At 73.1% G+C, this 47,849-nt stretch carries 50 protein-coding genes and 1 pseudogene; 23 read left to right on the top strand and 28 right to left on the bottom strand.

Annotation, left to right across the window (positions count from 1 at the left end):
• Positions 1–2: 2 nt before the first annotated feature.
• Positions 3–95: pseudogene (locus tag AB0A94_RS34720) on the top strand (winged helix-turn-helix transcriptional regulator); the annotation flags it as partial.
• A 254-nt stretch (positions 96–349) separates the two neighbouring features.
• On the opposite strand, the gene AB0A94_RS34715 reads toward AB0A94_RS34720, so the two are convergent.
• A complete protein-coding gene (locus AB0A94_RS34715; RefSeq protein ID WP_361750454.1) occupies positions 350–2,191 on the bottom strand; it encodes a peroxidase family protein in 1,842 nt (613 codons plus the stop codon).
• A gap of 312 nt (positions 2,192–2,503) precedes the next feature.
• Between AB0A94_RS34715 and AB0A94_RS34710 the strand changes: the two genes are divergently transcribed.
• The 3 genes from AB0A94_RS34710 to AB0A94_RS34700 all read left to right on the top strand — a co-directional run bounded on the left by AB0A94_RS34710 (position 2,504) and on the right by AB0A94_RS34700 (position 6,556).
• On the top strand, positions 2,504–3,367 hold the full coding sequence (locus tag AB0A94_RS34710; protein ID WP_361750452.1) for a leishmanolysin-related zinc metalloendopeptidase: 864 nt from the start codon (positions 2,504–2,506) through the stop codon (positions 3,365–3,367).
• 272 nt (positions 3,368–3,639) lie between these two features.
• A complete protein-coding gene (locus AB0A94_RS34705; RefSeq protein WP_361750450.1) occupies positions 3,640–4,719 on the top strand; it encodes a GDSL-type esterase/lipase family protein in 1,080 nt (359 codons plus the stop codon).
• 199 nt (positions 4,720–4,918) lie between these two features.
• Positions 4,919–6,556 (top strand): cellulase family glycosylhydrolase, encoded by a 1,638-nt coding sequence (locus tag AB0A94_RS34700; RefSeq protein ID WP_361750448.1) that lies wholly within the window; start codon positions 4,919–4,921, stop codon positions 6,554–6,556.
• Between the two features lie 57 nt (positions 6,557–6,613).
• Here AB0A94_RS34700 and AB0A94_RS34695 read toward each other — a convergent pair whose 3' ends face one another.
• Both AB0A94_RS34695 and AB0A94_RS34690 read right to left on the bottom strand, forming a co-directional pair.
• The gene (locus AB0A94_RS34695) at positions 6,614–7,240 is read right to left on the bottom strand and encodes a class F sortase (protein WP_361750446.1); all 627 of its coding nucleotides are present in this window, start codon (positions 7,238–7,240) and stop codon (positions 6,614–6,616) included.
• A 174-nt stretch (positions 7,241–7,414) separates the two neighbouring features.
• Positions 7,415–7,969, bottom strand: a complete 555-nt coding sequence (locus AB0A94_RS34690; protein ID WP_361750444.1) for a hypothetical protein — start codon at positions 7,967–7,969, stop codon at positions 7,415–7,417.
• Positions 7,970–8,220: 251 nt separating this feature from the next.
• Between AB0A94_RS34690 and AB0A94_RS34685 the strand changes: the two genes are divergently transcribed.
• The 3 genes from AB0A94_RS34685 (at position 8,221) to AB0A94_RS34675 (ending at position 11,180) form a co-directional block, all read left to right on the top strand.
• Positions 8,221–9,384 carry an MFS transporter gene (locus AB0A94_RS34685; protein ID WP_361750442.1) on the top strand — a complete coding sequence of 388 codons (1,164 nt, stop codon included), beginning with the start codon at positions 8,221–8,223 and terminating at the stop codon, positions 9,382–9,384.
• 147 nt (positions 9,385–9,531) lie between these two features.
• On the top strand, positions 9,532–10,410 hold the full coding sequence (locus AB0A94_RS34680) for an SDR family oxidoreductase (RefSeq protein ID WP_361750440.1): 879 nt from the start codon (positions 9,532–9,534) through the stop codon (positions 10,408–10,410).
• 35 nt (positions 10,411–10,445) lie between these two features.
• Positions 10,446–11,180, top strand: coding sequence for a maleylpyruvate isomerase family mycothiol-dependent enzyme (locus AB0A94_RS34675; protein WP_361750438.1), 735 nt, complete (start codon positions 10,446–10,448; stop codon positions 11,178–11,180).
• Between the two features lie 12 nt (positions 11,181–11,192).
• Here AB0A94_RS34675 and AB0A94_RS34670 read toward each other — a convergent pair whose 3' ends face one another.
• Entirely contained in the window at positions 11,193–11,585 is a 393-nt protein-coding gene (locus AB0A94_RS34670; RefSeq protein ID WP_361750436.1) for a MarR family transcriptional regulator, read from the bottom strand.
• Positions 11,586–11,810: 225 nt separating this feature from the next.
• Between AB0A94_RS34670 and AB0A94_RS34665 the strand changes: the two genes are divergently transcribed.
• Positions 11,811–12,095 (top strand): DUF6332 family protein, encoded by a 285-nt coding sequence (locus AB0A94_RS34665; RefSeq protein ID WP_361750434.1) that lies wholly within the window; start codon positions 11,811–11,813, stop codon positions 12,093–12,095.
• Here AB0A94_RS34665 and AB0A94_RS34660 read toward each other — a convergent pair.
• The 4 genes from AB0A94_RS34660 to AB0A94_RS34645 are packed head-to-tail and all read right to left on the bottom strand — an operon-like array spanning position 12,056 to position 15,556.
• On the bottom strand, positions 12,056–12,721 hold the full coding sequence (locus AB0A94_RS34660) for a response regulator transcription factor (protein ID WP_361750432.1): 666 nt from the start codon (positions 12,719–12,721) through the stop codon (positions 12,056–12,058). The genes AB0A94_RS34665 and AB0A94_RS34660 overlap by 40 nt on opposite strands.
• A complete protein-coding gene (locus tag AB0A94_RS34655) occupies positions 12,718–13,998 on the bottom strand; it encodes a sensor histidine kinase (protein WP_361750430.1) in 1,281 nt (426 codons plus the stop codon). Before AB0A94_RS34655 ends, AB0A94_RS34660 begins: the two co-directional genes overlap by 4 nt.
• 44 nt (positions 13,999–14,042) lie before the next feature.
• Complete coding sequence (locus AB0A94_RS34650) at positions 14,043–14,321, bottom strand: hypothetical protein (protein ID WP_361750428.1); 279 nt, start codon at positions 14,319–14,321, stop codon at positions 14,043–14,045.
• On the bottom strand, positions 14,318–15,556 hold the full coding sequence (locus AB0A94_RS34645) for a geranylgeranyl reductase family protein (RefSeq protein ID WP_361750426.1): 1,239 nt from the start codon (positions 15,554–15,556) through the stop codon (positions 14,318–14,320). Before AB0A94_RS34645 ends, AB0A94_RS34650 begins: the two co-directional genes overlap by 4 nt.
• A gap of 195 nt (positions 15,557–15,751) precedes the next feature.
• On the opposite strand from AB0A94_RS34645, the gene AB0A94_RS34640 reads away from it, so the two are divergent.
• Positions 15,752–17,113 (top strand): dipeptidase, encoded by a 1,362-nt coding sequence (locus AB0A94_RS34640; RefSeq protein WP_361750424.1) that lies wholly within the window; start codon positions 15,752–15,754, stop codon positions 17,111–17,113.
• A 177-nt stretch (positions 17,114–17,290) separates the two neighbouring features.
• On the opposite strand, the gene AB0A94_RS34635 is transcribed toward AB0A94_RS34640, so the two are convergent.
• From AB0A94_RS34635 to AB0A94_RS34625, 3 genes are all read right to left on the bottom strand, one after another.
• Positions 17,291–18,331 carry an NUDIX domain-containing protein gene (locus AB0A94_RS34635; RefSeq protein WP_361750422.1) on the bottom strand — a complete coding sequence of 347 codons (1,041 nt, stop codon included), beginning with the start codon at positions 18,329–18,331 and terminating at the stop codon, positions 17,291–17,293.
• 145 nt (positions 18,332–18,476) lie between these two features.
• Positions 18,477–18,668 carry a hypothetical protein gene (locus AB0A94_RS34630; RefSeq protein WP_361750420.1) on the bottom strand — a complete coding sequence of 64 codons (192 nt, stop codon included), beginning with the start codon at positions 18,666–18,668 and terminating at the stop codon, positions 18,477–18,479.
• Positions 18,669–18,838: 170 nt separating this feature from the next.
• Positions 18,839–19,792 (bottom strand): ROK family protein, encoded by a 954-nt coding sequence (locus tag AB0A94_RS34625; RefSeq protein ID WP_361750419.1) that lies wholly within the window; start codon positions 19,790–19,792, stop codon positions 18,839–18,841.
• 196 nt (positions 19,793–19,988) lie between these two features.
• On the opposite strand from AB0A94_RS34625, the gene AB0A94_RS34620 reads away from it, so the two are divergent.
• Together AB0A94_RS34620 and AB0A94_RS34615 are read left to right on the top strand one after the other, a co-directional pair.
• Positions 19,989–21,083 (top strand): LacI family DNA-binding transcriptional regulator, encoded by a 1,095-nt coding sequence (locus AB0A94_RS34620; RefSeq protein WP_361750417.1) that lies wholly within the window; start codon positions 19,989–19,991, stop codon positions 21,081–21,083.
• Positions 21,084–21,092: 9 nt separating this feature from the next.
• Positions 21,093–21,908 (top strand): hypothetical protein, encoded by an 816-nt coding sequence (locus AB0A94_RS34615; protein WP_361750415.1) that lies wholly within the window; start codon positions 21,093–21,095, stop codon positions 21,906–21,908.
• Between the two features lie 4 nt (positions 21,909–21,912).
• On the opposite strand, the gene AB0A94_RS34610 is transcribed toward AB0A94_RS34615, so the two are convergent.
• From AB0A94_RS34610 to AB0A94_RS34600, 3 genes are all read right to left on the bottom strand, one after another.
• On the bottom strand, positions 21,913–22,131 hold the full coding sequence (locus AB0A94_RS34610) for a helix-turn-helix transcriptional regulator (RefSeq protein ID WP_361750413.1): 219 nt from the start codon (positions 22,129–22,131) through the stop codon (positions 21,913–21,915).
• Positions 22,131–22,628: a DUF2975 domain-containing protein gene (locus AB0A94_RS34605; RefSeq protein ID WP_361750411.1), complete on the bottom strand. Its 498-nt coding sequence runs from the start codon at positions 22,626–22,628 to the stop codon at positions 22,131–22,133. Before AB0A94_RS34605 ends, AB0A94_RS34610 begins: the two co-directional genes overlap by 1 nt.
• 71 nt (positions 22,629–22,699) lie before the next feature.
• A complete protein-coding gene (locus AB0A94_RS34600; RefSeq protein WP_361750409.1) occupies positions 22,700–24,004 on the bottom strand; it encodes an aldolase/citrate lyase family protein in 1,305 nt (434 codons plus the stop codon).
• 147 nt (positions 24,005–24,151) lie between these two features.
• Between AB0A94_RS34600 and AB0A94_RS34595 the strand changes: the two genes are divergently transcribed.
• A complete protein-coding gene (locus AB0A94_RS34595) occupies positions 24,152–25,054 on the top strand; it encodes an endonuclease/exonuclease/phosphatase family protein (protein ID WP_361750408.1) in 903 nt (300 codons plus the stop codon).
• A gap of 57 nt (positions 25,055–25,111) precedes the next feature.
• On the opposite strand, the gene AB0A94_RS34590 is transcribed toward AB0A94_RS34595, so the two are convergent.
• The 4 genes from AB0A94_RS34590 to AB0A94_RS34575 form a co-directional block, all read right to left on the bottom strand.
• A complete protein-coding gene (locus tag AB0A94_RS34590; protein WP_361750406.1) occupies positions 25,112–26,074 on the bottom strand; it encodes an electron transfer flavoprotein subunit alpha/FixB family protein in 963 nt (320 codons plus the stop codon).
• 61 nt (positions 26,075–26,135) lie between these two features.
• Entirely contained in the window at positions 26,136–26,924 is a 789-nt protein-coding gene (locus AB0A94_RS34585; protein WP_361750404.1) for an electron transfer flavoprotein subunit beta/FixA family protein, read from the bottom strand.
• Between the two features lie 218 nt (positions 26,925–27,142).
• Positions 27,143–27,652 (bottom strand): flavin reductase family protein, encoded by a 510-nt coding sequence (locus tag AB0A94_RS34580; RefSeq protein WP_361750402.1) that lies wholly within the window; start codon positions 27,650–27,652, stop codon positions 27,143–27,145.
• A gap of 213 nt (positions 27,653–27,865) precedes the next feature.
• Positions 27,866–28,192, bottom strand: a complete 327-nt coding sequence (locus AB0A94_RS34575) for a thioredoxin family protein (protein ID WP_361750458.1) — start codon at positions 28,190–28,192, stop codon at positions 27,866–27,868.
• Positions 28,193–28,482: 290 nt separating this feature from the next.
• Between AB0A94_RS34575 and AB0A94_RS34570 the strand changes: the two genes are divergently transcribed.
• Positions 28,483–29,211 carry a lysophospholipid acyltransferase family protein gene (locus AB0A94_RS34570; RefSeq protein ID WP_361750400.1) on the top strand — a complete coding sequence of 243 codons (729 nt, stop codon included), beginning with the start codon at positions 28,483–28,485 and terminating at the stop codon, positions 29,209–29,211.
• A gap of 25 nt (positions 29,212–29,236) precedes the next feature.
• On the opposite strand, the gene AB0A94_RS34565 is transcribed toward AB0A94_RS34570, so the two are convergent.
• The 4 genes from AB0A94_RS34565 to AB0A94_RS34550 form a co-directional block, all read right to left on the bottom strand.
• On the bottom strand, positions 29,237–29,809 hold the full coding sequence (locus tag AB0A94_RS34565; protein WP_361750398.1) for a transglutaminase family protein: 573 nt from the start codon (positions 29,807–29,809) through the stop codon (positions 29,237–29,239).
• 75 nt (positions 29,810–29,884) lie between these two features.
• Complete coding sequence (locus AB0A94_RS34560; RefSeq protein ID WP_361750396.1) at positions 29,885–30,955, bottom strand: low specificity L-threonine aldolase; 1,071 nt, start codon at positions 30,953–30,955, stop codon at positions 29,885–29,887.
• Positions 30,952–31,698: an SDR family NAD(P)-dependent oxidoreductase gene (locus tag AB0A94_RS34555; protein ID WP_361750456.1), complete on the bottom strand. Its 747-nt coding sequence runs from the start codon at positions 31,696–31,698 to the stop codon at positions 30,952–30,954. Before AB0A94_RS34555 ends, AB0A94_RS34560 begins: the two co-directional genes overlap by 4 nt.
• Before the next feature lie 44 nt (positions 31,699–31,742).
• Positions 31,743–33,140, bottom strand: a complete 1,398-nt coding sequence (locus AB0A94_RS34550; protein ID WP_361750394.1) for a DUF6421 family protein — start codon at positions 33,138–33,140, stop codon at positions 31,743–31,745.
• A 252-nt stretch (positions 33,141–33,392) separates the two neighbouring features.
• Between AB0A94_RS34550 and AB0A94_RS34545 the strand changes: the two genes are divergently transcribed.
• A complete protein-coding gene (locus AB0A94_RS34545) occupies positions 33,393–34,076 on the top strand; it encodes a glycerophosphodiester phosphodiesterase family protein (protein WP_361750392.1) in 684 nt (227 codons plus the stop codon).
• A 4-nt stretch (positions 34,077–34,080) separates the two neighbouring features.
• Here AB0A94_RS34545 and AB0A94_RS34540 read toward each other — a convergent pair whose 3' ends face one another.
• Positions 34,081–34,623 (bottom strand): N-acetyltransferase, encoded by a 543-nt coding sequence (locus AB0A94_RS34540; RefSeq protein ID WP_361750390.1) that lies wholly within the window; start codon positions 34,621–34,623, stop codon positions 34,081–34,083.
• Between the two features lie 82 nt (positions 34,624–34,705).
• Here AB0A94_RS34540 and AB0A94_RS34535 point away from each other — a divergent pair, with 82 nt between their 5' ends.
• Both AB0A94_RS34535 and AB0A94_RS34530 read left to right on the top strand, forming a co-directional pair.
• Entirely contained in the window at positions 34,706–35,104 is a 399-nt protein-coding gene (locus tag AB0A94_RS34535) for a VOC family protein (protein WP_361750388.1), read from the top strand.
• 76 nt (positions 35,105–35,180) lie between these two features.
• A complete protein-coding gene (locus AB0A94_RS34530) occupies positions 35,181–35,945 on the top strand; it encodes a VOC family protein (RefSeq protein WP_361750386.1) in 765 nt (254 codons plus the stop codon).
• Between the two features lie 22 nt (positions 35,946–35,967).
• Here AB0A94_RS34530 and AB0A94_RS34525 read toward each other — a convergent pair whose 3' ends face one another.
• Both AB0A94_RS34525 and AB0A94_RS34520 read right to left on the bottom strand, forming a co-directional pair.
• Positions 35,968–36,549, bottom strand: coding sequence for a MarR family transcriptional regulator (locus tag AB0A94_RS34525; protein ID WP_361750384.1), 582 nt, complete (start codon positions 36,547–36,549; stop codon positions 35,968–35,970).
• Positions 36,546–38,231: an FUSC family protein gene (locus AB0A94_RS34520; protein WP_361750382.1), complete on the bottom strand. Its 1,686-nt coding sequence runs from the start codon at positions 38,229–38,231 to the stop codon at positions 36,546–36,548. Before AB0A94_RS34520 ends, AB0A94_RS34525 begins: the two co-directional genes overlap by 4 nt.
• Positions 38,232–38,388: 157 nt before the next feature.
• Between AB0A94_RS34520 and AB0A94_RS34515 the strand changes: the two genes are divergently transcribed.
• From AB0A94_RS34515 to AB0A94_RS34500, 4 genes are all read left to right on the top strand, one after another.
• Positions 38,389–38,937 (top strand): DUF5134 domain-containing protein, encoded by a 549-nt coding sequence (locus AB0A94_RS34515; RefSeq protein WP_361750380.1) that lies wholly within the window; start codon positions 38,389–38,391, stop codon positions 38,935–38,937.
• 104 nt (positions 38,938–39,041) lie between these two features.
• Positions 39,042–39,980, top strand: a complete 939-nt coding sequence (locus AB0A94_RS34510; protein ID WP_361750378.1) for a M56 family metallopeptidase — start codon at positions 39,042–39,044, stop codon at positions 39,978–39,980.
• 274 nt (positions 39,981–40,254) lie between these two features.
• A complete protein-coding gene (locus tag AB0A94_RS34505; protein ID WP_361750376.1) occupies positions 40,255–40,935 on the top strand; it encodes a phosphatase PAP2 family protein in 681 nt (226 codons plus the stop codon).
• A gap of 166 nt (positions 40,936–41,101) precedes the next feature.
• The gene (locus AB0A94_RS34500) at positions 41,102–41,779 is read left to right on the top strand and encodes a helix-turn-helix domain-containing protein (RefSeq protein WP_361750375.1); all 678 of its coding nucleotides are present in this window, start codon (positions 41,102–41,104) and stop codon (positions 41,777–41,779) included.
• On the opposite strand, the gene AB0A94_RS34495 is transcribed toward AB0A94_RS34500, so the two are convergent.
• Positions 41,767–43,269 (bottom strand): hypothetical protein, encoded by a 1,503-nt coding sequence (locus AB0A94_RS34495; protein WP_361750373.1) that lies wholly within the window; start codon positions 43,267–43,269, stop codon positions 41,767–41,769. The genes AB0A94_RS34500 and AB0A94_RS34495 overlap by 13 nt on opposite strands.
• 191 nt (positions 43,270–43,460) lie before the next feature.
• On the opposite strand from AB0A94_RS34495, the gene AB0A94_RS34490 reads away from it, so the two are divergent.
• A complete protein-coding gene (locus AB0A94_RS34490) occupies positions 43,461–44,123 on the top strand; it encodes a DUF305 domain-containing protein (protein WP_361750371.1) in 663 nt (220 codons plus the stop codon).
• A 34-nt stretch (positions 44,124–44,157) separates the two neighbouring features.
• Here AB0A94_RS34490 and AB0A94_RS34485 read toward each other — a convergent pair whose 3' ends face one another.
• Entirely contained in the window at positions 44,158–44,625 is a 468-nt protein-coding gene (locus AB0A94_RS34485; protein WP_361750369.1) for a DUF6214 family protein, read from the bottom strand.
• A gap of 200 nt (positions 44,626–44,825) precedes the next feature.
• Between AB0A94_RS34485 and AB0A94_RS34480 the strand changes: the two genes are divergently transcribed.
• Complete coding sequence (locus AB0A94_RS34480) at positions 44,826–46,169, top strand: FAD-dependent oxidoreductase (protein WP_361750367.1); 1,344 nt, start codon at positions 44,826–44,828, stop codon at positions 46,167–46,169.
• A gap of 9 nt (positions 46,170–46,178) precedes the next feature.
• Here AB0A94_RS34480 and AB0A94_RS34475 read toward each other — a convergent pair whose 3' ends face one another.
• Positions 46,179–46,538 carry a helix-turn-helix transcriptional regulator gene (locus tag AB0A94_RS34475; RefSeq protein ID WP_361750365.1) on the bottom strand — a complete coding sequence of 120 codons (360 nt, stop codon included), beginning with the start codon at positions 46,536–46,538 and terminating at the stop codon, positions 46,179–46,181.
• 124 nt (positions 46,539–46,662) lie between these two features.
• Here AB0A94_RS34475 and AB0A94_RS34470 point away from each other — a divergent pair, with 124 nt between their 5' ends.
• Positions 46,663–47,742 (top strand): NADH:flavin oxidoreductase/NADH oxidase, encoded by a 1,080-nt coding sequence (locus AB0A94_RS34470; protein ID WP_361750363.1) that lies wholly within the window; start codon positions 46,663–46,665, stop codon positions 47,740–47,742.
• The last annotated feature ends 107 nt before the right edge of the window (positions 47,743–47,849 follow it).

Below are 47,849 nucleotides of genomic sequence, written 5' to 3'. Positions count from 1 at the left end.
ACGTGATCGGCGGCAAGTGGAAGGTGCTCATCCTCTGGGAGCTGGGCGAACGGCCGCACCGCTTCGGCGAGTTGCGCCGGAAGCTGTCCGGGGTCGCAGGCGGCGTCGCCGCCCTGCGGGCTCGGGTACCGGGACGCTCGGCGCGCCGCCGGTCACGCGCCGCCGGTCACGCAAGGTGGTGGCTCGTCCGCGCCGTTGCCGCGCCCGCTCCGGGCGGCGACGGCGCCTCGGCCGCGGTGGGCATCGGGCACACCGCGGGCCGGCCGTCCCGGCCACGCAGCCCGCCGCCCGCCGCCCGCCGCGGCGGGCCGGGGTTCCCCTCCTCGCGGGAACCCGTCCGTCCGCCGTGTCAGGCACCCGCCCCCGTGGGGGTGTGCCACGGCACGAAGGCGTTCGTCAGACCCGCGAGTGCCGGGCGCAGCTCCGGGTGGTGGCGCAGCAGCACCGTGATCATGCTGTTGCCGTCGATCCAGGCCAGGCCGGCCCTGGAATACACCTCGGGGGTGTAGTAGTCGGTGAAGAAGCGGTCGCTGTTCAGCCGACGCGAGGCCATCAGGACGAAGACGCGGAACGCCGTGTCGCTGAACGCGAACCCGGTCGGCAGCCTCTCCGCGTACAGCCCGACCACGAGGTCGACCTTCTCGATGTCACCGTCGTAGAGCCGCTCGATCTGCTCCGCCCACACCGGGTCGTCCGTCAGCTCGGCGAAGCCCGCCGCGGGCCGCAGCCGCAGCAGCCGCCGGAACTCGTTGTACCGGGGGACGCCCAGCTCGCGGGAGCGCAGGATGTCCGTGGCGGCGAGATCCTGCAGATGCCCGTCCGGGCGCTCGAACTCCTGCAGGAACCTGGGGAAGTTGTGCAGGGTGACCAGTCCCGGGTGGAGCGTGCCGAAGCTGTAGAGCAGGTCGGCCGTCCCGGTGGCCCGCAGCACCTCCAGCGCGCCGGGCCCCGAGATGTCGCGGAGGCTGCAGTGCCGCAGGGTCCGGTCGTCGGTCACGGAACGCAGATGCCACGCGTCACGGATGAGCGGGTGCATCCGGTAGACGGCGACGAACTCCTCGGTGAGGGAGTACGGGACGCCGTAGTGGTCGCGGGCGCCACCGGGGATGCCGCTGACGACCTCGCTGCGGCTGATCCGGCCGAACAGGTCGTGCACGCGTTCACCCGCGAGGCCCCACCAGTTGGCCCGCAGCGCCTTGACGGTCGTGGGGTGGCTGATCACCGCCGGCGTCCACTCCACGGTGTGGATCTTGGCGAGGAGCGCCGCGTTGACCAGCCGGGCACGCTGGAACAGCTCCTCGTCGGCCCACGACGGGTACGCGTCGTGCAGGTGGTCGCAGATCGCGTTGTGCTCCCGGGCGAACAGGTCCTGCATCATCGCGAGTCCCAGCCAGAACCCGGGCACACGGGAGGAGTCCGTGGGCGACGGCGACCGCTCGTCGTCCCACAGGCGGATCCTGCCCCTCTCACCGGTGCGCGTCAGCCGCTGTGCGGTCTCGTCCGTCCCGTAGATCTGTGAGGCGTCCCACCAGTGGGAGGAGACGTTGACGCGGGTGTCGGGCATCCCGGCGGGTGCCCGCGGGTCCCGGGTCGGGTCGTCCGGCGTCCGCATGATCCGCATGGGCCGTTCCGGCCAGGGATCGTCGTCCGTGAGCGGCACTTCCCAGGGCCGTTCCGTGGGACTCGTCCCGTGGCTGAACCAGTCACGGACCATGAACTGGAGCCAGGCGGCGACCAGCGAGTTGACCGACTCGGCCGGGATCAACGCGTCGCGGGTGAGCAGGGCGCGGCTGACCTCGCGGGGGGTCGGCCGGGACAGCACGTCCTCGGGGGTGGCCGGGCCGATCCTGTCCAGGGGGATGTTCCGGCCGAAACGGGTGCCCGCCATGCCCATGCGCGGCTCGTCGAGGTCGTTGTAACTGCCGTCGGCGGTCCGGTCGACCCGGTGGCTCCCGGACGGCGGCCCGGCGTCGGGCGGGTTCACCGAGGGCAGGGAGCCGGTGTCGTGGAGGTTCTCCTGCCGGAGCCTGACACGCAGTCCCAGGAGAGTCAGCAGACCCGGCAGGACGGGCAGCCGGTCCCAGCCGACGCGCCGGTCGACGTACTCGGCACCGCCGGTGACGATCCGCCAGAAGAGGGACGTACGGTATCCGGCCGTGGAAGGCCGTCCGGCGCGTCGCTGCTCGGTCATCGCGGTACTCCTTGCTCCGCCGCCGCTTCCGTCACCGCCCAGGGGGCAGTGGGCGCGGGAGGTCCCGGCGGCGGACACCGTGCCGGCGGCCGGGGCGGCGATGGTCGGCTCACGGCCGGGACCGGGGTGCCGGGTGAGCGGGACCGGGAAAGGGGAGTCTCCGACATGCCCCGCGATCCATGCTAGGAGGGGCCTCGTTCACCTGCACGTCGAGGACGGCGGCGTGACCGGCCGGCGCGCGCCGCCCACCCGATCGGCCTAGTGTGGACGGAGGGGGGTGACTCGCCGTGGGACCGACACGAGGAGAGCGCGATGGGCAGCGTCGCCACGAACACCTTCCCTGCGTACCGAGCGGTCGCCAGTTTCGAGCGGGCCAGGGAAGTCGCCCGCACGACCTCGCCGTTCACCATCGAGGTCCGCTTCCTCGGCGGACTGACGCGCACTCAGCAGGACGCCTTCGCCGCGGCGGCCGACCGCTGGGCCAGGGTCGTCGTCGGGGACCTGGACACCGCGCTCGTCGGCGGTGACGTCATCGACGACCTGCTGATCGAAGCCGAAGGCGTGGACATCGACGGTCCCGGGAAGATCCTGGGGATGGCCGGGCCCACCGACTTCCGCGACGAGTCCGCCCAGTTCGGCCGGCTTCTGCCGGCGAAGGGCGTGATGAGGTTCGACTCCGCCGACCTCGCCGTGATGGAAGCGGACGGCACGCTGGTCGACGTCATCACGCACGAGATGGGACACGTCCTGTGCGTCGGCACCCTGTGGAGCGACTTCGGCCTCCTCAAGGGCGCCGGCAGCCGGAATCCCACCTTCGTGGGTGCGGGCGCGATGGCGGAGTTCGCCGCGCTCCTCGGCGAGGAGGACCCGGTCCCGGTGCCGGTCGCCAACTTCGGCGGCCCCGGAACCCAGGACAGCCATTGGCGCGAGGCCGTCTTCGTCACCGAACTGATGTCGCCGTTCATCTCCGGCGCGAGCAACCCGCTGAGCCGGATGACCGCGGCGAGCCTCGGCGACATGGGCTACCAGGTCGACCTCGAGGGCGCCGAGCCCTACGAGCTCCCGGACCTGCTCCAGATCGCCCGGGAAGGCGCCCTCGTCCCGCACACGGCGCCCCTGGGCGACGGCATGATGCTGCCGGCGGTACCCACCCGGCTCCCCGCCGGGACACCGTAGCCCTCGGGCCGCGACGGTCGCCGTGGAGCCACCCGGGCCACGACAGTCACCGTCGTACGGCTGTCGCGGCCGCCCCGCCCCGTCCCGGTCCTCACCGCGTCCGGTGACGGAGAAAGTCCCCTTGCGGTGTCCGGTGACGGAGAAAGCCGTGACGCGGAGTTCGGCCCCTCGTGCCACCCGCCTCGGCCCGACCTCTTGACGCGTGAATGACAACAGTGGCTTGATGTTCCGCATGGGAGCGCTCCCACATCCTTCAGGGAAGGGGAACAACCATGCGCGACATCCGCCTCCTGCATTTACGCACGCTTCCGCTCCTCGGCCTGCTGGCCGCCCTGCTCCTCCCCGTGGGCGTGACCGCCACCCCGGCCGCGGCAGCCGCGCCGGCGGCCGACCCGGTGCGCGTCATGCCGCTGGGCGACTCCATCACCGGATCGCCCGGCTGCTGGCGGGCCCTGCTGTGGAACCGGCTGCTGGACGCCGGGCACACGGACGTCGACTTCGTCGGCACCCTGCCCGCGCAGGGCTGCGGCGTGGCGCACGACGGGGACAACGAAGGGCACGGCGGCGAACTGGTCACCAACGTGGCGGACCAGAACCTGCTTCCCGCACGGCTGGCGGCGACGCTGCCGGACATCGTTGTCATGCACTTCGGCACGAACGACGTCTGGAGCAGCGTCTCCCCCGACCGCATCCTCGCCGCCTATACCAAGCTCGTGGGACAGATGCGGGAGTCCAACCCGGACATGCGGGTCCTCGTCGCCCAGATCATCCCCATGAACCCCGGTACCTGCGCCGCCTGCGCCCAGCGCGTGGCCGACCTCAACGCCCGGATCCCCGCGTGGGCCGCGGCGACGAGCACCGACCGCTCCCCGGTGACCGTGGTCGACCAGTGGACGGGGTTCGACACGGCCACCGACACCTACGACGGCGTCCATCCGAACGACGCCGGCAACGGGAAGATCGCCGCGCGCTGGTTCCCGGCCCTGGCCGCGCTGCTGGAGGCGGGCGTCCCCGGTGGTCCGGGCGGGCCCGGCGGCGCCACCTGCACCGCGTCCTTCCGCGCGGTCTCCGCCTGGCAGGGCGGCTACCAGGCCGAGGTGACGGTACGCAACACCTCCGCCGCCCCGGTCACGGGCTGGACGGTGACGGTCGCACCGGCCGACGGCGCCCGTGTCGGCCAGGTCTGGAACGGCACCCTCGGCACGGCCGCCGACGGCACGGCCACCGTCACCAACGCGAGCTGGAACGGGGCCCTCGCCCCCGGTGCGAGCGCCGCCTTCGGCCTCATCGCCATCACCCCGGCGACCTCCTCCGCCCCGGCGGCGACCGTCGGCTGCACGGCCACCTCCTGACGCACGGACGATCCGGCGCGGACCGCCTCGTCACGCACGGGCGCGACCCGACGCACGGTCACCCGCCACGCACGGCACACGCACCCCGACGTGCCGCCCTCCTCACACACGGCACACACCGACACACCGACACACAGCACGGACAGTACGGACAGTACGGACAGCAAGGACACAGCCGACCGCACCCACTGGAGCCGCCATGAGACCCCGTACGCCCGCCTCCCCACGAGCCGTCGGCCTGCTCGCCGCCCTCCTGGGACTCCTCCTCCCGCTCCTCGCCTCCACCACTCCGGCACACGCGGCGCCCACCGGCTTCCGCGTCGAGAACGGCCGGCTCCTCGAGGCGTCCGGGAACGACTTCGTGATGCGCGGCGTCAACCACGCGCACACCTGGTACGCCGACCGGATCGGCTCACTGGCGCACATCAAGGCCAAGGGCGCCAACACCGTGCGCGTCGTCCTCTCCAGCGGCGACCGCTGGACCCGCAACGACGCCTCCGACGTGGCGAACGTCGTCGCGCAGTGCAAGCAGAACCGGCTGATCTGCGTCCTGGAGGTGCACGACACCACCGGTTACGGCGAGCAGAGCGGAGCGGCCACCCTCTCCCGGGCCGCCGACTACTGGATCAGCGTCCAGAGCGCCCTGGCCGGCCAGGAGGACTACGTCATCGTCAACATCGGCAACGAGCCCTACGGCAACACCAACTACACCGCCTGGACGGCCGACACCAAGGCGGCCGTCCAGAAGCTGCGCTCCGCCGGCTTCGACCACACCCTGATGGTCGACGCCCCCAACTGGGGCCAGGACTGGGCCTTCACCATGCGCGACAACGCCGCCTCGGTCTTCGCCGCCGACCCGGACGCCAACACCGTGTTCTCCATCCACATGTACGGCGTCTTCGACACCGCCGCCGAGATCAGCGACTATCTGGGCCGCTTCGTCTCGGCGAGACTCCCCATCGTGGTGGGCGAGTTCGGCCACAACCACTCCGACGGCAACCCCGACGAGGACACCATCCTGGCCGTCACCCGGCAGCTCGGGCTCGGCTACCTCGGCTGGTCCTGGAGCGGCAACGGCGGCGGCGTCGAGTACCTCGACATGGTCACGAACTTCGACCCGGACCAGCTGACCAGCTGGGGTGAGCGGCTCTTCGACGGTGCCGACGGCATCGCGGCCACCTCCGAGGAGGCCGCGGTCTACGGTTCCGGCCCGGGCGACGACACCACGGCCCCGACCGCTCCCGGCACCCCGGCCGCCTCGGCGGTGACGGCCTCGTCCGCGACCCTCACCTGGGGCGCCGCCACCGACGCGAACGGGGTCACGGGCTACGACGTCGTGCGGATCAGCGGCGGCGCGGAGAGCGTCGTCACCACGACGGCCGGCACCTCCGCCACCGTCACCGGGCTCACCCCGGCCACGGCCTACACCTTCGCCGTCTACGCCCGGGACGCCGCCGGCAACCGCTCGCAGCGCTCCGCCACGGTGACCGTCACCACGTCCTCCGGCGGCACGGCGGGGGCCTGCGAGATCGGCTACCGGGTGACGGGCGAGTGGCCCGGCGGGTTCCAGGGCGAGGTCACCGTCCGCAACACGGGCGGCTCGGCGGTGAACGGCTGGACGCTGCGCTGGACCTTCCCCGCCGACCAGCGCATCACCCACATGTGGGGCGGTACGCCGACGCAGAGCGGTTCCGAGGTCAGCGTCACCTCCGCCTCGTACACCGCGTCGATCCCCGCCTCGGGCTCGGTCAGCCTCGGCTTCACGGCCTCGCGGAGCGGCGCGAACCCCGGCCCCACGGCGTTCAGCCTCAACGGCGCGGACTGCTCCGTGGCCTGACGGACCGCTGCCCGGAAGGCACCCTCCCCCTTCCGGGCGGCCTGCCGTCCCGGCTGCTCAGACGAGGTGGGCGAAGACCACCAGGTTCTCGGTGTAGTCCTTGGCGGCATGGTCGTAGGGCCCGGCGCAGGTGATGAGCCGCACCTGGGCGTCGGGGGTGTCGGCGTACACGCGCTCGTCGGGGAAGTCGTCCTTCTCGAAGGACTCCGTCTCGTCCACCACGAACGTCGCCTTGCTGCCGTCGGCGCGCAGCACCCGGAAGCGGTCGCCCTTCTCGAGTTCGCTGAGCCGTGCGAACACGGCCGGGGACGTCGCCGTGTCCACGTGTCCGGCGATGATCGCCGTACCGCGTTCGCCCGGGGAGACCCCCTCGGCGTACCAGCCGACCAGGTTGGTGTGGTGGGGCGGCGGCGGATCGAGCCGGCCCTTGCTGCCGATGGCGAGGTCGGTGAAGGGGGCGTCGACGTCGATGGCGGGGATGAGCAGCCGGGTCGGCTCGGACCGCGGCAGCTGCCTGGCCGCCGGTTCACGGGGGGCGGGCTCGCCGACGGCGGGAGCGGACGGCGCGGCGGAGACCGCGGCTGCCGCGCGCGGCCCGTGGGCGTCGTCGGGAGGGTCCTCCCCGCCGCCCATCAGCGTCATGGCCAGCACCAGGCCGGCTCCGCTCCAGAAGACCGCCGTCATGACGGCGCGCAGCCTCCGCCGCGCCGGCGGCGTCTGATCGGTTTCGAGGGGGGAAAGGGGACTGGCCGGCATCGGGGGGACCACCTCATTCGGACACGGCACACGGACGAGCGAGTGGGGCCGTCATGACGCGCGAGGCACGCACGACGGCCCCGTTATGGCGCCGGGCACGGCTCAGGCCACGCTCCCGGCGGCCTTCTTGCGGCGCAGCGCGTAGGTTCCGGTGCCGAGGACCGCCAGTGCGGCCAGACCACCCGCGGTGACACCGGGCTCGGCGAGCCCGCCGCCACCGGTGTGCATCCCGCCGCGCGGCTTCTCCTTGTTCCACTCCTTGTCCTGCTTGCCGCCGTAGGACTCCTCGCTGTGCGAGTCGTCCTTCTCCTTGTACGTCTCGGGGTCGTACTTCGGGTCCTTGGCGGTGCCCCAGTCCTCCTCGTTCACGGCGGTCAGGGCCCCGCCGCCCGTGTGCACGCCGCCGTGCGGCTTGTCGTGCTCGTCGTACTTACCGCCCTTGTCGTACTCCTTGCTCTCCTTCTCGTACTCCTTGCTCTCCTTCTCGTGCTCCTTGCCGCCCTTGTCGTACTCCTTGCTCTCCTTCTCGTACTCCTTGCTGGAGGAAGACTTGTCGTGCCCCCCGTCGCCCGACTGGTCGGCGTAGGCTGCGGGCGCGGCGATGGCGAGGGCCGCCGTGGCCGTCGCGGTGGCGAACAGCATGCGGGCAGAGCGCATCTGAGAGTCCTTCCACAGGAGGCCGGGCAGCTGACTCCTCGTCAGCACGGATGTCCCGGGCTCCGGCATGATCCACACTCGGCCATGGCGCCCGACCCCACCATCCGGGACGTTCACACGGGTTAACACCCCCACCCTTCCGGCGGCACGCCGTCCGCGTCCGCCCCTGTCCGGCCTCTCTTGCCCCGGACCGCGCCGCCGCCTAGCCTGATTTTGTGCCGCCAATAAACAAAACCCGTTCGCACAGTGTGGTGCCGGGTACCGACCTCGTCCGACTCCGTCTCGCCCTGACCGCCTTCTTCGCCCTCGACGGCTTCGTCTTCGCCGGCTGGGTGGTGCGCATCCCCGCCATCAAGGAACAGACCGGCGCCTCCGCGAGCGCCCTCGGCCTCGCCCTGCTCGGCGTCTCCGCCGGGGCCGTGATCACCATGACGCTCACCGGCCGCCTGTGCCGCCGGTACGGCAGCCATCTCGTCACCGTCGTCTGCGCGGTCCTGCTCTGCCTGAGCGTCGGGCTGCCCCCGCTGACCCGTTCCGCCCTCGCGCTCGGCGCCGTACTGCTGCTGTTCGGCGCGGCGTACGGCGGGATCAACGTCGCCTTCAACAGCGCCGCCGTCGATCTGGTGGCCGTGCTGGGGCGGCCCCTCATGCCCGGCTTCCACGCGGCGTTCAGCCTGGGCGGCATGATCGGCGCGGGGCTGGGCGCGCTGGTCGCCGGTTCGCTGTCGCCGGCCCGGCACCTGTGGGGGCTCGCCGTCGTCGGACTGCTCGTGACGGCCGTCGCGGGACGGGCCCTGATGCGGTGCGAGCCACTGACCCCGGCCGGCGCGGGACGGACCGAGCAGGGCACCCCGCGCCGGCCGGACCGGCGTACCCGCGCGCTGGTGATCGTCTTCGGGCTCGTCGCGCTGTGCACCGCGTACGGCGAAGGGGCGCTGGCCGACTGGGGCGCGCTCCATCTGGAGGAGGACCTCGGCGCCTCGCCGGGTACCGCGGCCGTCGGGTACTCCTGTTTCGCGCTCGCCATGACGGTCGGGCGGCTCTCCGGAACGACGCTGCTGGAGCGGCTGGGCCGGACCCGTACCGTCCTCGCGGGCGGCTCCACCGCGGCGGCCGGCATGCTGCTCGGCGCGCTCGCGCCGTCCCTGTGGGCGGCTCTGCTCGGTTACGCGGTCACCGGCCTCGGGCTCGCGAACCTGTTCCCCGTGGCCGTCGAGCGGGCGGGCGCGCTCGCGGGCCCCGGCGGAGTCGCCACCGCCTCCACCCTGGGCTACGGCGGCATGCTCCTCGGCCCGCCCGCGATCGGCTTCATGGCGGACTGGTTCAGTCTGCCGGCCGCGCTGACCAGCGTGGCCGTACTGGCGGCGGTGGCCACCGTCATCGGCTTCGCAACCCGGCACGTGGACGCGGGCTGATTCCGCGCGGCCCCGGCCGTCCGGGTGGCGGCGGGCCGAGCCTGATCAGGCGCGCGGTGTCGGGGTACTCGGAGGATCGGCGTCCACCGGTTCTCCACCGGCGGACGCCGATCATCCGAACACCCTTCCACGGACCCGGGAGAGACCGTGACCGAGCAGCAGAATCCCGTCGAGCAGCACCCGACCCCCGACTTCCCGTCCCAGGACCAGCCGCACCCCGGCTGGACCGGTCCCATGGATCCGCCGCCGGACCACGGGGAGGACTCCTACCGGGGCAGCGGCCGGCTGACGGACCGCACGGCCGTGATCACGGGCGGGGACTCGGGGATCGGCCGGGCGGTCGCCCTGGCGTTCGCCCGCGAGGGTGCCGACGTGGTCTTCACGTACCTGGACAGCGAGAAGGACGACGCCGCCGAGACCGCGCGGTGGGTGGAGGAAGCCGGCCGGCGGGCCGTGCCCGTCACGTGCGACGTGCGGGAGGAGGAGAACTGCCGGGCGCTGATCGACCGCGCGGTGGCGGAGTTCGGCCGGATCGACATCCTGGTGAACAACGCGGCGTACCAGATGTCGCAGCCTGACGGCATCGAGGCGATCTCCACCGAGCAGTTCGACCGCGTGCTGCGGACCAACCTGTACGGCATGTTCTGGCTGTGCAAGCTGGCCGTGCCGCACATGCGGGAAGGCGGCAGCATCATCAACTCGGCTTCCGTGCAGGCCTACAAGCCGAGCCCGCACCTGCTGGACTACGCGACCACGAAGGGCGCCATCGTCACGTTCACCCAGGGGCTGGCGCAGATGCTGATCGAGCGGGGCATCCGGGTCAACGCCGTGGCGCCGGGACCGGTGTGGACACCGCTGATCCCGGCGACCCTGCCGGACACCGCGGAGTTCGGCAAGCAGGCGCCCATCGGGCGTCCGGCCCAGCCGGCCGAGATGGCCCCGGCGTACGTCTTCCTCGCCTCGCAGGAGGCGTCGTACATCACCGCGGAGATCGTCAACGCGACGGGCGGGACCCCGCTTCCGTAGGGCCGGGCGGGCGTCCGTACGGCAGACTCCTGCCCATGGGTACTGCCTGGTTCTTGGAAGTGCTGGAGAAAGAGGGCCAGTTGCTGGCCGACGCCGCGGAGCGGGCGGGCACGGACGCCGCCGTCCCGACCTGCCCGGGGTGGCTCACCCGGGACCTGGTCGGGCACACCGGCGTGGTGCACCGGTGGGCCGCGGCCTTCGTCGCGGACGGGCACACCGCGCCGCGCCCGATGGACGAGCATCCCGGACTGGACGGCGCCGAGCTGGTGGCCTGGTACCGCGACGGTCACCGCCGCCTGGTGGACACCCTGGCCGGCGCGGCGCCCGACGTGGAGTGCTTCACCTTCCTGCCCGGACCGCCCTCCGCGCTCGCGTTCTGGGCCCGCCGGCAGGCGCACGAGACGACCGTCCACCGGTTCGACGCCGAGTCGGCCCGCGGCGGCACGCCGTCGCCGATCGCCACGGATTTCGCCGTGGACGGCGTCGACGAGCTGCTGCGCGGGTTCCACGCCCGGCCCAAGAGCCGGGTGCGCACCCCGGCGCCGCGGGTCCTGCGGGTGCGCGCGACCGACGCGGACGCGGTGTGGACCGTACGGCTGTCCCAGGAGCCGCCGGTGACCAGCCGGGGGGCGGACGGGGACGCGGAGTGCGAACTGGCCGGGCCCGCCGAGCAGTTGTATCTCGCACTGTGGAACCGGGTGCCGGTACCGGCGGTGTCGGGTGATCCGGAGCTGGCCGCGCTCTGGCGGGAGACGTCCGCCGTGGGCTGAGGGCCCCGCCGCTCAGCCGTCGGAGAGCATCCGGGCCAGCACCGCGCGCTGCACGGGCAGTACCTCGCCGTGCAGCGCGCGCCCCTTCGCCGTGAGCGAGACCCGCACTCCCCGCCGGTCCTCCGGGCACGTTCCGCGCTCGGCGAGGCCCTCCTTCTCCAGCCGGGCCACCAGCCGGGAGAGCGCGCTCTGGCTCAGGTGGACGTGCTCGGAGATCTCCTGGACGCGGTAGGAGCAGCCGCCCGGTCCGGAACCCTGCGCGAGGATGTCGAGGACCTCGAAGTCGCTGGCGCACAGCCCGTGTCCGTGCAGGGCGCGGTCGATCTCGCACTGGGTGCGCGCATGCAGCGCGAGCACGTCCCGCCACCGTTCCACGAGCGCCTGTTCGGCCTGCTTCGCCGCCATGGGCGCACCGTAGCAGGCATGCGCACGCAAGTCTCCCGGGCGTGACCTCTCCGCTCACCGCCTCGGTTCCCGACGGACGCCGGACCGGCTGCGGGCACCTTGCCGGGGCTCCGTGCCGCGAGGGCGGCCGGTCCGTGACCTTGGGCGAGTCCCCCGGCCGGGTTCCTTGCCCGCCGGGGCGCACGCCTGTTTCACACCTCGGGTGACCGGATTCAGGGGGCGGGCGTGACGGGGTACGGGGGGCGGCGCGGTCAGGCCGAGCGGGACGCGATCACGGTCGAGACCGGATACGCCCTGTGCAGCGCGGCGTTCGCGGCAGCGGTCGTCCTCGGGGCCGTGGCGGGGCCGGCGCTGCTCTTCGAGCTGCCGGGCACCTTCGAGACGGTGCTGCGCCACACCGGATCGCTGCTCGCGGCGGTGCTGTTCGCCGTCCGCACGGTGTCCGTGCTGGTCCGCTTCCGGCGAACGGCTCAGCCCAGCCAGCCGGGCCGCACCAACCCCGACTCGTAGGCCAGCACGACCAGTTGGGCCCGGTCACGGGCGCCCAGTTTCACCATGGTGCGGCTGACGTGGGTCTTCGCGGTGAGCGGACTGACGACCAGACGGCGGGCGATCTCCTCGTTGGACAGGCCGATGCCGACCAGCGCCATGACCTCCCGCTCCCGCTCGGTGAGCCCGGACAGGGCGCCGACGGCGGCCGGTTCCTTGGAACGGGCCGCGAACTCCGCGATCAGCCGGCGCGTCACCCCGGGCGACAGCAGCGCGTCACCGCCGACCACCGCCCGCACCGCGCGCAGCAGTTCCTCCGGCTCGGTGTCCTTGACCAGGAAGCCCGAGGCTCCCGAGCGGATCGCCTCGAAGACGTACTCGTCCAGCTCGAAGGTGGTGAGCATGACCACCTTCACGTCCCCCAGCTCCGCGTCCCCGGTCACCCGGCGGGTCGCGGCGAGGCCGTCGAGCGCGGGCATGCGGATGTCCATGAGCACGACGTCGGGCCGCAGCTCGCGGATCAGCCGCACCGCCTCCTCGCCGTCGGACGCCTCCCCGGCCACCTCGATGTCCGGCTGCGCGTCCAGCAGCGCGCGGAATCCCGCCCGGACCAGCGACTGGTCGTCGGCGAGCAGTACACGGATCACCGGTCCTCCTCGGCCTCGGTCGGCAGTACGGCGAGCACCCGGAACCCGCCGTCGGGGCGCGGGCCCGCCTCGATGGTGCCACCCAGCGCGGCGGCCCGCTCCCGCATCCCGGCGAGCCCGCTCCCGCTGCCGCCCGCGTCGGCGCCGGTGGCGGGACCGTCGTCGTCGACGCGCAGCCGCAGCCGCCCCTCCCCCCGTTCGATCCGCACCCGCGCCTCGCGCGAGCCCGAGTGCCGTACGACGTTGGTGAGGGCCTCCTGGAGGATGCGGAAGGCGGCCAGGTCCGCGCCGGGCGGCAGGCGCGGCGGCTCCCCCTCGACCGTCACGGCGAGGCCCGCGCTCGCGGCCTGTTCCACCAGCTCGGGCAGCCGGTCCAGGCCGGGCGCCGGGGTACGCGGCGCGGCGCCCGGCGCGCGCAGCGTGTCGAGCACCTGACGCACCTCGCCGAGCGCCTCCTTGCTCTGGGCCTTGATGGTGGTGAGCGCGCTGCGCGCCTGCTCCGGGTCGCTGTCCAGCAGGGCGAGACCGACGCCCGCCTGCACATTGATGACGGAGATGCTGTGCGCGAGGACGTCGTGCAGTTCGCGGGCGATCCGCAGCCGCTCCTCGTCCGCGCGCCGCCGCGCCGCCCGGGCCCGCTCGGCCCGCTCCCGCGCCCACTGCTCACGGCGGGTCCGGGCCAGTTCCGACACCGCCACGAGCGCCACCACCCAGGTGGCGATCACGATCTCCCGGTTCCAGGAGGCGGCCGCGTCACCGGACGGCGGCAGCCACCGGTACAGCAGCTGCGCGATCAGCACGTGCCCCGCCCAGAACGTCCCCATCGCCGCCCAGGAGGCGTGCCGGTGCCCGGAGACGACGGCGCTGAAGCAGGCCACGGCGACGGTGAGGAACACCGGCCCGTGCGGGTATCCGGCGCCGGTGTAGAGCAGGACGGCGGCGACCGCCCCGAACACCACGGGCACGGGGTGCCGCCGTCGCCACAGCAGCAGCACCCCGGACGCCAGCAGCAGCACCCGTGCGACGGGGTCGAGGGCGACCCGCTCGCCCTCCTGGGCGCGGTCGGCGAAGCCGGAGCCGACCAGCACGAACGCGGTGAGCAGCACGGTGGAGCGCCAGGGCCACCGGGGGCGCCCGTGCTCGCCGTCCTCGTCGGCGCCGCCGGTCCTGCGGCCCCGTCCGGGCGGGCCGTACCGCCACGGCCGGGGCGGCCGCACGGGGCGCCGCCGCCCCGGCGGCCCGCCGCCGGGGCCACGCTGCTCGTCCATGTCCGCCACGCTAGACGCCCGGCGCCCCGGCCCGCGTCAGCCCGGCGTGGTGATCACACGTACTCCCGGTGAAGTACCTCCGCCGGCGCGTCGGCCTCCCGGATCCGCAGCCGGCGCAGTGGCCGCGGCGCCCACCGGTTCGCGCGCCCCGCGAGCCGCATCGTCACCGGCGGCAGCACGACCCGGACGAGGGTGGCGTCCACGAGGGTCGTCAGGGCGGTGCCGACCCCGCCGGTGGCGTAGGACGGGAAGGACACGGGCCGCCGCCCGGTGGGCGTCGCGGAGGACGCGAGGCGGACGCGGGAGGCGGACGGGAGCGTGCCCCGGATCACGGCCGGGAGCCGGCCTCCTCGCCCGCGGGACGCCGGTCCAGTGCCATCAGCGCGCGGTGGGCCAGCGGGTGGGTGCGGACCAGCTCGCCGAGCGTCGTCGAGCCCTGGGTGATGTCCTTGAACGCCTTCCAGGCCGGGCGGAAGCCGGTGAGGACCGCGTGGAACACCCCCGGACGCCGTTCGAACGCGGCCAGCATCCGCTTGCCGACGCTCATCTCCACGCCGAGTCCCGCCTTCACGGCGAAGGCGTAGTTCAGCGCCTGCCGGCGCGTGTCCACGGCGTCGTGCGCCTCGGCGATCCGCACCGCCCACTCCCCCGCCAGCCGGCCCGAGCGCAGCGCGAAGGAGATGCCCTCGCGGGTCCACGGCTCCAGCAGCCCCGCCGCGTCCCCGCACACCAGCACCCGCCCGCGCGACAGCGGCGAGTCGTCGGCGCGGCAGCGCGTCAAGTGGCCGGAGGAGATGCTCGGTTCGAAGCCGGCGAGGCCGAGCCGCCCGATGAAGTCCTCCAAGTAGCGCTTGGTCGCGGCGCCTTCACCGCGCCGCGAGATCACGCCGACGGTGAGCGTGTCGCCCTTGGGGAAGACCCAGCCGTAACTGCCGGGCATCGGGCCCCAGTCGATGAGCACCCGGCCCTTCCAGTCCTCGGCGACCGTCTCCGGCACCGGGATCTCCGCCTCCAGGCCGAGGTCGACCTGGTCCAGCTTGACGCCGACGTGGGCCCCTATGCGGCCGGCGCTGCCGTCCGCGCCGACCACGGCCCGCGCGAGCACGGTCTCGCCGCCCTGCAGGACGACGGCGACCGTGCGCCGGTCCGGTACGGCCGAGCCGTGCTGCTCCACCCGCTGCACGGCGACGCCGGTGCGCAGCTCGGCGCCCGCCTTCTGCGCGTGCTCCACGAGCTGCTGGTCGAACTCGGGCCGGTTGATCAGCCCGAACAGCATCTGCCGGGAGCGGCGGGTGCGGCTGAAGCGGCCGTTGTTCGAGAACGTCACCGCGTGCACCCGGTCCTTGAACGGGAGCTCGAAGCCGGGCGGGAGCGAGTCGCGGGAGGGGCCGATGATGCCGCCGCCGCACGTTTTGTAGCGCGGCAGTTCCGCCTTCTCCAGCAACAGCACGCGCCGTCCCGCGACCGCCGCCGCGTAGGCGGCCGAGGCCCCCGCGGGCCCCGCGCCCACCACGACGACGTCCCACACCTGCTGTACGTCGTCCGCCGAAGAGTTCTCGCTGCTCACGATGGTCTACTGCTCCCGATCCAGCCGCCTGCCGCTGATGTCCCCCCGCATCCTACGGCGGCGGTCACCGAGGCTCGCTGTGGGAGGATCGGCGGCGTGAGTGCCCCGTACACGGGTCCTCACGCACACCGCACGATCATCTCGTACGAAGAAGTTCGCAGAAGTTCCAACGTCGCACCCACAAGGAGCGTGCCCATGTCGTCGAATCCGGTCGCCGCGACCGTCGCCTCGCTGATGCCCAGGGCGAAGGAGGAGCTCACCGAACTGGTGGCCTTCAAGTCGGTGGCGGACTTCGACCAGTTCCCGCGGGTCGAGAGCGAGGGCGCCGCCCGCTGGATCGCCGACGCGCTCACCGCCGAGGGCTTCCAGGACGTGGCGCTGCTCGACACCCCGGACGGCACGCAGTCGGTGTACGGCTTCCTGCCGGGCCCCGAGGGCGCCAGGACCGTGCTGCTGTACGCGCACTACGACGTGCAGCCGCCGCTGGACGAGGCCGGCTGGGCCACCCCGCCCTTCGAGCTGACCGAGCGCGACGGCCGCTGGTACGGGCGCGGGGCCGCCGACTGCAAGGGCGGCGTGATCATGCACCTGCTGGCGCTGCGGGCGCTGAAGGCGAACGGCGGCGTCCCCGTGCACGTCAAGGTGATCGTCGAGGGTTCGGAGGAGCAGGGCACCGGCGGCCTGGAGCGGTACGCCGAGGACCACCCCGACCTGCTGACGGCCGACACCATCGTGATCGGCGACGCCGGCAACTTCCGCGCCGGTCTGCCGACGGTCACCTCCACCCTGCGCGGCATGACGCTCGTCCGGGTGCGGATCGACACCCTGGAGGGCAACCTGCACTCCGGCCAGTTCGGCGGGGCCGCGCCCGACGCGCTGGCCGCGCTCGTGCGCGTGCTGGACTCGCTGCGTGCCGAGGACGGCGGCACCACCGTCGACGGGCTGGCCGGCGACGAGACGTGGGACGGACTGCGGTACGACGACGAGCAGTTCCGCAAGGACGCCAAGGTGCTCGACGGTGTGGAGCTGATCGGTTCCGGCACGGTCGCCGACCGCATCTGGGCGCGCCCGGCGGTGACCGTGCTCGGCATCGACTGCCCGCCGGTGGTCGGCGCCACGCCCTCGGTGCAGGCGAGCGCCCGCGCGCTGATCAGCCTGCGGGTGCCGCCGGGCGTCGACGCGGTCGAGGCGACCGGGCTGCTCCGCGCGCACCTGGAGTCGCACACGCCGTGGGGCGCGCGGGTGAGCACCGAGCAGATCGGTCAGGGGCAGGCGTTCCGCGCGGACACCGCCAGCCCGGCCTACCAGGCCATGGCCGACGCGATGGCGGTGGCGTACCCGGGCCAGGAGATGCAGTACGCGGGCCAGGGCGGCTCGATCCCCCTGTGCAACACCCTCGCCGCCCTCTACCCGAAGGCGGAGATCCTGCTCATCGGCCTGAGCGAGCCGGAGGCGCAGATCCACGCGGTGAACGAGAGCGTGTCCCCCGACGAACTCGAGCGGCTGTCGGTCGCGGAAGCGCTGTTCCTGCGCAACTACGCGTCCGGCGCGAACTGACCGCCGCAGTCCGGCCGTACTCGAGGACGTCACGGGCGGGACGGCTTCCCTGACCCGGCGGGGCGTTCGGGCTCTCCCGGAAAAGGAGGCCGCCCCACCCGTCCACGGCACCGTGCCGCCGGGCGGGTCCGCCCCCGCCCGGCAGCGGGCCGCCGGCCGGCGTCCGCCGGTCCGGGCTCATCCGACCGGCACTCCGGCCTCCAGGTACATCGCCTTCCCGCGTTCCCTCGCCCGCAGTGCCCGCCGCAGCCGTTCGTAGCGGACCGGGGGCAGCAGATCGGCGGCCTCGGCCTCGGAGGCGAAGCGCCAGCCGCGCAGTTCCGGTCCGGGCAGCAGGAGGCGTCCGGCGGCCGCGGAGTCGAGACGGCCGCCGTCGAAGAGCAGCCGCAGGCCGCCGAATCCGGGCGGCGCGGGCGGCTCCCAGTCGACGACGAGGAGCGCCGGTACGTCGTCGAGGCGGATCCCGGTCTCCTCGGCGACCTCGCGCATGCCCGCACGCGCGGGGGCCTCACCGCGTTCCACGACCCCGCCCGGGAACTCCCAGCCCGGCTTGTAGGTCGGATCGACGAGCAGGACCCGGTCCTGCTCGTCGAAGAGCAGCACACCGGCGGCGACCGTCTCGGCGGTGGGTTCGGGCGTCTGCACGATGTCGCAGGCCGGCACCTCCCCGCTGCCGACCGCCTCCGCTATCCGCAGGGCGGTCTCGTAGGGGCTGAGGGTCCCGCTGTCGACCGGGTAGGCGTCGGCGGTGAGCCAGGCGGCGAGGGCCGCCTTGTACGGTTCGATGTGGTCGTACGACCATTGCCGGACGCGCATGTCGCCGTCGGGGAGGTCCGCCGGGACCTCGCGGCCGGCTATGCGCTCACGCAGGATCGTTTCCGCCGGGGCGAGGAGGACGTGCCGGACCGGTATCCGGCGGGCGGCGAGCCCGCCGAAGATCTCGTCGCGGTGCTCCTGGCGCAGCAGGGTCATGGGGACCACGAGGGTCCCGCCGAGCTCGGCGAGCATCGCGGCCGCCGTGTCGATCACGAGTCGTCGCCAGATCGGGAGGTCCTGGAAGTCGCCGACCTCGGCGAGGCGTTTGGGCGGAAGCAGCCGGTCCAGTGCTCCGCCGATGACCTCGGGGTCGAAGAGCGTGCTGTTCGGGATCAGCTCGATCAGTTCGCGCGCGGTGGTGGTCTTTCCCGCACCGAACGCCCCGTTGACCCAGACGATCACGTTTCCCCCTCTTCTGTTGGCCCCCTGTGGCTTGCCCGCTCCACCCTGCCACGGAAACCAGATCCGGTTGAGAACGCGCGAGAACGGCGCCGGCGCCCCTGTCGTCCAGGGGCGCCGGCGCCGTACGGCCGTGCCGTGGGGCTCGTCAGTCCTTCTCACCCCGGTCGATGTCCAGCTCCACGGTGTTGTCCTCGGCGACGGTCCGGTCGAGGGTGCCGAGGGTGTCGTCGACGCCGAGCGGGGCGCCCCCGTCGGCGGCCGCGTGCGACGGGGTGACGGCCGCGACGACGAAGCCGGTGGCGAGGGAGGCGATGGCCAGCATGCTGCGCTTCTTCATGCCCGGCACAACTGCCGGAACGGCCCCGGGGTCACGCACGTGTTCCCGGGTCCACCCCGGTGGCCGTCACGGCGCCGCGCACGACAGGCCGCACCGCGAAACCCCGGGCACCGGCGGCCGGTGGCAGGGACCCGCGACCGGTGGCCGGCGGCGGGGACCGGACCCGGCCCTCAGACTCCCGCCACCGCCGTGTCCGTCCTGCCCGCCAGCGCCGCCGCCGCCGCGCCCACCAGGCCCGCGTCCGTCCCCATCCGGGCCGGGGTCACGGCGAGGCGCTGGACGAAGGACAGGGTGGCGTACTCGGTGAGTGCCTTGCGGAGGGGGGTGAAGAGGACCTCGCCCGCCTTGCCCACGCCCCCGCCGATCACGGCGATGTCGATCTCGACGAGTGTCGCGGTGGCCGCGATGCCGGCGGCCAGCGCCCTGGCCGCCCGCTCGAACGACGCCGCGGCCACCGGATCGCCGGCCCGGGCGGCGGCGGCCACCGCGGCGGCGGAGGTGTCGCCGTCCGGGCCGGGACGCCAGCCGTCGTCCAGGGCGCGGCGGGCGATGTTGGGGCCGCTCGCGATGCGCTCCACGCAGCCGCGCGAACCGCACGGGCACGGGTCGCCGTCGAGGTCCACACTGATGTGGCCGATGTGGCCCGCGTTGCCGGTGGGCCCGGGGTGCAGCCGGCCGCCGAGCACCAGGCCGCCGCCGACCCCGGTCGAGACGACCATGCACAGCGCGTTGTCGTGGCCGCGGGCGGCACCCTGCCAGTGTTCGGCGGCCGTGATCGCCACCCCGTCGCCGATCAGCTCCACGGGCAGGCCTCCGGCCGCGTCCCGGACCCGGGCGACGAGCGGGTAGTCGCGCCAGCCGGGCACGTTGACCGGGCTCACCGTGCCCGCGGAGGCGTCCACCGGGCCGGCGCTGCCGATGCCCACCGCGCCGGCGCGGTGCCACAGCGGGGACGCGGTGAGCTCACCGAGCACCGCCTCGACCGCCCGCATCACGGTCTCACCGTTCTCCTGCGCGGGCGTCGGCCGCTGGGCGCGGACCAGGATCCGGCCCTGGCCGTCCACCAGCGCGCCGGCGATCTTGGTGCCGCCGATGTCGAGCGCGGCCACGAGGTCGGTGTGCATCAGTGTCGGATCTCCCCGTTGAAACATCAGAAAACCGCCGAGAACGACCATGCGCGCCCAGGAGGCAACACATGGAGCACGGACAACGGCCGATCGTGCGGCGAGGTGCGGGCCGGAGTGTGCACGGGACAGTGTCCCCCGAGCCTGACAACGTTGTCCAGGCTCTATGCTCGACGCCACATCCTCATACAAGCCCATGGGCCTACGCATCCCCGTGGCCGACAGGACAGGACACCGCACCGTGCCGGAGACGACCCGCCGCACCGACCGCATCCCAGGGACCCGTTACGGCAACCGTCCGACGATGAAGGACGTGGCCGCGCGCGCCGGGGTCGGGCTCAAGACGGTCTCCCGCGTGGTCAACGGCGAGCCCGGCGTCACGCCGGAGACGGAGCGCCGCGTCCAGGAGGCGATCGAGGCGCTCGGCTTCCGCCGCAACGACAGCGCCCGCGTGCTGCGCAAGGGCCGCACCGCCAGCATCGGCCTGGTCCTGGAGGACCTCGCGGACCCGTTCTACGGACCGCTGAGCCGGGCGGTCGAGGAGGTGGCCCGCGCGCACGGCGCCCTGCTGATCAACGGCTCCAGCGCGGAGGACGCCGACCGCGAGCAGGAGCTGGTGCTGGCGCTGTGCGCACGGCGGGTGGACGGTCTCGTGGTGATCCCGGCCGGGGACGACCACCGCTATCTGGCGCCGGAGATCAAGGCGGGCGTCGCCACCGTCTTCGTGGACCGTCCGGCCGGGCACATCGACGTGGACGTCGTCGTGTCGGACAACTTCGGCGGCGCCCACGACGGCGTGAGCCACCTGATCGCGCACGGGCACCGCCGGATCGGCTTCATCGGCGACATGCCCCGCATCCACACCGCGGCCGAGCGGCTGCGCGGCTACCGAACCGCCATGGAGGACGCGGGGATAACGGTGGCGGACCCCTGGATGTCGCTGGGCGTCACCGACCCGGAGCGGGTGCGCCGGGCGGCCGAGGAGATGCTCTCAGGACCGGATCCGGTCACCGCGATCTTCACGGGCAACAACCGGGTGACGGTCACCGTGATCCGGGTGCTGGCCGGACACTCCCGCCGGGTCGCCCTGGTCGGCTTCGACGACATCGAGCTCGCCGATCTGCTCCAGCCCGGCGTCACGGTCGTCGCCCAGGACGCGGCGGCCCTCGGCCGGACCGCGGCCGAGCGGCTCTTCCGCCAGCTGGACGGCACCCTGCTCGCTCCGGAGCGGATCGAGCTCCCCACCCGGCTGATCACCCGCGGCTCCGGCGAGCTGCCCCCGGCTGACTAGCGGCGGGCGGTGCCGGTGGAGGAGGACCGCACCCTGCGGGCGCTGGGTCTCGAGAAGGCGCCGCGCGAGCACCCGCTGCTGTATCCGGGCGCGTGGCCGCGGGACTCGGGGCTGCTGAACGGGGACCGGCTGCTGCCGCTGGACCGCCTGGTGTACGAGGACCGCGTACCCGTGCTCGCGGTCGGCTCCAACGCCTGTCCCGGCCAGCTGCGGCACAAGATGGCCGAGTCCGGGGTCATCACACCGGTGCCGATGGTGCGGACGCGGGTGACCGGCGTCGGCATCGGCGTCTCGGCGCACGTCAGCCGCATGGGCTACGTGTCCCACTCGCCGGTCCGCGCCCCGGGGACGGTACGGGAGCTGTTCGTCCTCTGGCTCGACGCCCCGCAGCTCGCGGTGATCGACGCGAGCGAGGGCGTACCGCGGCCGGACGGCAACTTCCACCGCGTCTGGCTGCCCGCGCCCGATGTGCGCGTGGAACTCGCCGACGGTTCCGCGCTCCCCGGCGCGTACGCGTACGTGAACCGCCACGGCGTGCTGCACGACGGCACCGGCGCCCCGCGCGCCCACCCGGGCCAGCGGGCGCTGCTCACCGAGCTGCTCGTGAACGTGCCCGGATTACGGGAGCTGTTCGGCGTCTCCCCCGAGGAGTTCTGCGCGCGGGCCCGCGCCGACCTCCGGCGGTGCGCGCGGGGCACCCGGCTGTTCGCGGAGGAGAAACTGGTGACGGTCTGCGGCCTGGAGCGGTACGCGGGGTCCCACCGGTACGGAGGTCCGGGTACCGGCGCGTCACCGGCGCCGCCCGTGTGGCGGGGGCACGGGTGACGGGTCAGGGCGGGGTGTCCCCGGGCTCCCAGCGCAGCAGGTCGCCCGGCTGGCACTCGAGCACTTCGCAGAGCGCGGCGAGGGTCGTGAAGCGCACCGCCTTGGCGCGGCCGTTCTTGAGCACCGCCAGATTGGCCGGCGTGATCCCGACGCGTTCGGCGAGTTCGCCCACGGACATCTTCCGTCTGGCCAGCATCACGTCGATGTCGACGGCGATCGGCATCAGATGACCCCGGCCAGCTCGGCCCGCATCCGCGACGCCTCGACGTCGCGCGCGACGGCCTGCGCCAGCAGCATCCGCAGGACGAGCACGACCAGGGCGATGCCCAGGATCGCCAGACCGGCCCCGCCCAGCAGCACCACGACGCCCGGGGCCACGGCCTCGCCGGGCGCGAGGAGCGCTCCGAGCGCGAACACCAGCAGCGCCGCGGCGACGAACGCGCCGATGACGATGTGCACGTAGCGGAAGGAGGCAGGGGAGAAGACGGTCCCGCGCCGCACCATCGTCACCAGCCGCCAGACACAGACCAGGACGATCTGGGCCGCCACCACGCCGAGGACCACGACGAGGAGGAACGGGACCCGCAGGGACGCGTACTCCGCGTCCAGCCCTTCGAGGTCGCTCGCCATCAGCGGCACCAGCACCGTCTGGACCCCCAGGGATCCCGCCAGCAGCGCTGCCATCACGGCGCGCAGCGCGAGCACGGTCAGCCGTCCCATCGCCCCTCCTTGAACCGAACCACGATGAAAATCTATCGAGATTCGATAGGTGGGGCAAGCGGGCGGCCGGGCTACCGCACGGAGGCCGTGCGGCCTCCCCGCCGGGGCGACGTGAAGCCCTCGAGACCGGAGCGGGACAGTCCGGACAGGCGTGCCACCTCGGCGTCGTCCAGGGCGCCGCAGTCCAGGCCGCGCAGCAGGTGCCCGGCGAGGGCCTTGGCGGTGGCGGGCTCGTCCATGACGTCGCCGCCGGCCCGGTCGACGTACCGGGCGAGACGGGCGGCGGCCTGCGCGAAGCCCTCGCGGTAGAAGGCGAAGACGGCCGCGTAGCGGGTGGGGAGGTGGCCGGGGTGCATGTCCCAGCCCTGGTAGTAGGCGCGGGCGAGGGCACGGCGGGTGAGGCCGTAGTGCAGCCGCCAGGCGTCGTGGACCTGCGCCGTGGGCCCGACGGGCAGGACGTTGGTGGAGCCGTCCGAGACGCGTACGCCGGTGCCCGCGGCGGCGACCTGCATGACGGCCTTGGCGTGGTCGGCGGCCGGGTGGTCGCTCGCCTGGTGCACGGCGGAGACGCCGAGGCAGGCGCTGTAGTCGAAGGTGCCGTAGTGCAGCCCGGTGGCGCGGCCCCCGGCGGCCTGGATCATGCGGGCGACGGTGGCGGTGCCGTCGGCGGCGAGGACGGCCTGGCTGGTCTCGATCTGGATCTCGAAGCCGATCCGGCCGGGTTCGAGGCCGCGCGCCTCCTCGAAGGCGCCGAGGAGCCGGGCCATGGCGGTGACCTGCTCGGGGTACGTGACCTTGGGCAGGGTCAGGACCAGCCCGTCGGGCAGCCCCCCGGCCTCCGCCAGACCGGTGAGGAAGATGTCGAGGGTGCGGATGCCCCGGTCGCGGACCGCGGCCTCCAGGCACTTCATGCGGATGCCCGTGTACGGGGCCGCGGTGCCGTCGCGGTACGCCTCGGCGACGATCCGGGCCGCGCGGGCCGCGGCCTCGTCCTCCTCGGCGTCGGGGCGGTTGCCGTAGCCGTCCTCGAAGTCGACGCGCAGGTCTTCGACCGGCTCGCGTTCCAGTTTGGCGCGGACGCGGTCGTACACGTCCTCGGCCAGGTCGTCGTCGAGCCCGAGGACGGCGGCGAAGGAGGCGGCGTCCGGGGCATGTTCGTCGAGCGCGGCGAGGGCCCGGTCGCCCCAGGCGCGCAGGGTGTCGGCGGCGAAGTCGTCACCGGGGACGTAGACGGTGTGGACGGGCTGGCGGGTGCCGGGGTCCCCGGGGTAGCGGCGCTCCAGCTCGGCGTCGACCGGTGCGAGGGAGGCGCCGATCTCCTCACGCACGGCGCCCGCGAGACTGGTCGCCACCCGCTCCTGCCGCTTCTGACCCATCCCATACCCTCCCGAGCTTCCGCGATACGGAATCAACAATCCGTTGAATGAAGCTATCGGGCTCCCTTCCCGCCGGTCAACACCCTCTTGCGACCCGCCCCACTCCCCCATCTCGCCATGTTCACATCCATCTGGCATCGTTTGTCCGTGCCGACTCGCAGCCGTGTCACGCGCCGTCTGGGACTGAAGAGCGCGCTCGCCGCCTCCGTCGTCCTCCCGCTCTCCAGTACAGCACTGCCGCCCGGGCCGGCCCCGGCGGACGAACGCCCGGGACGTCCGCTGCGGGTCATGTCGTTCAACCTGCGGTTCGCGAGCACGGCCGAGCCGAACAGCTGGGCCGCCCGCAGGCCCGTGATGCGGCAGTTGCTGCGCCGCGAGCGCCCGCACCTCCTCGGCACCCAGGAGGGCCTGTACCGGCAACTGCGCGACATCGGGGCCGACCTGGGGCCGTCGTACGACTGGATCGGCACCGGACGGGCCGGCGGCAGCCGCGACGAGTTCATGGCGGTCCTCTACGACACCCGGCGGCTCGCCCCGCTGAAGTACGACCACTTCTGGCTGTCCGACACCCCGGACGTGATCGCCTCGAACACCTGGGGCAACGCCCACATCCGCATGGCCACCTGGGTCCGCTTCCGCGACCTGCGCGCCGGCGGCCGGGAGTTCTGCGTCCTCGACACCCATCTGGACAACGCGAGTCAGTACGCGCGGGAGCGGGCCGCCGCCCTCGTCGCCGAACGCGTCCGCGGGCCGGCCCGCTCGCTGCCGGTGGTCGTGACGGGCGACTTCAACGCCGCCGCCCACGGCAACCCCGTGTACGACACGATGCTGGGCGCCGGGCTCGTCGACACCTGGGACGCGGCGGCCGAGCGCGGGGAGGCGTACGGGACGTTCCACGGGTACGGGCCGCTGGTGCCGGGCGGTGACCGCATCGACTGGATCCTGGTCACGCCCGGCGTCACGGTGCACCGGGCGTCGGTGAACACGTTCGCGGCCGGCGGCCGGTTCCCCAGCGACCATCTGCCGGTCCAGGCCTGTCTGACCCTGTGACACGCCGGGACCCCCGCGACCGGTGCGGTCGCGGGGGCCCCGTACGGCTCGGGGTGATCAGCCCTTGCGGGTCTTGATCTCCTCGGTCAGCTGCGGCACGACGTCGAACAGGTCGCCGACGACGCCGTAGTCGACCAGGTCGAAGATCGGGGCCTCGGCGTCCTTGTTGACGGCCACGATGGTCTTCGAGGTCTGCATGCCCGCGCGGTGCTGGATCGCGCCGGAGATGCCGGAGGCGATGTACAGCTGCGGCGAGACCGACTTGCCGGTCTGGCCGACCTGGCTGGTGTGCGGGTACCAGCCGGCGTCGACGGCGGCGCGCGAGGCACCGACGGCCGCGCCGAGCGAGTCGGCGAGCGCCTCGATGATCGCGAAGTTCTCCGCGCCGTTGACACCACGGCCACCGGAGACCACGATCGCGGCCTCGGTCAGCTCCGGACGGCCGGTCGACTCGCGCGGCGTGCGGCCGGTGACCTTGGTGCCGGTCGCCTGGGCGGAGAAGGTCACGCTCAGGGCCTCGACGCCGCCCGCGGCCGGAGCGGCCTCCACGGCGGCCGAGTTCGGCTTCACCGTGATGACCGGGGTGCCCTTGGAGACCCGGGACTTGGTGGTGTAGGAGGCGGCGAACACCGACTGCGTGGCCACCGGGCCCTCGTCACCGGCCTCCAGGTCGACGGCGTCGGTGATGACGCCCGAGCCGAGACGCAGCGCCAGGCGGGCGGCGATCTCCTTGCCCTCGGCGGAGGAGGGGACCAGGACGGCGGCCGGGGAGACGGCCTCGTGGGCGGCCTGCAGGGCGTCCACCTTCGGCACGACCAGGTAGTCGGCGTACTCGGCGGCCTCGTGGGTGAGGACCTTCACCGCGCCGTGCTCGGCGAGCGTGGCGGCGGTGTCGGCGGCGCCGTTGCCGAGGGCGACGGCGACGGGCTCGCCGATGCGGCGGGCCAGGGTCAGCAGCTCCAGGGTGGGCTTGCGGACGGCACCGTCCACGTGGTCGACGTAGACGAGAACTTCAGCCATGGGACTTCTTCTCTCCTGCTTGCGAAGGGTGAGGGGCGGGAAGCGAGTGGAGCCTCGTAGCTCAGACGAACTTCTGGCTCGCGAGGAACTCGGCGAGCTGCTTGCCGCCCTCGCCCTCGTCCTTGACGATCGTGCCGGCGGTGCGGGCCGGACGCTCGGCCGCGGAGACGACCGTGGTGTAGGCGTTCTCGAGACCGACCTCGTCCTCGTCGATGTCGAGGTCGGACAGGTCCCAGGACTGAACCGGCTTCTTCTTCGCCGCCATGATGCCCTTGAAGGACGGGTAACGCGCCTCGCCCGACTGGTCGGTGACCGACACGACGGCCGGGAGGGAGGCCTCGAGCTGCTCGGAGGCGGCGTCGCCGTCGCGGCGGCCCTTGACCGTGCCGTCCTCGACGGACACCTCGGACAGCAGGGTCACCTGCGGCACGCCCAGACGCTCGGCGAGCAGCGCCGGCACGACGCCCATGGTGCCGTCGGTGGAGGCCATGCCGGAGATGACCAGGTCGTAGCCGGCCTTCTCGATCGCCTTGGCCAGGATCAGGGAGGTGCCGATGGCGTCGGTGCCGTGGATGTCGTCGTCCTCGACGTGGACGGCCTTGTCGGCGCCCATGGACAGCGCCTTGCGCAGGGCGTCCTTGGCGTCCTCGGGGCCCACCGTCAGCACGGTGATCTCCACGTCGTCGTCGGAGTTCTCCGAGATCTGCAGCGCCTGCTCGACCGCGTACTCGTCCAGTTCGGAGAGCAGACCGTCGACGTCGTCCCGGTCGACGGTCAGGTCATCGGCGAAGTGCCGGTCGCCAGTGGCGTCGGGCACGTACTTCACGGTGACAACGATCCTCAAGCTCACGCCGGCTCTCCTACTGCATCGTCATTTCTGGTTGCCTGCCTGCAGGCAGCATAGGCGCCCGAAGCGGGCGGTCCCGGTCGGGGCGGCCCGCGCTCCGAACGAAATATTACTCGTCAGTACACCCAGTTCCTTCCCGCTAAGCAAGCGCTTTGAACTGTGACCTTCGCAACGCAGCGTAACCGGAACCCGACGGGCCCGCGACCAGGGGGGAGACCGTCTCAGTCGCGCAGGCCGCTGAAGCGCCCCTGGTGGTAGAGGAGCGGACGGCCGTGGCCGGTGGGGTCGCCGAACAGGACCTCGGCGATCACGATCCGGTGATCACCGGCGGGCACCCGGGCCACCACCTTGCACACCATCCAGGCCGGCACGTCGTCCAGGACCGGAACCCCCTCCGGCCCCTCCCGCCAGGCGGTGGGCGGACCGAAGCGGTCGGCGCCGCTGCGCGCGAAGGTCGCCGCCAGCTCCTGCTGGTGCTCCCCGAGGACGTGCACGCCGACGTGATCGCCCGTCGCGATCGCCGGCCAGCTGGAGCTCCCGGTGCCGACGCCGAAGGAGAGCATCGGGGGCTCGGCGGAGACGGAGGCGAGGGAGGTCGCGGTGAAGCCGACCGGACCGCGGCGGCCGCGCGCGGTGATCACGGCGACGCCCGCCGCGTGCCTGCGGAAGACGGAGCGCAACAGCTCGGGCGAGGCGGGCCGGGCGGTGCCCAGATCGGACGCGGCCGTCATGGAACCGTCCTTCCGCGGGAGGTGACGAACGGGTTCGCGGCTGCTCACCGGCCCGCTCGGCGCACACGCGCGGGGCGGGCGGCGGCCGCCGGGCGGCCGGGTACCCGCCGGTGGCGAAGGAGTTCCGAAGACATGGGGTCAGGCTGACGACAAGTGGCGGGCACAGTCAAGTCGGTCCCGTGATGTGGGAGACGCCTCACCCTGGGCCGGCCCTCACACCGCCTCCCCGAGCGCGGCGATCACATCGGCCCTGCGCGGCTGTCCGGTCGCGCGCCGTACGACCCGGCCGGCGGCGTCGAGGACCAGCACCGTCGGCGTCTTCACGATCTCCAGACGGCGCACGAGCTCCAGATGGGCCTCGGCGTCGATCTCCACATGGGCCACGCCCGGCACCAGTGCGGCCACCTCGGCCAGCACCCTCCGGGTCGCCCGGCAGGGCGCGCAGAAGGCACTGGAGAACTGCACCAGGGTGGCGCGCTCCCCCAGCCGGCCCTCCAGCCGGTCCGCCAACCGGTCCTTTGTCCCGGCCCACGGTTCCACCGCTCCGAGCCGTCGTCCGCCGTCCCGATCCCTCACTCGTCCGCTCCCACCATGGATCCGCCGTCAACGGCTTCCAGCGCTCCCGGGACCGCGGACATTCCCGGCCGGACGCACAAAGCCCGAGGTGGATCAAGGGTGGACGTGACGAGAATCTCGCCGCCGACGGGCACCAGGGCTGGTTCACCGGCCGTTCTTCGGGCACCATCTGCGACAAGCCGTAAAACCTACGGCTGCGTAACTTCGACTGGGAGCCTCCTTCCCAGCAGAAAAGGAAGGGTTCCGACCCGTCCATGGCAGACCTCGTCTACCGGCCCGTCGTCGGCTTCGCCCGCACCCTGTTCAAGGTGTGGGACCTCAAGATCGACTGCCAGGGGTCGGAGAACATACCGCGCTCGGGCGGCGCCGTGCTGGTGAGCAATCACATCAGCTACCTGGACTTCGTCTTCAACGGCCTGGCGGCACTCCCCCAGAAGCGGCTCGTCCGTTTCATGGCGAAGGAGTCGGTCTTCCGGCACCGGATCTCCGGTCCGCTGATGCGCGGCATGAAGCACATCCCGGTGGACCGCGAGCAGGGCGAGGCGGCGTACGAGCACGCGCTGCGGTCGCTGCGGGCGGGGGAGATCGTGGGCGTCTTCCCGGAGGCGACGATCTCGCAGTCGTTCACCCTGAAGAGCTTCAAGTCGGGTGCCGCGCGCCTGGCGCAGGAGGCCGGCGTACCGCTGGTCCCGATGGCGGTGTGGGGCACGCAGCGGCTGTGGACCAAGGGCCACCCGCGCAACTTCGGGCGCAGCCACACCCCGATCACCATCCGCGTGGGAGAGGCGATCGAGGCGTCCAGGGACAAGTACGCGGGCGCGATCACCCGGCAGCTGCGCGAGCGCGTGCAGGAACTGCTGGAGGCGGCGCAGCGCGCCTACCCGGTGCGCCCCAAGGATCCGGACGACACCTGGTGGATGCCGGCCCACCTCGGCGGTACGGCCCCGACCCCCGAGCAGGTCCGCGAGGCCGAGGCCCGCTGACACCCACCGGCCGGCCGTCTCGGGTTCAGAGCGCGGCGGGGAGCGTTCGCCACAGGTACGGCCGGTCGGGAGCGGCTTTGAGGGCGTCCAGTACGACCGGGTGCGGTGCGGCGTACAGCACCGGGTGGTCCGTCTCCTCGGCCGCCGGGTCGGGGAGGAAGGCCAGTCGCTCGCCGTCCAGGGAGAACCGCGCGTCCACCCCGGGCTTGTTGCCCCGGGGGTCCTGCCGGTGCCAGGCGCCGTGGAACCGCACGGCGACCAGGCCGTGCACGACGCCGAGGTTCTGGTAGCAGAGGGCGGTCGGGATGTCCTCGGCCCGCAGCAACGCGGCCAGCGCGTGGGCCTTGGCGTAGCAGATGCCGGTGCGCTGCTCCAGGACGTCGGAGGCGCGCCAGGTGACCCGGAGATCGCCGGAGTCCTGGGAGTGCGGAATGGTGTCGCGCACGAACTCGAAGGCCGCCTGCGCATATTCATACGAGTCGGCCACCCCGGCGGCAAGGCGTGCCGCCGTCTCGCGGACCAGTGGATGACGGTGGTCGATCGCCTCGTCGGCGGCCAAGTAGGCGGATAGGTCCGGGTTTTCCTGGATCAGCTGCATGCCGCCAGAGCATAGGTATGCGACCGACCCGCAGTCAATGCATTTCCAGTCGGCCGCATATCTATGCATGCACTGCTAGCGGGCCATCTCCTCCTTGAGCGCCGCCACGAACATGTCCACGTCGTCCTCGGTGGTGTCGAAGGCGCACATCCAGCGGACGTCGCCGGCCGCCTCGTCCCAGAAGTAGAAGCGGAACCGCTTCTGCAGGCGCTCGCTCACGTCGTGCGGCAACCGCGCGAAGACCGCGTTGGCCTGCACCGGGTGGAGGATCTCCACGCCGTGCACGGCGCGCACGCCCTCGGCCAGGCGCTGGGCCATCTCGTTGGCGTGCCGGGCGCTGCGCAGCCACAGGTCGCGGGCGAGCAGGGCCTCCAGCTGCACCGACACGAAGCGCATCTTGGAGGCGAGCTGCATGGACAGCTTGCGCAGGTGCTTCAGATGCCGGATGCCGTCCGGGTTCAGCACCACGACCGCCTCGCCGAACAGGGCGCCGTTCTTGGTGCCGCCCAACGAGAGCAGGTCGACGCCGGCCGCGTTGGTGAAGGCGCGCATCGGCACGTCCAGCGTGGCGGCGGCGTTGGCCAGCCGGGAGCCGTCGACGTGCACCTTCATGCCGTGCGCGTGGGCGTGCTCGCAGATGGCGCGGATCTCGTCGGGCGTGTAGACCGTGCCCAGCTCGGTGGCCTGGGCTATGGAGACCACCTGGGGCATCGCCCGGTGCTCGTCGTCCCAGCCGTACGCCTGCCGGTCGATCAGCTCGGGGGTGAGCTTGCCGTCCGGGGTGGGCACGGTGAGCAGCTTGATCCCGCCGACCCGCTCCGGCGCCCCGCCCTCGTCCACGTTGATGTGGGCGCTCTCGGCGCAGATCACCGCGCCCCAGCGGTCGGTGACCGCCTGGAGCGCGACCACGTTGGCGCCGGTGCCGTTGAACACCGGGAACGCCTCCGCGGTGGGGCCGAAATGGCTGCGGATCACCTGCTGGAGGTTCTCGGTGTACGCGTCCTCGCCGTACGCGACCTGGTGCCCGCCGTTGGCCACGGCCAGGGCGGCGAGCACCTCCGGGTGGACCCCGGCGTAGTTGTCGCTGGCGAAACCGCGGACGTCCGGGTCGTGATGACGACGCGCGTCGGTCCTCGGTGGGTTCACGGCTTCTCGGTCAGCCACAGACGGTTTCCGTTCACTTCCGCAGCGGGCTTGTCCCAGACTCCGACGATGGCCTCGGCCAGGTCCTTGACGTCCGTGAAGCCCGCGAACTTCGCGTTGGGGCGGTCGGCGCGCATCGCGTCGTGCACCAGCGCCTTCACCACCAGGATCGCAGCCGCCGACGTCGGCCCCCGCTCGCCCCCGGCCTTGCGGAAGTAGTCGGCCATGGCGAGCGTCCACGCCTCGGCGGCGGCCTTGCCGGCGGCGTAGGCGGCGTTGCCCGCGGTGGGTTTGGTGGCGCCGGCCGCGCTGATCAGCACGTACCGGCCGCGGTCGCTGCGCTGGAGCGCCTCGTGGAAGGCGAGGGAGGTGTGCTGCACGGTGCGCACCAGCAGCAGCTCCAGGAAGTCCCAATCGTCCAGGCTGGTCTTGGTGAAGGTCTCGCTGCCCCGCCAGCCGCCGACGAGGTGGACCAGTCCGTCGACCCGGCCGAACTCCTTCTCGGTGCGGGCGGCCCACTCGCGGGTGGAGTCCAGGTCCAGCAGGTCGACCGTCTCCCCGGTGACGGTGGCGCCGCCGTGCGCGTAGCGCGCCGCGTCGACCGCCTCCGCCAGCCGCTCCGGGTCGTTGTCGGAGCCGACGACGGTCGCCCCCGCCTCGGCCAGCCTGAGCAGTGCCGCCCGGCCCGCGGGTCCCCCCGCTCCGGCCACCGCGATCACCGCGCCGTCGAGCGCCCCGTTCCCCATGGTCCTCGCCTCCCGAGCCTGTTCCTGGTCGTCGGTGCCGTCGCTCACGCGGCGGCCCGCCCGGCACCGTCCGCCGTGATGCCCCGGGTGGAGGCGATCACGTTCTTCAGCTTCTTGGACAGTGCCTCATAGAACATGCTCAGCGGAAACTCGTCCGGAAGCACGTCATCGACGAGTTTGCGCGGCGGCTGCGTCAGGTCGAGGGCGTCGGGACCCTTGGCCCACGTGGAGCCCGGGTGCGGGGGGAGGTAGGCGGAGACCAGCTCGTACCCGGCGAACCAGTGGACGAGCTTGGGACGGTCGATGCCGTCGCGGTACAGCGTCTCGATCTCGGCGCACAGCCGGTTGGTGACCTGCGGGGCGCGCTCCCAGTCGATGGAGAGCTTGTTGTCGGTCCAGCGGACTACGTCGTGCTTGTGCAGGTAGGCGAAGAGCAGCTGGCCGCCGAGGCCGTCGTAGTTGCGCACGCGCTCACCGGTGACCGGGAAGCGGAACATCCGGTCGAAGAGCACCGCGACCTGGACGTCACGGGCCTGCGGGACGCCGTCCCCGGCCAGCTTCACGGCCTCCTTGAAGGCGGTGAGGTCGCAGCGCAGCTCCTCCAGGCCGTACATCCAGAACGGCTGGCGCTGCTTGATCATGAACGGGTCGAACGGCAGGTCGCCGTGGCTGTGGGTGCGGTCGTGGACCATGTCCCAGAGGACGAACGCCTCTTCGCAGCGCTTCTGGTCGTGCACCATCGCGGCGACGTCCTCGGGCAGTTCCAGACCCAGGATGTCCACGGCGGCCTCGGTGACGCGGCGGAAGCGGGCGGCCTCGCGGTCGCAGAAGATGCCGCCCCAGGTGAACCGCTCGGGGGCCTCGCGCACCGCGATGGTCTCCGGGAAGAGGACCGCGGAGTTGGTGTCGTAGCCCGAGGTGAAGTCCTCGAAGGTGATGCCGCAGAACAGCGGGTTGTCGTAACGGGTGCGCTCCAGCTCGGCCAGCCAGTCGGGCCAGACCATGCGCAGCACGACCGCCTCGAGGTTGCGGTCGGGGTTGCCGTTCTGCGTGTACATCGGGAAGACGACCAGGTGCTGGAGGCCGTCCGCGCGGCTCGCGGCCGGCTGGAAGGCCAGCAGCGAGTCGAGGAAGTCGGGCACCGCGAAGCCGCCCCCGGCCCAGCGGTCCAGGTCCTCGGCGAGCGCCTCGTGGTAGGCGCGGTCGTGCGGGAGCAGCGGGGAGAGCTCCTCGACGGCGCCGATCACGGCGCGCACCGCGCGCTCGGCGTCGGCGCGGTCCGGGGCTCCGTCGGCGTCGAAGTCGATCGAGCCGTCCTTGGACTGCCAGGGCCGGATCCGCTCCACGGCATCCTTGAGCACGGGCCACGCCGGGTGCTCCACCACCCTGGTCGCCGAAGGAACCTGCCCCTCGGCACCCACCTGCACAAGAATTTCCGTCATGTCTCATCCTCCACAGGAGAACCTCGCGTATGGAGACCGTATACATATGAGGTTTCTCCCAGCAAGGGGCATCTCAATAAATTATCCTGCCCTACCCCCACGCTCACCGCATTTTTTCCTGTGGTACACCTCGGGGGCGACGGTGTCTGCGATCGAGGTTCAGCCTCTGGACGTGACGGGCACAGGCGATACGGTCCAGGAGGGCCGTAGGGACGCGGCCCCCCGCCGCCGTCGACGGAAGCGAGTCGCATCTTGAACTTCCTCACCATCGGTCACCGCGGAGTCATGGGCGTCGAACCCGAGAACACCCTCCGGTCCTTCGTCGCCGCCCAGGAGGCGGGCCTCGATGTCATCGAACTCGACCTGCATCTGAGCAAGGACGGCGCGCTCGTCGTCATGCACGACACGGAGGTGGACCGCACCACGGACGGCACGGGCGCGATCGCCGACAAGACCCTCGCCGAGCTGCGCGCCCTGGACGCCGGGCGGGGCGAGCGGATCCCCGTCTTCGAGGAGGTGCTCGACGCCGTCCGGACGCCGCTGCAGGCCGAGATCAAGGACGTCCACGCGGCACGGGCGCTGGCCGGGGTGCTGAACGGACGGGACCTGGCCGGCCGGGTCGAGGTGTCCTCGTTCCACGACGAGGCGATCGCGGAGACCGCCCGCCTGGTGCCCGGGGTGCGTACGGCGCTCATCGCGAGCCGCTACGGCACGGACATCGTGGACCGGGCGGTCGGGGCCGGCGCCTCGACCGTCTGCCTCAACATCCGCCGGCTCACCCTGGAGACCGTGGAGCGGGCGCGGAAGGCCGGGCTGCGGATCATCGGCTGGGTGGTGAACACCCAGGACCACCTCAGACTGGTACGGGCCCTGGGGCTCGACGGAGCCACCACCGACTACCCGGAGATCAAGCGCACCGGGCGTTTCACCGCGTGAGCCGTCAGACCAGTTCCTTCACCAGCAGCTCGAACTCCAGGTCGTCCCGCTGCGGAACGCCGAAGCGCTCGTCGCCGTACGGGAAGGGCGTCATCCGTCCCGTACGGCGGTAGCCGCGCCGCTCGTACCAGGCGATCAGGTCCTCCCGCGCGGAGATCACCGTCATGTGCATCTCGTCCACGCCCCAGGTCTCGCGGGCCCGGCGTTCCGCCTCCGCGATGATCGTCCTGCCGAGTCCGGCGCCCTGGAGGGCGGGGCTGACCGCGAACATCCCGAAGTAGGCGTGCGCGCCGCGGTGTTCCAGCTGGCAGCAGGCGACCACGCGGCCGCCGCGCTCCACCGCGAGCAGCCGGCTGTCCGGCGCCTTGATCACCTCCAGCACGCCCTCCGGGTCGGTCCGCTGTCCTTCGAGGATGTCCGCCTCGGTGGTCCACCCGGCCCGGCTGGACTCGCCCCGGTACGCCGACTCGATCAGCGCGACGAGGACGTCCACATCGGCGTCGGTCGCGTCGCGGAAGGTCAGTGCGGTGTCGGTGGCGGATTCCATGGGCGCGTCTCCGGTTCGTCTGGGTGCCTTCCGGCGTGGCTCGGGCGGGAACGAGACTAACCCGGCCACTACGCTCGGCCGCATGGTGCACGTACTGAGCAGCCGCGTCCTGCTCCGCCCCACCGACCCCGACCGTTCCCGCGCCTTCTACGGGGAGCGGCTGGGCCTCGCCGTCCACCGCGAGTTCGGCACCGGCCCGGAACGCGGCACCGTCTACTTCCTCGGCGGGGGGTTCCTGGAGCTCTCGGGCCGCGCGGACCCCTCCTCGACGGCCTCCCCGGACGTACGGCTGTGGCTCCAGGTCGAGGACATCGCGGTGGCGCACGAGGAACTGGCGGCCGAGGGCGTCGACATCGTCCGTCCCCCGGTGCGGGAGCCGTGGGGCCTGCTCGAGATGTGGATCGCGGACCCGGACGGCACACCGATCGTGCTGGTCGAGATCCCGGCCGAGCACCCGCTGCGCCACCGGCCGGGCATCTGAGGGCGGCGCACGCCCGCGCCGGATGGCCGGGCCCGGAAGGCGGGCTTAGCGTGGCGGGGGGACGGAAGGAAGCGCCATGGAACAGTCCGCGCCGGTGACCGGCGGGCCCTGCTGGGCCGAGCTGGGGACCACCGATCCGGAGTCCGCCCGGCGGTTCTACACGCGGTTGTTCGGCTGGCGCCCCGGGACGGACCCGCGTCAGGAGCCGGGCGGCTGCACGGTCGCGTACCTCGGTGACGCGGCGGTCGCCGCGCTGGCGCCGCTGTACCAGGAGTCGCAGCCGGTGGCCTGGAACGTGTCGTTCGCGGTGACCGACGTCGAGGCCGCCCTCCGCGCGGTGGGGGCGGCGGGCGGACAGGCGCTGCTCGGCCCGACGGACGTGTTCGACGCGGGCCGTTCCGCGGTGGCCGTCGACCCCACCGGCGCCGTCTTCCAGCTGTGGCAGGCGGACGCCTTCCCGGGCGCCGGGGTGTTCGGCGTGCCCGGGTCCCTGGGCTGGGTGGAACTGATGACGCGGGCGCCGCGGCAGGCCGTGGCGTTCTACACCGGCGTGTTCGGCTGGAGCGTGGACGCCTCCCGGCGGTATCCGCAGTGGAGCGTCGGCGGAGCGGACTTCGGCGGCATGGTGACGATGGACGAGAAGTTCCCGCACGAGGTGCCGGCGCACTGGCTGCCGTACTTCGCCGTGGACGACGTGGACGACGCCGCGGTGACGACCACGACGGTGGAGGGCACGGTGCTGATGGAGCCCGTCTCGCATCCGGAGGGTCCGCGCATCGCGGTGCTCCGCGACCCGCAGGGGGCGATGTTCGGCGTGTACCGGGCGGCGGACGGGTGGTGAGCGGGGGACGGGCCCGCGGCCGTCACGTCCGCAGCGCGCCCAGGCGTCCTTCCAGCTGGCCGAGCAACTCACCGAGCAGGGCGGCGAGCTCGCCGAGTTCCGGGCCGTCCAGACCGGACAGCACGGCGGTCTCGTAGGCGAGCTGCGCGGGCAGGACGCCGTCGACCAGGTCGCGTCCGGAGTCGGTGAGGCGGACGTGGGCGACCCTGCGGTCGCGGGTGTCGCCGCGGCGTTCCACCAGTCCGCGTTCGGTGAGCTGCTTGAGGCGTTTGGTGACGGCGGCGCCCGAGGAGAAGGTCTCGCGGGCCAGCTCGCTGGGCGTCAGCTCGTGGCCGGTGCGGCGCAGCGCGCCCAGCAGGTCGAACTCCGGGCGGGTCAGCCCGGCGCGGCGCAGCGGGGCGTCCTCCGCCTGCTGGAGGAGGGCGGCGCAGCGGTTGATGCGGCCGATGACCTCCATGGGGCCGGTGTCGAGGCCGGGATGGACGGCCCGCCACTGCCGGACGACGGCGGCGACGGTGTCGCCCCGCGAGCGGCCGGGCGCGTCCCCGTCGGCCGTCTCCGGTCCCTCGCCGCCGGCCGCCGCTGGTCCTTCGGTCGCCGTCATGGCCGTACGTCCTCCGTGTTCGTGCCCGTGCCGGGGTCCGGGAGCAGGCCCTGGCGTCGTACCGTCGCCGCGAGCGTACGGTGTCCCGACCGCTCGGCGAGCACGACCCGCTCCTGGTCCGGTGCGCGCTGCCACCACTCGCCGGACGCGGCGTCGGCGGCGGCCCGCAGGTCGACCAGGGCGGCGGCGAGGCCGCGGCGGGCGGCGTCCAGGGCGGCGGGGGCGGGCCGGGGCCCGGCCAGGAGGCGCGCGGCGTGTTCGCGTGCGCGGTCGGCCGCGGTGAGCGCCCGCTCCACGCGGTCGCCCGCCCGCCGGTTGGTGACGGCCACGGCGGCGGCGAAGCCGACCAGGGCGCCGACGAGGGTGTCCACCGCGCGTTCGGTGATCAGGTCGCCGGGCCGCTGATGACCGGCGAACTCGGTGACGAGCAGCGCCAGCGGGGTCACGCAGACGGTGCCGAGCCAGTAGTTGCGGCCGATGAGCGCCTCGGCGCCGAAGTTGCACAGCAGGCAGCAGAGCACGAGGGCGAGCGGGCCGAGGTGGGCGACGGGGACGAGGGCGGCGAAGAGCAGCACGCCGGCGAGGTTGCCGACGACGCGCTGGACGGCCCGGTTCCAGGTGAGGGTGATGTTGGCCTGGTAGAGCGAGGCCGCGGTGACCAGGGCCCAGTACGGGCGGCCGATGCCGAGGGCGAGGGAGGCGTAGCCGGCGAGGGCGCAGCCGAGGGCGGTGCGGACGGCGATCGGGGCGAGGGGGCCGAGCCCGGCCCACGGGGGGCGTGGCGGGGTGGCGCGCTCGACGGCCGCGCCGAGGAGTTCGCCGTCGTCCGCGCGGGGGTCGTCGGCGCGCGGGACGGCACCGGTGCCGCGCAGTGCGCCGGCCCAGGCGCGCAGGCGTTCGGGGTCGGCGTCGGCGGGCGCGGCGAGCGCGACCTCCGCGCGGACGACGAGCCGTTCGAGGGCGCGGCGGGTGGCGGAGGGCCGGTCGCCGGTGGAGAGCAGGGACTGCCAGGCGGCCTGTACGGCGGCGTAGGCGGCGGCGCGGGCCCCCGTGTGACCGTCGCCGGTGCCGCCGGTCCCGGCGTACGCGGCGGCGGCGTTCAGCGCCTGGGCGGTGGCGCGGCGCTCGGGGCCGTGCGGCCGCAGCGGCGCGGGCGCCATGCCCACCAGATAGGCCCAGGCACCGGCCGCGGCGGCGAGCGCGAGATGGCCGGGGACCTGTCCGAGGGTCCCCGGCACGAACAGCGCGGCGGAGCTGACGAAGGTGAGGATCACCGGGCCGGGCGGGCCGACGCGGGTGGCGTCGCACAGCGCCTTCTGCACGGCGGCCAGGACGGCGCCGACGGTGACCAGGACCACGGCATTCCCGGTGAGGGAGGCGGCGACCAGGGAGACGGCGAGGCCGCCGAGCATGCCGAGCACCACCCACGCCAGCACCCTGGCCCGGGCGGCGTACGGGCGGTTGTGGGCGTAGAGGGCGCACAGGGACCCCGCCATGGTGTACATCGCGAGGTCGAGCCGGCCGAGGGCCACCAGGAGCAGGCTGGGCGGTGCGACCGCGGCGACCACGCTGAGGGCCGGCTTGAACCAGATGTCGGAGGGCTGCCCGAGACGCAGCGCGGCGGCGAGCGGAAGGCGCCGGGCCGCCCGCGGAGCGGTGGGGGTGGGGGGAGTACTGCTCATGAAGAACAAGGTTAACAGGTGTTTTACTCGTGAAATATGTGCGCCGGGTCGCCGCACTCCCCCGGGCGCTCCCCCGCACCCCCGTGCGCTCGGGTGTCCGCCGCCGGGACCGGGCATGCCTTGACCGACCGTCGAGCGGGCCGAGGGGGAGGTTCGGGTGCACGGACCGGTGTCGTCCGGCTGGCTGCTGGTCGCGCTCTGCGCGGCGACCGGCGCCTACTGTCTGCTGCGCATGCGCAGCCATGTGGTGGAGCAGCGCCGCGCCGCGGGCGGTGAGGCGCTCATGGGCTTCGGCATGGCCGTGATGGCCGTGCCCGCGGCGGTGTTCACCCCGCCGGCCTGGGCCTGGGCGGCCCTCGCGGTGGTGTTCGGCGCGGCCGGGCTGCACGCGCTGTGGGCGGCCCGCACCGGCGCGCGCCATCTGCACCATCTGATCGGGGCCGGGGCGATGGTGTACATGGCGGCGACCATGGCCGCCGCCACCGGGCGGGGACACGGGCACGGCGGCTCGGGCACACCCCTGCTGACCGGGGCCCTGCTGCTCTACTTCGTCGCGTACGTGCTCGCCACCGGCGTACGACTGGTGCCCGTGGCCGCCGTGACGGGGGGCGGCCGGGGCGCGGGATGGGGTGACCGGCCGGAGCTGGCGCGGGCCTGCCGGCTGTCCATGGGGATCGCGATGGTGGCGATGCTGCTGATGATGTGAGGGTGGGACACACGGTGCCGCGGCGACCGTGCGGGACCGTTGCCTGCGTCACTTCGGTCCGTCCGTCCGTGTCCCCGGGCGGCCCGCGCTCATAGGCTGGACGCATGATCCTCCCCGCGGCCCTGCTGCTGCTCGGCGTCCTGACCGCTGTCATGGGTCCCCGGCTGCTCGCCCGGGCCGACTGGCCGGACCGTGAACCGGTGGTGGCTCTGTGGGCGTGGCAGTGCGTGATCGCGGCGGTGCTGCTGTGCTGCGCGCTGTCGATGACGTTCAGCGCGGCGGCCGCCTGGCGAGCGGTGGGCGGCCATGTGTTCGCCACCGCACCCCGCGCGGTCGTGGAGGCGTACGCGCTCGGTACGGCCGGACTCTGGGCGCAGACCACCGCGGTGGCACTGGCGTGCGGCGGGCTGTGGAGCGCGGCGATGCTGGTCCGGGAGGTCGTACGAGCCCGCGCCCGGCGCCGGACGCGCCGCGCCGAACTGCGGGTGCGGGCCCCGCTGCTGCCCGGGGAGCAGCCGGGCTCCGACCGGCTCGTGGTCCTGGAGGGCGAGCGGCCCGACGCCTGGTGGCTGCCCGGCACCCCGCCCCGGCTCGTCGTCACCACGGCCGCGTTGCGCCGGCTGAAGGGCAGGCAGCTGGACGCCGTGCTCGCCCACGAGCGGGGGCACGCGCAGGCCCGGCACGACTGGCTGCTGCACTGCTCCTCCGCGCTGGCGGGCGGTTTCCCGCAGGTGCCGGTGTTCGCGGCGTTCCGCGACGAGATGCACCGGCTGGTCGAACTCGCCGCCGACGACACGGCGTCCCGCCGCGTCGGCCGGCTGACCACGGCCCTCGCTCTGGTGGAACTCAACGAACACCGCGGGGTGTTCGGCGGCCCCTGTCCGACCCCGCAGGCCCATGTCCCGGCCCGGGTGCGCCGGCTGCTCACTCCCCCGGACCGGCTCACCGCGGGACGCCGGCTGCGGCTCACGGCGGTGGCGTCGCTGGTTCCGGTGATCCCGGTACTGGTGGCGTTCGCACCGGGGCTGCGGGCGCTCGGCTAGCCCGGGCCCGAACGCCGCGCCACGTCCCACGGGCACCAGCGCCCCGCTCTCGCGGGCGCCCGCGCCGCTGGGGCGGCACGGGCGGGCGACGGGGGTACCCCCCGCTCGAGCGCAGCCGAGAGCGGGGGAGGCACCCCACCGACGCCGGGCCGCGCAACCCCACCCCCGCTCCGCACCAACGCCGGGCCGCGCGCCCCCGGCCGACGCGAGCCCGAAGAAGGCCTGCGGAAGCGGGTACTGGCTCCGGACACCGGCACTCGGAGAGGATCGCCCCATGCATACCCCCCACATCGAATCCCCGCCCAGGCCACCGGAGCACCGTCCGGTCACCCTGTCCACCGGAGTGCTCGCGCTGTGCTCGGTACTGCTGCTGACGCTCGTCGGCGTCGAGTGGCGCCCGCTGCTCGAGCTGGACGCCGACATCGCCCGGACCACGCACCGCTGGGCGGTCGAGGAGCGGGGGCTGACGCAGACGTCCCGCATCCTGACGGACTGGGTCTGGGACCCCTGGACGATGCGGGTGCTGTGCGGTGTGGCGGCGGCGCTGCTCGCCTGGCGGTACGCGGCCCCCTGGTCGGCGCTCTGGCTGGTGCTCACGGTCGCCGTCGCGACGGCGGTGCAGCAGGGGCTGAAGGCCGCGCTGGACCGCGCCCGCCCGGTCTGGCCCGACCCGGTGGACTCCGCGCACTACGCGGCGTTCCCGTCGGGGCACGCCATGACCGCGACGGTCGTCTGCGGTCTGCTGCTGTGGCTGCTGCACCGTCACGGTGTGGGCCGCGTCTTGTGGCGCACGGCGCTGGCCGTGGCGGTCCTCTCGGTGACCGGCGTCGGTCTCACCCGGGTCTGGCTCGGCGTCCACTGGCCCACGGACGTCCTGGGCGGCTGGCTGACCGGCGCCCTGGTGGTGGCGGCGGCCGTGACGGTCCACCGGCGGCGGTGTCCGGAGCGCCGGTGAGCCGGGCCCCTGGACCGGGGCTGCTTCCACCGCGAACGGTGCCGTTCACTTCGGACGATCCCCCGCGTCGCCCGAAGTGAACGGCACCCCGACGAGGCCCGCCAAGGGGCCTCACCGGATGCGCTGAGTATAGTTGGCTGGCAGCCAGTCAACGCAGGAGTCCAGCATGTCCCCGCGCAGCGCCCTGGTCAATGAAGAGTTGCGGAGGCGTTCGAAGGAGCGGCTTCTGCACGCCGCCGTGGAGTTGGTCGACGAGCACGGGTACGAGGCGACGACGCTGGGCGACATCGCCGACCGGGCGGGCTCCGCACGGGGCCTGGTGTCGTACTACTTCCCGGGAAAGCGCCAGCTCGTGCAGTCCGCCGTGCACCGGCTGATGCACCGCACCCTGGAGGAGGCCCTGGAGCGGGAGCCGCACACCGAGGACGGCCGGGAGCGGATGGCGCGGGCCATCGACGCGATCCTGGGCCTGGCGCGGGACCGGCCGCTCCTGATGCGCCAGCACATGGCCGGACTGCTGCAGGCCGAGGGTTTCCTGCCCTGCCCCGAGCAACGGCGGCTGGCGGAGCTGCTGAGCGACACCGTCGCCCGGCACGGCTCCCCCGACGTCGACGCGGACTATCCGATGCTGCGCGCCCTGCTGATGGGCGCCGTGTACGCGGCCCTGGTGCCGGGCGCGCCCATGCCGGTCCCGGTGCTGCGCGCGGAGCTGTTCAAGCGCTACCGGCTCGACTGGGAGATGGGCGTCCCGCCGGACACCGAGGTGCCCGGCGGGACGTGTGGCAAGGACCGGACGGACATGGCCCGGTTCTTCGCGACGGAGCCGGACGCTCAGTCGAAGTAGTCCGGCTGGGTCTGCACGTTGAGCTCACGCAGCTGGACCCAGCGGGCCGGGTCCGTGCGCCGGTCGTCGATCTTCAGGACGTCGAAGCCCTTGGCCATGTCGTTCGAGTAGATGTAGCCGTTGTAGTAGTACGCCGACCAGGAGCCGCCGGTGACGAGCTGGTCCGTGGACAGCGGGCCGCGCTCGAAGTAGGCGATCTCCTTCGGCTTCGAGGAGTCGGTGAAGTCCCAGACGGAGACGCCGCCCTGGTACCAGGCCTGGACCATCAGGTCCTTGCCCTTGACCGGGATCAGCGAGCCGTTGTGGGCCACGCAGTTCTCGGTGTCCGCCTGGTGGCGGGGGATCTTGAAGTAGCTGCGGAAGACCAGCTTCTGCCGGTCGCCCTTGCCGACGATGTCGTAGATGCCGTCAGCGCCGCGGTTCGGGCCGATCTCCGCGTTGCAGGTGGCGCCGCCACCGCCGCCCAGCTCGTCGGTGAAGACGACCTTGTTCGCCTTCTGGTTGAAGGTCGCCGAGTGCCAGAACGCGAAGTTGACGTTGTCCTGCACCCGGTCGATCACCTTGGGCCGCTCGGGGTCCTTGATGGAGAACAGGATGCCGTCGCCCATGCAGGCACCGGCGGCCAGGTCCTTCGACGGCAGCACGGTGATGTCGTGGCAGCCGGTGGTCTTGGAGACGCCCGGGTTGGTGGGCCCGCCGGGGTTGCCGCCGCCGTCCGGTCCCTCACCCGGGAACAGCACCGGGAAGCCGACCAGCGCCGCCTTGTGCGGGGCCTTGCGCGGCACCTTGATCACCGAGATGCCGTCGTGCGGCGGCTGGCAGTCGGGGTAGGCCGCGTTCGGCGAGTACGACGAGACGTAGACGTAGACGTTCTTGCGCTCGGGCACCAGCGTGTGGGTGTGCGAGCCGCAGGCGGTCTCGACGGCGGCGACGTAGCGCGGGTTGCGCTTGTCGCTGATGTCGAAGACCTTCATGCCCTCCCACGAGGACTTCTCGGTCGCCGGCTGCGTGGTGCTGTTGCAACTGCTGTCGCTGCGCGAGGAGTCGGTGGACAGGAACAGCAGGTCGCCGGAGACGGAGATGTCGTTCTGCGAGCCGGGGCACAGCACCTGGGCCACCGTCTTCGGCGCCTTCGGGTCGCTGATGTCGAAGATGCGGAAGCCGTCGTAGTTGCCGGCGAAGGCGTACCGGCCCTGGAAGGCCAGGTCCGAATTGGTGCCGGACAGCGCGTCCTTGGGGATGTTGGCCACGTGCCGGATGTTGTCGGAGTGGACGATCTCGTCCTGGGCGGGTATCTCGCCGCTCTGGATGGCCGCGCGCGCCTCGGCCTTGTCGCTGCGCGAGACCTCCTTCCCGGCGGTCGGCGAGTCCCCGGGGTCGGGGATCGCCACGGCCGGCGCGGCGGTGAGCAGCGCGGCCAGCAGCCCCCCGGCCGCCGCGGCAACTCCCAGGCGTCTGCGCCGGGTTCGGGAAACGCTCAACAGGATCACTGTTTTCCTCCCTGGTTCCGTTCACCTCGGAACGGTTTTCGCACCGGCAGTATCGTCGTGGACATGCACATACCAACAGAGGGCAACGCCATTGTCACGAAGTTTTTCGATCACTGTCGCGCGAAAGCATGCTAGGACGGTCGTCAACACTCACGAGGTGTCTTGCAACCTGCCAGCCACAGGAGGTCCTTGTGCACTACCGCCGTGCGTCACGCGTGTCCGTCGTCGCGGCCGGGCTGACCGCCCTGGCCGTACTCGGGCTCGTGGGCTGCGACTCCGGCACCGAGGGGACCAAGCCGGCCGCCGGGAGCGGGCCTTCGGTCATCGCGCCGGGTGAGCCCGGGGAGGCCAACCGGACCCTGTCGGCCGAGGAGGCCCGACGGCAGCGCGTCGAGGACGACTCCCCCAACTCGGCGGACGTGTCCTACGCGCGGATGATGATCCAGCACCACGCGCAGGCCCTGGAGATGACCGCACTGGTGCCGGACCGCGCCGAGTCGTCGAAGATCGTCAAGCTGGCCGAGCGCATCGCCGCCGCGCAGCAGCCGGAGATCAAGGCGATGAAGGCCTGGCTGAAGAGCCACGACGAGGCGGAGCACGACGACGGGCACGGGCACGACCACGCGACGATGCCCGGGATGGCCACGCAGGCCCAGCTGAAGCAGTTGCGCGCGGCCGACGGCGAGGCCTTCGACCAGCTCTTCCTCACCCTGATGATCACGCATCACCAGGGGGCGATCACCATGTCCACCGAGCTGAAGGGACAGGGCAACAACATCCGGATGGAGGAGATGGCGGACGACGTGGTGGCCCAGCAGACCAGCGAGATCGGCCGGATGCGCGACCTGATGTGACGGTGCGCCGGGCGGGCCGGTGACCGCGGGCCGCTCAGCGCCGGGCGTGCCGTGAGGGCAGCAGTCCCGCGTCGCGCGCCCGGCCGATGAGCCGGAGCGCCCCGCGCCGGCTGTACCCGGTCTCGTTCATCACGGCGAGGACCGGATCGGCTCCCCGCTCCTGTGCCGCGCGGTACGCCCGCGCCACGAGCCCCTGCTCCCGGGACCCCCTCGGCCGGGGGGACCGTTCCCGGTGCACGCCCGTACCGGCCCCGTCCCCGGGGTCCGGTCCGGTCTCGGCGCCGCTGGCCCGGGCCAGCGGCGCCTCGATCCAGTCGGCGAACAGGGCGAGGTCCTCCAGGGCCAGCGCGGGCCGGGCCCGTACGTCCTCGACGCAGACCCATCCCTCGCACACCGTCGCCAGCGCCTCGATGCGGGCCCCGTCGCCGAAGGCCAGCCGCACATGGAGCCACCGCGTCGCCCGCTCCCCCTCCCGCACCTCCCACGCGGGCCACACGGACACCGCACCCTCCGCCGGAGAGCGATCGGAAAGATGAAGAAAAGATGCCTCAAACACACACGCAACGTAACCGCGTGATCAGTTTCCCTCCGTAGAACACGCACCCCGGACGGCGGACGGCACCCTGTCAGCGGAGCGCGGACGGTGCCATGCTGGAGACAGCAGCGATCTCCTGTCGATCCCCCGACGTGAGGAGTTCCGCCGTGCTGCGTGTCGCCGTCATCGGTTCCGGGCCGAGCGGGTGCTACACCGCCCAGAGCCTCGTCCAGCAGGACGCCCGGGTGCGCGTGGACGTCCTGGACCGGCTGCCGTGCCCGTACGGTCTGGTCCGCTACGGGGTGGCGCCGGACCACGAGAAGATCAAGTCCCTGCAGAACGCCTTCCGCGCGGTCCTGGAACACGAGCGCGTGCGCTTTCTCGGCGGGGTGCCGGTCGGGCCGGGCGGGGTGCCGGTCGCGCGGCTGCGGGAGCTGTACCACGCGGTGGTGTACTGCGTGGGCGCCGCCACGGACCGGCGGCTGGGCATTCCGGGCGAGGAGCTGCCGGGCAGCTGGTCGGCGACGGAGTTCGTGTCCTGGTACAGCGCGCACCCGGACGCCGCCGACGGCGGCTTCCTGCGCGGGGTGCGGTCGGCGGTGGTCATCGGGATGGGGAACGTCGCCGTGGACGTGACGCGCATGCTGGCCCGGGGGGCGACGGAGCTGAGCCCGACCGACATGCCGCACGCGGCCCTGACCGCACTCGCGGCGAGCCGGGTGGACCGCGTCCACATGGTGGGCCGGCGCGGCCCCTCCCAGGCCCGCTTCACCACCAAGGAGCTGCGCGAACTGGGGGCCCTGCCGGACACCGGAATCGCCGTGGACCCGGCCGAGGCGGCCCAGGACCCGGCGTACACGGACCCGTCCGCGCTCCCCGCCCCGCAGCGCCGCAACGTCGAGGTGCTGCGCGGCTGGGCCGGGGCGCCGGTGCCGGGCGCCCGGCGGCTGATCCGGCTGCGCTTCTTCCTCCGCCCGGCCGAACTGATCGCCCGGGAGGGCAGGGTGGGCGCGGTGCGTTTCGAGCGGACGGCGCCGGACGGACACGGCGGCGTCACGGGCACGGGGCGGTTCGAGGACATCGAGGCGCAGCTGGTGCTGCGCTCGGTGGGGTACCGCGGGGTGCCGCTGGAGGGGCTGCCGTTCGACGCGGCCGGCGGCACGGTTCCGCATCTCGCCGGGCGGGTGCTGCGGGAGGGCGCGGTCGCTCCGGGCGAGTACGTGGCGGGCTGGATCAAGCGCGGCCCGACGGGCGTCATCGGCACGAACCGGCCCTGCGCGAAGGAGACGGTGGCCTCCCTGCTGCGGGACGCGCCCTTCCTCACCGACCGCGACCTGCCCGGTGACCCGCTGGCGGCGCTGCGGGCCGAGGGCGTCGAACCGGTCGGCTGGACGGGCTGGCAGGCGATCGAACACGCCGAGGCGGAACTGGGCGCCTCCCTGGGCCGGAGCGTCGTCAAACTCCCCGACTGGGAGTCCCTGCTCGCGGCGGCCCGCACGGCCGGCCCGTGAGCGGACCGGTCAGGCCGTGCCGCGGCGGGCCTCCTGGCGGGCGGCCGCGGTGAGGAGGCAGTCGAGGAGGCCCGGGAAGAGGTCGTCCAGGTCGGCCCGGCGCAGGCCGTTCATCTTGGCGGTGCCCTCGTAGACCTGCCGGATCACGCCGCTCTCGCGCAGCACCCGGAAGTGGTGCGTGGTGGTGGACTTGGTGACCGGCAGGTCGAACTGCGAGCAGGTCAGCTCGACGCCCTCGGCGGCGAGCTCGCGGACGATCCGCAGCCGCATGGGGTCGGAGAGCGCGTGCAGCACGCCCTCCAGCCGGATCTCCCCGCGCGCCGGGTGCGGCAGATCGCGGCTGCTGAGGGCGGGGGAGGCAGTCGTCACGGCGGCTCACATTCGGTCCGGGAATCCTTATGGTACGAGAACCCTCGTAGTTTGACATCCTCCGTACTACGATGCCTATCGTACGAACCTCGCCCGTCCCGGCCCCCGCCGAATGGAGCCCACCGTGAGCACGCTGTTCCAGCCGTACACCCTGCGCGACGTGACCATCCCCAACCGGGTGTGGATGCCTCCGATGTGCCAGTACTCGGCCGCACCCGAAGGCCCCGGGGCCGGTGCGCCCGGCGACTGGCACTTCGCGCACTACGCGGCCCGCGCGGCCGGCGGCACGGGACTGATCGTCGTGGAGGCCACCGCCGTGTCGCCGGAGGGCCGGATCTCGCCCTACGACCTCGGCATCTGGAACGACACCCAGGTGGAGGCGTTCCGCCGGATCACCCGCTTCCTCGTGTCGCAGGGCACCGTCCCCGCCGTCCAGCTCGCGCACGCCGGACGCAAGGCGTCGACCGAGCGGCCCTGGAAGGGCGGCGCGCCGGTCGGGCCGGAGGCGTACGGCTGGCAGCCGGTGGCGCCGAGCCCGCTCGCCTTCGACGAGCGCCACCCGACACCGGACGAGCTGACCGTCGACCGGATCCGGGACGTGGTCGGCCAGTTCCGCGCCGCCGCCCGCCGGGCGCTCGCCGCCGGGTTCGAGATCGCCGAGATCCACGGCGCCCACGGCTACCTGATCAACGAGTTCCTGTCCCCGCACTCCAACCACCGCACCGACGCCTACGGCGGCTCGTACGAGAACCGGACGCGGTTCGCGCTCGAGGTGGTCGACGCCGTGCGCGAGGAGTGGCCGGACGACAAGCCGCTGTTCTTCCGGATTTCGGCCACGGATTGGCTGGAGGAGCACGGCTGGACCCCGGACGACACCGTCCGCTTCGCCTCCGAGCTGCACGCCCACGGCATCGACCTGCTCGACGTCTCCACCGGCGGCAACGCCTCCGGCGTCCGCATCCCGACCGGGCCCGGCTACCAGGTCCCCTTCGCCGCGCGGGTGCGCGCCGAGACGCCGATGCCGGTCGCCGCCGTGGGGCTGATCACCGACGCCGAGCAGGCGGAGAAGATCGTGGCCAACGGCGAGGCGGACGCGGTGCTCCTCGGCCGCGAGCTGCTCCGCAACCCCTCGTGGGCCCGGCACGCGGCCCGTGAGCTGGGCGGCGAGGTCCATGTGCCGGACCAGTACCACCGCTCGGTCTGAGCCCGCACCGCCACCACGCCGGCGGCCCGGGGTGCCCCTCGGCGGCCAGCCGGTCGGCCTCGGCGAACTGGTGGAACGCCGACGGGGTCTGGTTGAGCACGGTCACT

This window comes from Streptomyces sp. NPDC044984 (genome assembly GCF_040646935.1).
Taxonomy (GTDB): domain Bacteria; phylum Actinomycetota; class Actinomycetes; order Streptomycetales; family Streptomycetaceae; genus Streptomyces.
Note: the sequence above shows the minus strand (reverse complement) of the source record. Positions and strands in the feature narration are given on the sequence as shown.

Coding starts and splice junctions, on each gene's coding strand:
- AB0A94_RS34550 (WP_361750394.1), bottom strand. CDS start 33,140: ATGACGGAAATTCTTGTGCAGGTGGGTGCCGAGGGGCAGGTTCCTTCG.
- AB0A94_RS34600 (WP_361750409.1), bottom strand. CDS start 24,004: ATGGGTCAGAAGCGGCAGGAGCGGGTGGCGACCAGTCTCGCGGGCGCC.
- AB0A94_RS34500 (WP_361750375.1), top strand. CDS start 41,102: ATGTCCCCGCGCAGCGCCCTGGTCAATGAAGAGTTGCGGAGGCGTTCG.
- AB0A94_RS34620 (WP_361750417.1), top strand. CDS start 19,989: ATGGGCCTACGCATCCCCGTGGCCGACAGGACAGGACACCGCACCGTG.
- AB0A94_RS34715 (WP_361750454.1), bottom strand. CDS start 2,191: ATGACCGAGCAGCGACGCGCCGGACGGCCTTCCACGGCCGGATACCGT.
- AB0A94_RS34605 (WP_361750411.1), bottom strand. CDS start 22,628: ATGGGACGGCTGACCGTGCTCGCGCTGCGCGCCGTGATGGCAGCGCTG.
- AB0A94_RS34565 (WP_361750398.1), bottom strand. CDS start 29,809: ATGCAGCTGATCCAGGAAAACCCGGACCTATCCGCCTACTTGGCCGCC.
- AB0A94_RS34535 (WP_361750388.1), top strand. CDS start 34,706: ATGGTGCACGTACTGAGCAGCCGCGTCCTGCTCCGCCCCACCGACCCC.
- AB0A94_RS34690 (WP_361750444.1), bottom strand. CDS start 7,969: ATGCGCTCTGCCCGCATGCTGTTCGCCACCGCGACGGCCACGGCGGCC.
- AB0A94_RS34590 (WP_361750406.1), bottom strand. CDS start 26,074: ATGGCTGAAGTTCTCGTCTACGTCGACCACGTGGACGGTGCCGTCCGC.
- AB0A94_RS34705 (WP_361750450.1), top strand. CDS start 3,640: ATGCGCGACATCCGCCTCCTGCATTTACGCACGCTTCCGCTCCTCGGC.
- AB0A94_RS34610 (WP_361750413.1), bottom strand. CDS start 22,131: ATGCCGATCGCCGTCGACATCGACGTGATGCTGGCCAGACGGAAGATG.
- AB0A94_RS34670 (WP_361750436.1), bottom strand. CDS start 11,585: ATGGCGGCGAAGCAGGCCGAACAGGCGCTCGTGGAACGGTGGCGGGAC.
- AB0A94_RS34695 (WP_361750446.1), bottom strand. CDS start 7,240: ATGACGGCGGTCTTCTGGAGCGGAGCCGGCCTGGTGCTGGCCATGACG.
- AB0A94_RS34700 (WP_361750448.1), top strand. CDS start 4,919: ATGAGACCCCGTACGCCCGCCTCCCCACGAGCCGTCGGCCTGCTCGCC.
- AB0A94_RS34625 (WP_361750419.1), bottom strand. CDS start 19,792: ATGCACACCGACCTCGTGGCCGCGCTCGACATCGGCGGCACCAAGATC.
- AB0A94_RS34520 (WP_361750382.1), bottom strand. CDS start 38,231: ATGAGCAGTACTCCCCCCACCCCCACCGCTCCGCGGGCGGCCCGGCGC.
- AB0A94_RS34710 (WP_361750452.1), top strand. CDS start 2,504: ATGGGCAGCGTCGCCACGAACACCTTCCCTGCGTACCGAGCGGTCGCC.
- AB0A94_RS34510 (WP_361750378.1), top strand. CDS start 39,042: ATGATCCTCCCCGCGGCCCTGCTGCTGCTCGGCGTCCTGACCGCTGTC.
- AB0A94_RS34555 (WP_361750456.1), bottom strand. CDS start 31,698: ATGGGGAACGGGGCGCTCGACGGCGCGGTGATCGCGGTGGCCGGAGCG.
- AB0A94_RS34540 (WP_361750390.1), bottom strand. CDS start 34,623: ATGGAATCCGCCACCGACACCGCACTGACCTTCCGCGACGCGACCGAC.
- AB0A94_RS34530 (WP_361750386.1), top strand. CDS start 35,181: ATGGAACAGTCCGCGCCGGTGACCGGCGGGCCCTGCTGGGCCGAGCTG.
- AB0A94_RS34570 (WP_361750400.1), top strand. CDS start 28,483: ATGGCAGACCTCGTCTACCGGCCCGTCGTCGGCTTCGCCCGCACCCTG.
- AB0A94_RS34630 (WP_361750420.1), bottom strand. CDS start 18,668: ATGAAGAAGCGCAGCATGCTGGCCATCGCCTCCCTCGCCACCGGCTTC.
- AB0A94_RS34525 (WP_361750384.1), bottom strand. CDS start 36,549: ATGACGGCGACCGAAGGACCAGCGGCGGCCGGCGGCGAGGGACCGGAG.
- AB0A94_RS34675 (WP_361750438.1), top strand. CDS start 10,446: ATGGGTACTGCCTGGTTCTTGGAAGTGCTGGAGAAAGAGGGCCAGTTG.
- AB0A94_RS34640 (WP_361750424.1), top strand. CDS start 15,752: ATGTCGTCGAATCCGGTCGCCGCGACCGTCGCCTCGCTGATGCCCAGG.
- AB0A94_RS34505 (WP_361750376.1), top strand. CDS start 40,255: ATGCATACCCCCCACATCGAATCCCCGCCCAGGCCACCGGAGCACCGT.
- AB0A94_RS34580 (WP_361750402.1), bottom strand. CDS start 27,652: ATGACGGCCGCGTCCGATCTGGGCACCGCCCGGCCCGCCTCGCCCGAG.